A 57,671-nucleotide genomic window follows, 5' to 3' on the forward strand; every position below is an offset into this window, starting at 1 on the left:
GTCATGGTCTGACGCTGACTGACAGCATCCCACACAAATGTGATCGACAAATTGTCCGCATTGGTATAACGGACTGTCCGTTCCAATGCGTCAAAGCTGCGGGTATGATTCCCCTGCTGAGTCGCGATATCGAGAATACTTCCCAGCGCGTTGTAGCTCCAGGTGGTCCGTGTGTTATCCGGGTACTGACGGACCGTCATCCGACCGTCGGCATCGTAAGTGTATGTCGTGGGATAGGAACGGGCATCGATACGTAAAGTTTGCTGGTTGTTCGCATCATAGGCAAAACTGGTACGCCGATTGAGCGGATCGATTTCTACCAGCGTGTTACCCACGGCATCATAAATGTAACTGAGGCGATGCACGTTCGCATCCACCACTGCTGTCTGGCGGCCCAAGGCATCGTAAACACTGGTTGTACGGTCTCCCAGTGCATTGACGCTGGCAGTCTGTTCTCCAACCGCATTATAAACGGCCGTCGTCGTGCGATTATTGGCATCGATCACTGTAATCTGACGACCGACGGCATCGTAAGCGAAGCTGGTCCTTAACCCCAGAGGATCGATACTGGCAATCGTTTGATTGGCCGGGTCGTAGATCGTCGTAGTCACGTCCCCTTCTGCATTTTCGACGTTTTGAATACGCGAAGCGGCATCATAAACGGTTGTGGTACGATCCCCCAACGGATTGATGCTGGCAATCGTCTGGCCGGCGGCATCGTAGACGTTCGTGGAAATCTGATTGAGAGGATCAGCGGTTCGGATGACTCGCCCTGCCAGATCAAAAGTAGTCGTGGTTCGGCCGGCGATCGCATCGATGGAAATGACCGGTTGGGAAGCGGCATCATAAATGGTGGTTGTCATAAAGGACCGGGCATTCGTTATGCGGATATCCCGTCCCAGAGCATCGTAGGTTGTCGAGGTACGATATACCAGCGGGTCGATGGAAACCGTCTGCTGACCGAGTTCATCATATTGGAACGTGGTCCGCTCATTCAGGGCATCCACCGTGGCGGTAACCCAGCTGTTGGCATTATAAATGGTAGTGGTCCGTTCGCCCAACGGGTTGATTGAGGCGATCTGACGACCGGCGGCATCATAAACCGCAGTTGTCACACCATTCAGGGCATCAATCTGTCTCACCACCTGCCCATTGGCATCATAGACGGTCGTAGAAATCCTCTGCAGCGGATCTTCCATTTGAACCTGCTGCCCCACCGCATCGTACTGGTAAGTGGTCCGTTGATTCTCCGCATCAATCATGGACTGTTCGCGTCCTACTGCGTCATAAACAGTAGTGGTTCGATCTCCCAATGGATTGATTTCAGCAATGACCTGGCTTGCTTTATCATAGACACTGGAAATTCGGTGCCCCAGGGGATCGATACTGGCAATGACTCTGTCAGCATCGTCATAAACCGTAGTGGTCACATTGCCAAGTGGATTCACACTCTCTGTCTGTCGTCCTGCAGAATCGTAAACGGTCGTCGTCACCTCGGTTTCCGGATTGATGGTTTCAATCACCTGCCCTGCGGCATCGTAAACAGAAGTTGTGCGTCGTCCTAGCGGATCGATGGTGGCGATCAATCGGGACGCGGCATCATAGACGCTGGTCGTGCGGCCATTGAGAGCGTCGATGGTTGCAATTTCCCGACCGGCGGCGTCGTAGACGGTGGTGGTGAGATTGTTTTGGGCGTCTCTGACGGCGATGGGGCGGCTGGCGGCATCGTAGACGGTAGTCGTCCGGTAGCCGAGGGGATCGATGGTGGCGATCAGCCGGGAGGCGTCGTCGTAGATGTTCTGGATGCTGTCACCGAGCGGATCGGTAACGGTGGTAACGCGGCCCGCAGCATCGTAGACGCTGGTGGTCCGCTGATCGAGGGCGTCGATACTGGCGACGGCCTGATTGTTGGCGTCAAAGACAGTGGTGGTGCGCTGGTTCAACGCATCGATGGTGGCGATGGATCGGCCGTCAGCATCATAAACGGTGATCGTACTCTGATTGAGAGCGTTGATGGTTTCTACAGCGCGGCCCAGGTCGTCGTAAACGGTGGTCGTCACTTCGCCCAGCGGGTTGATTTCAGTGATCCGTCGACTGGCGGCATCGTAGGTGTAACTGGTGATGTTCCCCAGCGGGTCAGTGGTGGCGATGGCGAGGTCGCGGCTGTCGTAGGTGGTCGTGGTCCGATGGCCCAATGGATCGATGCTGGCGACGGCGCGGCCTGCCAGATCGTAGACGGTCGTCGTGCGGTCGCCCAGCGGATTGATTGTGGCCTCGGCCCGACCTTCCGAATCGTAAACGGTGGTCGTGCGGTTGCCCAACGGATCGATGGCCACCGTCTGCTGCCCCAGGGCGTTGTAGCGGTACCGGGTCGATTCGTTGGCGCCATTGGTGGTTTCAGTCACCTGCCCGTCGGCGTCATAGGTGGTCGTGGTCCGCTGTGCCAGGCCGTTGACGCTGGCAATCGTGCGGCCCGCGGCATCATAGACCGTAGTCGTGCGGTTAGTCAGCGGATCGATGCTGGCGATCATTCGGGAGGCGGCGTCGTACACACTGCTGGTGCGGTAGCCGAGCGGATTGATGCTGGCAACACCGCGGCCGTTGGCGTCATAAACGGTCGTAGTCCGATAACCGAGTGGGTTGATCGTGGCCTGGAGCAGCCCGTCCGCATTATAGACGCTTGTGGTGCGATGTCCCAGAGGATCGACGGTAGCAACTCGCTGGCGGAGGCTGTCGTAGAGATAGGTGGTGATGTTGCCCAGCGCGTCGGTCGTTCGCGTCAGCTGATTGAGCTCATTATAGGTGGAGGTGCTGGACTCGCCGTCCGGGTTTTCTGTGCCGGTTGGGTTACCGTTCGTGTCGTAGGTATAACTGGTCCGGTTGCCACCGGCATCAATGGTGACCAGTGTGCGGCCGCTGCCGTCATAGACGGTGGTGGTGCGATAGCCGAGGGGATTGATGTTGACGGTATTGAAGCCATCGTCGTTGAAGACACTTTCGTAAGTGGCACCGGAGGGGGTAATCTGCTGCACCGGTTGATCGAGGTCATCGTAAACGACGGTCGTGACATAGCCCAGGGCATTGATGGTCTTCACGCGATTGCCGACCAGGTCATAGACATAGGTGGTTTTGTTCCCCAGTGGCGTGCGAACGGACTCCAGACGCCCGACGATGTCGTAGCTGTTGACCGTGGTATTACTCAGCGGATCCGAGGTGGTCTGCAACTGCCCATTGGAGTTATAGGAATAATTGGTGGTCTGGTTGAGGCCGTTGGTCTCCGAGAGAACCCGGCCGGCCAGGTCGCGCGTGTAGGTGGTCCGCAGACCGAGGGGGGAAACGACCGACTTGAGCTGATCGTAGTTGTCGAAAGTGTAAGATGTGGTGCTGCCCGAGGGGAGTGTCGTCGCAATCCGGTTCCCGCTGGTGTCATACTTGCTGGTGGACGTCTGGCCCAGCTGGTTCGTGGCGGCCGTGGGCAGGCCGGTACTGTTATAGGTGATCGAAACCTGCGTGCCATCAGGAGACTGCACGCCGGTCCGCTGACCGTTGCTGTCCCAGAGCATGGTCGACCGGTCTCCGTTCGGCAGAACAACCGTTTTCACGCGATCGTTGGCGTCGAACGAGTATTGATAAGACTGACCGGCTCCGTTTGTGACCGAACTGATCTGTTTAACCCCCTGAGAGGTGGTTCGATAGCCATAGGAAACGGTACTGCCTGAACCGGGATTCTGCATACTGGTCAACATGCGATCGGACCAGGTGTAGGAAAAAGTTTTCCCGCCGCGGACGATGGAGGTGACGTCACCGTTGGCATCCCGGGTGATCGTGGTCACTCGATTTTCAGCGTCGGTGACAATCTGCTGCGAACCGGAATAGGTGTAAGTGGTGATGGCGCCCGCGGGATCGATCATCCGGGTGACACGGTTATCACCGTCGTAAGAATACTGATAATCGCGTCCCCCTGGTAACGAAAGACTGGAAATGTTCCGCACGTAGCCGGAGCCTGAGTCCGGTTCACTATAGCCGAAGGAAAGTGTCGGCTGGCCGGGGGCCGTATAGCTGGCCAGATTCTCGTCGCTGTAGCCGAAGCTGTAGGGGCGTCCCGAGGGATCAGTATAGCTTGAGATGGCAGGATTGCCCTGAATCGTGGTGTAGGAGAGGTCGACTGACTTTCCGGTAGAACTGATAAATTTCGAGGGGACCTGAATATGATTCACTGCGGTCTGAGTCACATTCCAGGGTTGTCCCCCTCGAATGATCTTCGTCAATGTGCCACTGCTGTCGTATTCCCAGTTCGTATTGGAGAGGGAGTCGACTTCTTTGAAACCACTGCCTGCAGTCGTCAGGTAAGTAGCACTGCCTGGAGGTGTTGTATAGCTGCCGCCGCCCGAGCTGATGTACTTCATGCCGACACCGCGATCAGCCATGACGGGGACGGTCCCCGTACCGCCTTTGCTGATGAAGAGTTTGCGGTTGACGGAAGTTGCCGTGCCAAAACCAGTGGAACCCGTAGTATGGATCCGGGTATTAACCGACATGTTCATTATCGAACCGATCGGGTTGGCGGGAGCTGACGACAGAGAGACATTCATCTGGCCCACGGAATTCAACTGCCCCGGTCCGGCCGACAGGATGCCATTCATCATGTTGTTGGCCCAGTTCCCTGAGTCCATTCCCGTAAACCCGCCACCAGCGTTTCCCAGCCCTCCGCCACCAGAGCCGGCGCCGTTCATGCCGCCGTTGAAACCGGGATTGGTCCCCCCGACAGCTTCCTCACCGCTGGTCAGTGCACCAGAACCACCATTCGTGGAAGCCCCCGGCAGAGGACAATTTCCCGTGGGACACTGGTCTGCGGGAACGTCGACGAAAAAGACCACACCGGACCAGAGTTCGGGACCGGAAAGGCTGCACCAGAGTGCCTGCACTATCGCATAAGGGGTATTTCCCACCTGGCTCACCGTACCAACACAGTGGTCTCCGCTAACGGCTCCTTCAGAATTGGGGGATGTCCAGACGATATGCTCGCAGATTTCAGTGGAAGGAATCTCGCACTCAACCAGCAGCTGCAGGTCGATTGAACCTCCGGCAGGAATATAAAAAATGGTCCGGTTGCATTCAGATTCCACCTGGAACTTGTATTCTACTTCCTCGTTTACAGGTAGAACTGTTACTGTAGCAGGGTCGGGTGGAGAACCGCAGGAGCTGCTGGAACTGGATTCGGAACTCTGGCTGCTGTCGCTCGACAGGTCACTACTGTCACTGGAAAGATCGCTACCACTGGATAAGTCAGTGGTCTCGGAGCTGCTGCTGGAACCCGAGCCACCCGGACCCGCGTTAAAGGCCATGACGGCCAGTTCGGCTGGAGTCGGATTTGGAGAAATAAGAAATCGGCCAGGTGTTGAACTACTGCCTGTCGTGTCTGGAGATGAGACCGGGTCATCCATGCGTGCGGTAACTGTAATCGACTTTGGCCAATATGGTTCTGGTGCTGTACCTGCGTCTGTGAAGGATTCGAGCTGCAATACGCAGGGAGCCCCCAGATCCGGTTGTGCAAAGCCAGACCAGACTGGCCCCGGCTTAACCCCCTGGAAACCAACTCTTACCCTGAGACCGCCATTATGCGGCGTGGCATCAAGAGTGAGCATGGATAGCCCTTGATGCGCTGGAAAACGATATCGCCAGCACACCAGCTCAGATTCGCGAGAGACACAGGAAAGAATATAATCGCCAGCAAATTCTTCAAGTTCCAGCGGGATTTCGTCTTCGATATCAAAGACAGATACAGTGAGTTGGCCGGGAACCAGACGAAACCAGTTCGGTGTAAGGCTCTCTGTGATGCGCGACGGCTGTGGTCTGACAGACGAGGGTTGCGTACTGATGACTTGATTTTCTGAATCGTAATTTTCCAGAATTCGGGCGTCTTTGGATTTTGAGCGAACCGTGCGTTTCACGAGTCGACCGGACTGGGAATCAAATTCCTCAATCGTTTCAGACGACTGTGTTTTGGATTCAATAATTCGGCGTTTTCTATTGTCATCCTGGGACCGATTGCTGAGAGAATGCTTGTTATCCATCAGAGTTCAGGCTTTCAATTGATACTGGAAAAAGAAGTCATCAAATAGGATCTGAAATGTAAACATGATTCTGAGATGAGATAGGCGCCTGCATGGTGCACACGCAGATACAATTCACTTATGCCCAGATACCAAGAAGGGAAGGCCCCCATGGTGCTTGCCCGGCGCGTGGCGGCGACTTCAAACAATGAGGGAGAAGAAGAAGTGTTGCCCGGCTCCATGAATGGTCTAGGGCTTTCCCAGCAAATTTGAGCCATTCCTGAAAGGCATTGACCCATAGTAGGAATTCTACGTGAAGCGGTTGTGATGCCCACGGCCCAATTCCATTTCACTGCTCCCACGAGACCTCCACCTACCTGTACAACACAGGAAAGAATAGTCTTCTCTTCGAGGATTCGAGTCTGACACCTTAGAACTTGCGTGGGAGATTTCAATCTAGACGGCAAGTAGACGAAATACCTGGATCAACATCTAACTGTGCGCGAATGCTCATACATCAGCAAGAGTCAAATTGAATGTATCACATTTATGATACATAACTTAAGACGAAATGGATCAGTATTTTTAATCTGAGAGGCCCCAGAAACATATAGATTAAAAAAGAAACTGACTAAGCTACCCATACAAGATATGCACTAACGAACCCTTAGTATTGAATCGGTTGATTGTTTGAATTAACGGAAATACAACGCATTCACATGTCGACCAATTCCAATGTATAGTACTGTAGTGCTGTGAAAATACAATACTGAACCTACGATTAATTCGGCATTTGATTAATCTGAGCCTGTTTCGAACTTGGTAACATTTTATGACTGAGTGCGAAAAGTACTTTGGCTGAACTCAAAGTATCACCTAAAGTATAAATTGAGACTTCGACTATATTATTGAAGGTTCAAACTGAATTCTTAAGGATACATTCTCAACATCATTTAAGTCGCCATCTACTCGAATCCTGATTACCTGTGCCGCACTATAAGCATCAGGATCCCGTTGAGCTTGTTCCTGGATTTTTGATTCAACATAATCAGAGATGAGCCTGCTGATGATTCGCCCCCCTTCACGTCCATTCGATGCCTCGTTCTGCTGATGCCCTTTCTGGCCAATGAATCTGGCGACCTCTGGTTCCCATTCGATCTGTTTCTGACGCTTGATTAGCCAGAGTTTACTCATCGACTGGAGCCTACATTCTGAGACACCGGTCATGGCATCTTCATCAAGCGGGTTGAAGATCATGATACGCTTGATGCGAGATAGAAATTGAGGTGGAAATACCGGTTGGCTGGAACGTTCGTGCCTTACTTTTGACAAAACCTGTTTAACACGTTCCGCGATCTCTTCTGTGGGAGTTCCACTTTTAGCCATCTGTGAGATTTGTCTATCGCCGGCATTCGTAGTCAAAATAAAGATGGCTCGATCCGCGTATGCTTTCTGTCCACGTTGGTCAACCAGCCACCCTTCATCAAAAAGGTTGAGGAAAGGCTTCCAGATGTTTGGGTGACACTTCTCCGCTTCATCAAGTAGAAATACTGAGTAAGGATCCGAGTTCAATTCATTGACCAATCGCCCTCCTTCTTCGTGTCCGACATAGCCTGGAGGTACTCCGATTATCCCGGAGACGCTATGCGGTTCTGTATAATTACCCATGGCATAAACCTGAAGCCGTCGGGAAGAAGAATATAACTCGGCAATCCGTTTAGCCAGTTCTGTTTTTCCTACCCCCGTCATTCCTGCAAACAGCAGTACGGATGCTGGTTTTCCTGGTTCATTCAATCCGGCTTTGATCAAGTTCAGCTCATTGGCGGCCATCTGCACTGATTCATCCTGGCCAACGACAGCGTCGAGCAATGGTTCTTCGAAACCATCTGAAGGAGAATCGCCAGAAACGGTCTCAGGGGGAATACCAGTTTTTTCAGAGATCGCTACGACCACATCCTCTTTTCGAACTTCTTCGTGAGAGAGATTCAACTGAGTGCGATCGAAGTCAGCGTTCGCGCATATCTGTTTCAATAAGTTGACTGATTTTGCCGGGTGACATTCATTGAGAATAAAAGTTGACGTCAAAGCAACAACCCGTTCAGCAACATCTTCATGAATGTTAAATCCATACAAGCTCTTCAGAATATCAACCTGTCGCTCAGCAACTATTTTCGCGAACTCTTCAGAAGGCTCTTCCAGATTAACTCGGGCAAAACTTTCCAGCATTTGCGCGTCACTACTAATCAGATCATTAAATTCCCAACTGGACATGACACCAATCACGCGCAGGTTGGGGCGGCTGATCATGGACCGCATCAAGGGTTTGTTTGAACCCCCGTGGGATCGTCGCAATAGAGCACTGATTCCGTCCAGGCAAAGTACAAGTCGATCCAGCTTTGAGACAATGGAAAATATTGTTTCCAAACACGCTCTGCTGTCTTCCGGACCGACATTATTACAATCCACCCAGAGAAATCGCATATCCTTCAAAAACGGTGATACTCCCTGAGAATTTTTCAACACCAGAGAGCGAATCAAGGAAGTCTTTCCAACCCCCTTATCGCCCGTAATGAGAACATGTTTCCCTGGGACATATAAGGTTCTCAGAATTTTTTCAATTGCATCTGAAGTACGCTGATCGTCAATTAGACCATGGCTCAGCAAATCGGAACCATTTTCAGCCCACTCAGATAAGTCTACCACCGGCAAAAGTGACGCCAGATGCTGTATCATTTCGTGGCTTTGATCTAATGCATACTCTTGTGTGGGTGAATGTTCCATCGCTGAATATACCTTTATGAGTGATTTATTATCGAAATAAGTACTGTTTAATTCTTAGACCTTTGTTTATGCCATCGGCTTACGAGTGGCAATGACAATCCCCCCTTTTTCCTGTTCAGCCTGCTCGTCACTGACCAGAGCCACTCCATCCCAGTTGGAAACATGAATAATTTCACCGTGGGGAGCAAATATTTTGATGTAGTCTGCGAGACGATTGTTATGAATATCATTGGCAGGCCTGCTGCCTGAAAAGTCAGTCCAGATCTGCAATACAAACAGTCCTCCCGGTTTAATAAATCGAAAAAATCCCTCAATTTTTTCCGATACGTTCACACCGGTCGAAGGGCAGACCTGGTCCAATTCCCGATGAAACCAAGACATTCCTCTGCAAAAGATCATATCGAAGTATTGTTTGTCAAAATATTTTGACAGCTCAGATGCGCCAGCGCAGATAAAAATTGCATCTGATCTTCGATCTATGGCTCCTTTAATACCTTCACGTGAAGGTTCAATTCCAAACACTTGGAGTCCCTCACTGGCTAATAAAGAAGCATGTAGTCCTTTACCACATCCCAGATCAAGTAAAATATCTCCAGTTCTCAGATTGAATCGTTCGATCAAATTATTTTTAAGCCATTTATGATGTCGAACTGGATCATAGTTAAAATCTCCACGTGAATATTTTCTGTCGTAATAGCTGGTATTGTACTGTTCCATTTTTGCGACTCTCTGGGGTTGTCTGTTCGGAAGAATTTCATCCTCTTTCCGATCGAAAAAATAATTAGCCACATCACGATGTAATCCGGGCTTATTACTGGCCCATTCCCAGATTCCCTCCTCATTGACTCTAATGTCATCAATATCAAAGTTGTGGCGATGCAATATATCCAAGCGCTCGGTGTATTGCCGATTGGATTTGCATCCATGGAAAAGATGCTTGATCGTTCCTGATAAACAGGCAATATCACCATTGACGCGTGGTAACTGCCGCTGTTTCCACTCAGCAAATCCAGCAGCAGGGCGTCTCAGAGCCAGATACTTCTTCTCGACCCATTCTGTTCGGTCAATCCAACTGGCTATCAGATGTGAATCTCCACCACCGACAATATCCTGGTCATAAATACCATCTGAAATAACTTCACGGCGTGCAGCCCATGCGAGTCCTGGAGTTCCATATCGATCTGTAATATTATTATGATAGTTATAAGACCAACTGTTCAATTTGCGATCTACATGACCATATGGATCCAAATACTCGATGTGACTATAAAGCTGTACTATGGGGTGCTCACTCAATAACTGCCTGGTTTCCTCATACCAGTACGGATTCTGGAAAATTGCATCGGCATCGATCCAAGCAACAGCGTCAACTTCCGGAGGTTGAGCTGAAATCCCAATATTAATCAGACGTTCTTTTTGCCACATATTAGACTTGGTAATGTCACCCTTGATTTTTATTGACTCTTCGAACTGGAATTCTCCGGTAAATGAAAGTTCAACCAGCGTCACGGGATAACCGATTTCATCCAAGTATCGTTTACAGTTTTCGACGGGCATCTTAAATCCACAAGGATTGAAATGGCAGGATACAATCGCCAGATTTTGAATGGGAGTATATTTTGGAGGCAACACTTTTACGTTGGACCAGCCCGGACAACTCTGACGCTCGTTGACAAGGCGTTTCCAGTTTTTACTATACCGCCGACACAGATGGTCTCGTCGTTGGTTACACTGGAGACACAGCTGTTCTTTCTGCACTTTAGTTAAAAACATTCGCTACCTAAAACCGCTATCTTTCAGGAACTATATCAGAAGGGTAAGCTGAATAGAGAGAGCACATATAATATGAGTCTTTAAGCGAACTTCTCACTCTGAGAAGCCTCAAGTAACCGATAAGGCACTTGAATCAAACACTGTTTCATTGAACCTCAGCATTACATTAAATCAAGTTGAACCATTTTCCCTTTTCCAAGTCCAGTAGAATCATGTCACACAATTCACTGTAACTCTCTTCCGTCGGAAAGCGATGGCCACCTTTGATCCCCTTCTTTTCCAACTCTCGTTTGATCTCTTCATAATCACTTACAGACATTCCCCAGTCGATATTCCAGTACAGCATTCGATCGGTAGGCAGGTTCTGCTTCAACCACCACTTCATGCATCCCGGTTGATAGAAGATGAATTTGAGTTTAGGAAATCGTTTGAGCAGGGTAATGAGAACCTGATCACGCTGTTCTTCCCACTTTTCAGCAGTACGAGGATTCCAGTTTTCATCAAACAAAAAGTACCAGAATGTACTCATCTTCCAATAGTCTGATGCCTTGAGGTTAGCGACATCGAGACTATTGATTCCAGTGGCCCCGACACAATACATGGCCTCACATTTTTCTTCATAGAGTGCCAGCAATTCGGGAAGATTATTCGCTTCGGTTTTGATGGAAGAAACTCTGCCATGAAAATCAGTGAATAAGAATCGTTTTGAAATATCGTTACGAAAAAACAGCACCTTATTCGAATCAAAGTCCGGATGTACATCTCTAATATAGTTTCTTTGCGGGTTCGCAAAACGCTCTTCCAGTAAACGATGAACGTAGCAAACTCCGGTCAACAGTATCTTGTTATTTGCTTCCGACATCTGGATCTCCTGATCAATTAAAAGGCAACTCGCAGCAATCAGAACAATTGTATAGAAGAGTACGGAGGATTCCAGACGTAAAATATTAATATTTTACAATCGTATAGTTAGAATGAGGGTCTAATGACCACCAATGTTGAGTTGCGATGGGATGGAGTAGAATGGAGAGACAAGTGTGATCAACACTCATCATGAAATAACTGTACCGAGCCGTCAAACTCAAATTCAGGAAAGAATGTTGAAAATTGTTTTGATCGTTTTCATCATTGATCAAAATTCTTTTCATGTTGTGCTTAGGGAAAGATGTTTTGATGAAAAACATGAGACAGGGATCAAATCGAAATCTCAAGACCTCACAAAGACCTGCTGATGCGTTTTACAAATCTCCTTTGAATAGTGAGACCAGCCTTTCACGGGTACCGTCTTTTACAATGGTGATTCTTTCAGGTTCCCTACCTGTCAGTTGCAAAAATTTCTGTATGTTAACCGGGTCTTGCTTATGACCTTCGCAGGCCCCTTCTGGCCACAGATAAGGAACAGAAAGAATTGCCACTCTTGAACTACGGAAAATTTTTTCGACAAAACGTTTTAAATAGTCAGCCTCGAAGTGTTCCAGAACTTGTAAACAGGTAATGACATCTGCTTTCAAATCTGTTTCCATCCAATCAGCTTGAATGCACGTAACACCTCCCAACTGCGGAAATGGTAGGTAATTGATGGCCGTTCGACTTTCGAACTCTCCAAATGTGGCAACAGGTGTGTCCGCTGAGCCTACATCAATCAGAGATTTATATTCTGTCAGCTCCTGAAGCCACCGATTAACCTGCTTATAATAGTTCAGGTCTTTTCTCTGCTCCCAATATTCGTTCATCAATAATCCAGTTGAGTTTAGTAACCTGCAAAATTAATTATGAGTAATTTTGATGTTCTACAGCTAACAGGAGAGGTCATCAATTTTCGGCATTCAGATCTCTCGTCACATAATTAATCCGTGAACTCCAGGCCAGATGTGCAATGGGTAAATAAGAGCAACTTTTTTTTGTGATCCCACAAATAAATGACCATTTTACTGAAAGTATAATTTGTGTATTTACTCTTTTAGAAAGTATGGGAGTGTCCGACCATAAATTCATTCAGCACACTCATTGGAATCGATTTAGCAGGTCAGCTTTACAGTAGACTGCTTGACACTGACGTGCGGACCTTATTAATCTCTTTAAATTTTCAGGCGATTTCATTATCCACCTGGACGCACAGCGCTCTTGTGTGACATTCGCATTCTTAAAAATGGAATCGACAGCTTTTCTGACTTGTTTATTGCCCCGGTTGTTATAATCATGTCCTGCAAATACTCCTCCAACTCTCACGTTAGGCCACCAAGCATGAATGTCTTTGACCACAGCATCATAACTATGATCAGCATTGCTATTGATTAAACAAATAGTAGATTCTCAATCTGTGAATTCAAAGAATCGCCAGGGCTTCGCTCACGAACAATCCGTACTCGATGCGTTCCATACTTTTCTTGTATCTTTAATACTTTAGAAAAAACAGTCTCTGGATCATAAGGATTTTACCCCCCAGTTCCATCCATGCATCAACCTGCGTTATGGAAAGTTGCGGGCACATCTCTAAAAAATGAATGGCATACTTCCCCTCATATACCCCCACTTCCAGTGCAGTTCGATAATTCGGTTGATTGATGAGATCAGGGAAATAGAGCCGAGTTTTCAATGTAATATTTAATTCATTCACATTTGCTATTCCGAACATAGTTATTAGATTAACTGTGTAATTCTTGCCGGGGCAAAAGTACAACTGACCGGGCTATTTTCGGGATACCTAATTCCAGCGGCGCTGATTATAGTAAGCTCACACAAACGCGTCATGAACTCATCAGCTTTTCTTTTGAACGCTAGTTGCTGTTTTATGGCAATCAAAGGTACTAGCTCCCCAGCTCCTTCAGAACCCCGCCACCTTTCGCACTAATTTAGATACTGGACGTAATTGCGGAATCCGTACTTTCATTCAGTAATTGCCAACGAGATCATATATTAACATTGCAAGAGTCGTCCTCAGCGGATCGGCAAACACTTCAAAATCATTTGCGAGGTCAAATTGAAGGTTTAGGTCATGTTCTTTCATCCAAGTTCAAACTCTGTGCCCGCTTACTAGACGTTTTGTAGCGATCAAAAAAGAAAAGCCCATACTACTGAATTCATCGTAGGTCGAGGTAATTAATACCCCGTAACGTGGAGCCAAGAACCTCAGCACACATCTGTCCATACAGTCTGTAGGCTATATTATTAATTAGAAAGAGATATCCTCACAAATCACATCAAGATGTCCTCGCATACAAACATTTAGTAAATTCTTAGGATTGTGGAATGACATTTACTCTATCTAGGAATATGGCACTAAATCTGCTTTAGAGAGAAATGAAAGCGATCCTGAAAATCTTTAAAGCAGTTACTACAAATCCAATGTTTACCATCTTCTGTAACATATCCCTCGTGCAGACATTCTGCTTCATTAGACCGGCAAAACTTGGACCAACAGAACTCGCAATGGTCATGCTCCCATTCAGCGCTTGGTGGAAAATATTCACGTAATTCAAGAACTGCTCCGTCAAGGTATTTTTCCTGTCCTGTGATTCTCCAGTCGTCCTCATTTGGGCTATTCATTATTCATTTCCTTGGCTCTATTCTACCATCATTGAAAAGTCTCCAAAAATTTCCGTCGGGGTCACGCCAATCCCAATGTGGACCAACTGGTGGTGCGTGATCAAGGTCAGGATGCATAGTTTCGCCAGTTGTGGGATTGTACCATGCACCTTTGTCACCGCCTATCGGTTCACCAGGCTTTCCACGCCATGTCCAATCAGGTCCTGGACTTGTTGATGGAGAATCAGGAATTTTAGGAACAGGATGATTTGGAGTAGGTACATCAATCCCCCCCGCCTCATTATCAGCTTTCCCTCCCACATTACAGGAATCTCCGTTTCCCCCTCCAGCATCATCAGGCTTAAACTTATCGCATTCCGTGCAAGCCCACAAGGTTCCATTTTCTTCCTTGTAGACCTTTCGACCATTGAGTGTACCTACAAACTCACCTGCCTCCGTATGATCAATTCTATTGTTTCCATTTTTATCCAACCTTGCCAAGTCATCAGCGTCAGGAGCCGACTTTTTTATACCTTTCAGCTTTACTTCCAATTTATACTTTCCAGATTGTAAAGCGCGTTTTAAATCCTGAAAAGATTGGGCTGTCTCCCTGACCGTTCCATTGATACCTATCAAGTTTAGTGTCAGGAAACCTGCATTTATTAATGCGTCTGTCATTGATTCGGATTGAAGTACCGCAAGTGCAGATTCTCCTACTCCATACAATTCATAAGAATTTACAGCCACACACACACCTTGACCAGTTCGGCTCCCTTGGATAGCAGCAGCTGCTGCTTTAATCCCAAGCAGGGTTATTATGGTTTCACGTGCCAAACCAGCTGCGCCAACACTAATCGTTTGTGTCCATCCTTGAGCGGCGGTACATTTTGATAGGTAATCTTCCTGGAGTTCTTTCCCACAGAACCCAAATGAAAAAGAGACTATTAGGTTAGCGGATCCTAATATCAGACCTTCTCCAAAACCGGCACAAGTATCAGACTCTTGTTGGGCTCTCGCATTTTCCCACTTGTTAACCCAGCCTCCCATACCTTTGCTTTTTTCATTACAAACTTTGTTACAGGCCCATGACACTGATTCCCCTTCGTTAACTGTCGCGAAAAACCATTTATGTGTTTGTTCTCTTCCGAGAAAACACTTGCACTTAATTCTTTTAGCGATGACCGGTTTTGAAGAACGAGGCTGATTATAAAAATCACGGAAGGTTACCCAGTTAAACTCGTCATCACCGAGTTTTTCCTTACGACTACTACTTCGATCATCAAAAATCTCTTGTACACCGGTATTGAAAGGTACCAGACCACTAGGGTCGGTATCCGTTGCAGCATTGTTACCGACGTAACGATATATGTTGTTATCTCCAGACGAAAAACCGATGGAGTCTTCAGAATTGAATCGGCCTTCACTGGCGTCATAGGAGCGTCGGCGGAGAGTGTAGAGACCGCTTTCGGAGTCACTGTAATAACCTTGTTCGCCCACCCACTGATAGGGATTCTCCGTCGTACCCGTGCTCGTTTTGACTTCGCCAAATACACTGTAGTGATAGGTATCGATTACCGTTTCTGATTCATCGGTCAACTCACGGGTACTGCCCAGCGGATCGAAGTGGTAGAAGCTGCTCTCCGTATCCCGTTTCTGGCTGATCAAGTTGCCAAACGCCTGCGGCTGCACCGTGTACTCGGCTTCCACCGTCCCTACATCATCCTGTTCCAGGATGATGTTCTGATCGTCCCAGAGATAGGCTATGAAGCCAGCGTCGCTCTCTTTTGAGAGCCGTAGCTCAATACTCCGACGGTTCACCGGAGCATACGTGTAAGTCACAAGACTGTTGTCAGGTAACTCGATCCCCGCCATCTGGTTTTCGTAAGTCCACGTGTAAGTGGTAATGTCGTTCGCGGGAGTCTCTTTAGAACTTTGGTTACCATTGCCGTCGTAGCTGTAGGTGGTCAGCCCCGCTGTCTCTTCAACAACCTGCAGGCGATTCGCGCCATCGTAGGAGCTGGTGGTGATCGCGGAATCAGCATTTTCCACCAGGCGATTGCCCACCGGATCGTAAGCAAACGTCGTCAGAGTCGTTCCCAATGAATCAGTATAGCGTTCCGAAACCACCTGCGATGTCGAATCGTAAGTCCACGTCGTGACGTCTCCGTCCAGATTCACACGTTGCGTCCGGTTACCGGCTGCATTGTAAGAGTCGGCAAAGGATGAGAAAGCCGTGTTGCCGGAAGTAAAGTGTGTGATCTGTGTTTCCCGACCGGCGGCATCATAGACCATACTGGTGCGGGTGCCGTTCGCCAGTTGTTTTTGGATGGAGCGTCCGGCGGCATCGTAGGTGAAGCTGGTTCGTTCATTCTGTTCGTTGAGCAGTGTCGTTAATTGACCACGGGCATCGTAACTGTAAGTCGTAATGCCGGTTGACAAAGTACGCGTGGAACGTTGACCTACGGGATCATAGCCCCAGGTAACCCGCTCACCTGCTGGCCAGGCCACACACCGAACCTGATTGATCAGATCATAAGTCCGAGTGAAAGCTCCCTCGCTACTGTTAATCACCAGCGGGTTACTAACAGCGTCGTAGGTCCAGGTGATGCGTGTACCGTCTGGATAAAGACGTTGTGTTGTCCGTCCAGCGGCATCATAAATGTATGAAGTCCGCACAGCATTGGGATCAATGCGAACACTCGTTCGTCCAACTGCGTCATAGACCATGGTTTCGCGTTCATTAAGCGGGTTGGTCGTCACAATCTCTCGACCAGCCGCGTCGTACTGGAATGTCGTGCGATTGTTATTGGCATCTACTAAGCCAATCATCCGGCCAGCCGCATCGTAGACATGAGTCATTCGATAACCGTTTGCATTGACTTCAGCGATACTCCTGCCGGCCTCATCGTAAACAGTGGTGGTAACCTCTCCCAATGGATTGATATTCTCAACAACCCGTCCTGCTGAATCATAAATCATCGTTGAGATTTCATTTAACGGATTGATGGAGGCGATTACGTGGCTTGCATCATCATAAACTGATGTGACTATTTCATTTAGAGGATTGACTGCAGCAACGGTACGTCCTGCTGCATCGTAGACGGTTGTTGAGATTTCATTCAAGGGATCAATCGAAGTGATCACCTGGCTCGCTGCATCGTATCCGGTAGTCGTGATCTGATTCAGAGCATCGAGCACGCGAATCACACGTCCTGCCGGATCGTAGACACTGGTCGTACGATACCCCAAAGCATTGATTATAGCAGTCTGCTGACCTGCTGCATCATAAATACTGGTGGTAATCTCTGCGTTTCCGTTGATGGTTCTGATCTGTTGACCGATGACATCATAAGTTATGGTTGTTCGATTTCCCAGAGGATCAATTTCAACAATCGGTTGGTTGATCTGATCGTAAACAGTCGTCGTCCGTTCCAGTAACGGATTCACGCCGGCGATCACCCGACTGGCAGCATCATAGACTGTGGTCGTAATTTCATTCAACGGATTCATATCAGCGACGCGACGCCCGGCAGCGTCATAACTCATCGTCGCAATTTCATTCAACGGATTGATACTGGCAATCTCACGTCCGGCAGCGTCATAAACCATGGTCGACCGTTCTCCCAGACCGTTGAGCGATGCAACAGCCCTGCCAAGACTGTCATAAACAGTCGTGGTTCGCTCCAGTTCCGGGTTGATAACAGCAATCGCCTGACCGGCGGGGTCGTAGACCGTGGTTGTTGTCTGACTCAAGGGGTTCGTGTTACTGATTGCTTGACCGGCAGCATCATAGGTGGTCCAGGTCACCTGATTGAGTGGACTGATAGAACTGGTGACCTGACCTACGGCGTCATAAACAGTTGTAAAGCGATAACCAAGTGCATTAATCTGCGCCGTTGTTCGACCAACTGCATCGTAGACTGTAGTCGTAATGTCTCCCACAGCATTGATGGAATTAACCTGCTGACCGATGGCATCATATGAAGCGGTCGTGATCTGATTCAGCGGATCAACGGTACGGATCTGTTGTCCGGCAGCATCGTAGATGCTCGTTGTACGCTGCCCTAACGCATCGATATCAGCCACAGCCTGCCCCGCGGCATCATAGACTGTAGTGGCCACGGCTGCCTGGGCGTTCGTCAATGTAATTTGACGACCAGTTTCATCATAAGCTAATGTTGTCCGGTTGCCTAATGGGTCTATGACCGCAATTTCCTGCCCGGCAGCATCATAGACGGTGGTTGTTCTTTCCAGTAACGGATTTATCGTTGCAATGGCCCGCCCCGCGTCATCATAGACCGTCGTCGTGATTTCGTTCAATGGATTAATCGTTGCGATCTTCCTTCCGGCAACATCGTACACAGTCGTGGTGAGATTATTCTGCGCGTCCCTGACGACGATGGGGCGACTGGCGGCGTCGTAGACGGTAGTCGTCCGGTAGCCAAGGGCATCGATGGTGGCGATCTGCCGGGAGGCATCGTCGTAGATGTTCTGGATGCTGTCGCCGAGCGGATCTGTAACGGTGGTAACGCGGCCCGCGGCGTCGTAGACGCTGGTTGTCCTCTGATCGAGGGCGTCGATACTGGCGATGGCTTGGTTATTGGCGTCGTAAACAGTGGTAGTTCGCTGGTTCAATGCATCGATGGTGGCGATGGATCGGCCGTCAGCATCGTAAACAGTGATCGTACTCTGGTTGAGAGCGTCGATGGTTTCCACGACGCGTCCCAGATCGTCGTAAACGGTCGTCGTGACTTCTCCCAGCGGGTCGATTTCGGTGATCCGCCGACTGGCGGCATCGTAGGTATAGCTGGTGATGTTCCCCAGCGGGTCGGTGGTGGCGATGGCGAGATCGCGGCTGTCGTAGGTGGTCGTGGTTCGATGGCCCAGCGGATTGATGCTGGCGATAGACCGACCGGCCAGATCGTAGACAGTCGTGGTCCGGTAGCCCAAGGGATTGATGGTGGCCGCGGCCCGACCTTCCGCATCGTAGACGGTAGTCGTGCGGTTCCCCAGTGGGTCGATGGCCACCGTCTGCTGCCCCAGGGCATCGTAACGGTACCGGGTCGATTCGTTGGCGCCATTGGTGGTTTCAGTCACCTGCCCGTCGGCATCGTAGGTGGTTGTGGTCCGCTGTGCCAGGCCGTTGACACTGGCAATCGCGCGGCCGGCGGCATCATAAATCGAGGTCGTGCGGTTGGTGAGCGGATCGATGCTGGCGATCATCCGGGAAGCAGCATCATACACACTGCTGGTGCGGTAGCCCAGCGGATTGATTGTGGCGACGCTGCGGCCGTTGGCGTCATAGACGGTCGTAGTCCGATAGCCGAGTGGGTTGACGGTGGCCTGGAGCAACCCATCCGAATTATAAACACTCGTCGTGCGGTGTCCCAGCGGATCGATCGTGGCAATCCGCTGCCGCAGGCTGTCGTAGAGATAGGTGGTGATGTTACCCAGGGCGTCGGTGGTGCGCGTCAGCTGATTGAGTTCGTTATAGGTGGAGGTGCTGGACTCGCCGTCCGGGTTTTCCGTTCCCGTCGGGTTGCCGTTCGTGTCGTAGGTATAACTGGTCCGATTGCCGCCGGCATCGATGGTGACCAGTGTGCGGCCGCTGCCGTCGTAGACGGTGGTCGTGCGATAGCCGAGGGGGTTGATGTTGACAGTATTGAAGCCGTCGTCGTTGAAGACACTTTCGTAAGTGGCACCGGAGGGGGTGATCTGCTGCACCGGCTGATCGAGGTCATCGTAAACGACGGTCGTGACATAGCCCAGGGCATTGATGGTCTTCACGCGATTGCCGACCAGATCATAGACGTAAGTAGTTTTATTCCCCAGTGGCGTGCGAACGGATTCCAGACGTCCCACGATGTCGTAACTGTTGACCGTGGTATTACTGAGCGGGTCCGAGGTGGTTTGCAACTGGCCATTGGAGTTGTAGGAATAATTGGTAGTCTGGTTGAGACCATTGGTCTCCGAGAGGACCCGGCCAGCCAGATCACGCGTGTAAGTGGTCCGCAGGCCGAGGGGAGAAACGACGGATTTGAGCTGATCGTAGTTGTCGAAGGTGTATGATGTGGTACTGCCTGAGGGAAGCGTCGTCGCAATCCGGTTCCCATCTGTGTCATACTTGCTGGAGGACGTCTGCCCCAACTGGTTCGTGGCGGCCGTGGGCAGGCCGGTACTGTTATAGGTGATCGAAACCTGCGTGCCATCAGGAGACTGCACGCCGGTCCGCTGACCGTTGCTGTCCCAGAGCATGGTCGACCGGTCTCCGTTCGGCAGAACAACCGTTTTCACACGATCGTTAGCGTCGAACGAATATTGATAAGACTGACCGGCCCCGTTTGTGACCGAACTGATCTGTTTAACCCCCTGAGAGGTGGTACGATACCCATAGGAAACCGTACTGCCCGAACCGGGATTCTGCATGCTGGTCAACATGCGATCGGACCAGGTGTAGTAAAAGGTTTTCCCGCCGCGGACGATGGAGGTGACGTCACCGTTGGCATCCCGGGTGATCGTGGTCACTCGATTTTCAGCGTCGGTGACAATCTGCTGCGAACCGGAATAGGTGTAAGTGGTGATGGCGCCCGCGGGATCGATCATCCGGGTGACACGGTTATCACCGTCGTAAGAATACTGGTAGTTACGGCCTCCCGGTAACGAGAGGCTGGAGATGTTTTTAATATAGCCGGCCCCCGAATCGGGTTCGGTATAACCAAACGACAGGGTGGGTTGTCCCGGTGCGGTATAGCTGGCTAGATTCTCGTTACTGTAGCCGAAACTGTAGGGGCGTCCCGAGGAATCGGTATAGCTTGAGATGGCAGGATTGCCCTGAATCGTAGTGTAGGAGAGGTCGACTGACTTTCCGGTAGAACTGATAAATTTCGAGGGGACCTGAATATGATTCACTGCGGTCTGAGTCACATTCCAGGGTTGTCCCCCTCGAATGATCTTCGTCAATGTGCCACTGCTGTCATATTCCCAGTTCGTATTGGAGAGGGAGTCGACTTCTTTGAAACCACTGCCTGCAGTCGTCAGGTAGGTGGCACTGCCCGGAGGTGTCGTATAGCTGCCGCCGCCCGAGCTGATGTACTTCATGCCGACGCCGCGATCGCCCATGACAGGCACCGTCCCCGTACCACTATTACTGATGAAGAGTTTGCGGTTGACGGAAGTTGCCGTGCCAAAACCGGTGGACCCCGTGGTATGGATCCGGGTGTTAACCGACATGTTCATTATCGAACCGATCGGGTTGGCGGGAGCTGACGACAGAGAGACATTCATCTGGCCCACGGAATTCAACTGTCCCGGTCCGGCCGACAGGACGCCATTCATCATATTGTTGGCCCAGTTTCCTGAGTCCATTCCCGTAAATCCGCCACCGGCGTCTCCCAGACCTCCTCCACCAGAGCCGGCACCATTCATGCCCCCACTAAACCCGGGGTTGGTCCCTCCAACGGCGCCATCACCACTGGTCAGTGCACCAGAACCACCATTACTGGAAGCCCCCGGCAGAGGACAATCTCCCGTGGGGCACTGGTCTGCGGGGACATCGACGAAAAAGACCACACCGGACCAGAGTTCGGGACCGGAAAGACTGCACCAGAGTGCCTGCACTATCGCATAAGGGGTGTTACCCACCTGACTCACCGTACCGACGCAGTAATCGCCACTGACGGCTCCATCGGAATTGGGGGATGTCCAGACGATATGATCGCAGATTTCGGTGGAAGGAATCTCACACTCAACCAGCAGCTGCAGGTCGATTGAGCCTCCGGCAGGAATGTAAAAGATGGTCCGGTTGCATTCAGATTCCACCTGGAACTTGTATTCTACTTCCTCGTTTACAGGTAGAACTGTTACTGTCGCAGGGTCGGGTGGAGAACCGCAGGAACTGCTGGAACTGGATTCGGAACTCTGGCTGCTGTCGCTCGACAGGTCACTACTGTCGCTGGAAAGATCGCTACCACTGGATAAGTCAGTGGTCTCGGAGCTGCTGCTGGAACCCGAGCCACCTGGCCCCGCGTTAAAGGCCATGACGGCCAGTTCGGCTGGAGTCGGATTTGGAGAAATAAGAAATCGGCCAGGTGTCGAACTACTGCCTGTCGTGCCCGGAGATGAGACAGGGTCATCCATGCGTGCGGTAACTGTAATCGACTTTGGCCAATATGGCTCTGGTGCCTTACCTGCATCTGTGAAGGATTCGAGCTGCAATACACAGGGAGCCCCCAGATCCGGTTGTGCAGAGCCGGACCAGACTGGCCCCAGCTTGACACCCTGGAAACCAACTCTTACCCTGAGACCGCCATTGTGCGGCGTGGCATCAAGAGTGAGCATGGACAGCCCTTGATGCGTAGGAAAACGATATCGCCAGCACACGAGCTCAGGTTCGCGAAAAACACAGGAAAGAATATAATCGCCAGCAAATTCTTCGAGTTCCAACGGGATTTCGTCTTCGACATCAAAGACAGAGACATTGAGTTGGCCGGGAACCAGACGAAACCAGTTCGGAGTAAGGCTCTCTGTGATGCGGGGTAAGGGATGCGATTTAACAACTGGGGGTGTATCCGAGATGTTCTGCTCAGGAGTTATGTTCTCCAGGATTTTATAATCTTTTGTTTTTGAACGTGTCGTGCGTTTTACAAGCCTGCCAGACTGATGGTCATACTCCTCTATCGTCTCAGAAGATTGCACGTTGGCTTCAATCACGCGTCGACGTTGTTGTTTGTCCCGACCTTCATCCGATGGATTGCTCAGAGAATTCCTGCTACTCATTTATCCTGATTCTTTCTATTCAATAAATTGAGGCCGATGAATCAATCTCAATTCGAATGTCTATTCGCTATTCCATTCCCAATGAACTAGGTGAATTGAATTATGGAGTATCAGTCTCACTCTGCACTGATAAACTCTGATGTTTCCTGGGGAATTCGGGATCAAAATCAATAGCGACTCGATTCCCCTTAAGACCGCTAGCGGGTTTAATTGTCGATGTGGCCCCAATATGTTGGACGAGCGTTGGGATATGGACAAAATAAGGGAGTTGATTGCGCTGGCACCAACTCCCCACGACTGGATCAATATTCCTCACCCCACTCGAAGGGCCATGATGGCGATGGTTCAAGACGACGGGATCGCTCAAAAACTGTCTCACCCCTGGATTGGAAAAGATATAAGCAACTGCGCCCCACGCCGCCCAACCTCGATTGATTTCACGAAACCCAGTTAGATCCCGAACGTGTTCACGACTGGGGCAATACAGTGAAACGACACCAACTTCAGCAGCAGGCCAGAGAGTATTTTCAAGATATGCCCGCGCATCTCGAGCCACCAAGGCATCATCCTGAAACATTAGATAGGCGTCTGCATGAGGCATACGCAAATAAAGTTCTGTCAGCCCAAGATACCAGTTAGGGAAAACGCCTAGCGTTGTACTTCTCATTGAGAAGGGGTAGTTACTGAAGATCTTGCTTTTGCTTGAGAATGGTTCTGCAAATAATCGGGGAGAATCCCACCCAGCCAGGGAGAGACTTTGCAGACATGACTCCAATGTGGGAGACTTGCGAGGAGCTGTTGTGACCCCAACAGCCCAATTCCATTCCAAGACACCCATTCGACCTCCCTGTCATATTGCAGTAAAGTGATTACTGCAAATGATCCTGACAGCCTCTGCTCAAAGTTGTGACAACGCCTGAACATTAGAGGCGAATGACACTAATAGTCAGTGGGATTTGCAATAGATCCAATCATGAAAATCGATGCATAATTTCTATGATAGGATGACAAACACGAATCAATACACAGAACTGTCGTTCAAAACAGCCAACGCAAATAGTTGTCACAAGAACATAATACCTGTATGTATTTATCGTTTCAGTATAGTACTCGAACAGCACTTCTGTTTCAATAAAATTTAAATAAATTCATGCAGGAAAACTTCGTTTTGAGTCATCATATATGCACTGTTTCGAATCTATGGCTTCCCGAAAATCAAACACACATCGATTGAAATTAAACCAGTCCATTCAAATTCTTTTGGTATCTCGCCAGCAATACCGATTGAGAAAGTGAAAGGTATATTTGAAATGCAGGTTGAAACGCATCGAACGGCACCAATGAATTGGGCAGTTGGAATGACAACGGCTCCTAGAATGAATTCGACATTGAGCCAAAGCATCAACAACCTGAAAGTAGCAGGCTGGGCTCAAATGCGTATATTTGCTGAGCCTGGTTCCTCCATCCCAGCAAATATATCAGGAGAAACCTCTGTATCTCTACGTGACCAGACTCTAGGAGCTTTTCCCAACTGGTACTTGGGGTTGACCGAACTGTACCTGGATAATCCTCACGCTGATGCATACCTGATTTGTCAGGACGACATTGTGATGATACGTGACACGCGTCAGTATCTTGAAGAATGCCTGTGGCCGGCTACAGAAATTGGCGTTGTTTCACTTTATTGCCCCAGCCACGATCATCGTGATGATGCCTCTGGGTTCCTGAAGGTTAAATCAGGATGGAATACATGGGGAGCACTCGCTTATATTTTCTCAAATCCCGGAGTACGTGAATTCTTGAGTGATCTGATCGTGTTGAATCATCGACATCATGGACCTCATCAGGGACTGCGCAATATCGATTCCATTGTGGGTAGCTGGTGTGAGCGAAGACAACTTCCCTACTTTGTTCATGTCCCAACTCTAACTCAGCATATTGGTCGATCCTCTACAATCTGGAAGAACAATACCAATGAAGGTCGTCGAAAGGCCATAAAATACGATCCCCGGTTGCTACTGAACGAGCCAGAATCGCAAAACGATAGCATATCCGAATAAGAAGCTATTCGTATTTCCAAATGGAGTGGCCGGCCTGATTTGTCAACCAAAAGGATCATAGTCTTTTCAATTACTGGTTTCCGCCAGGGGCAGACCATCCAGCTCCGCAAGATACTGTTCCAGCCGTCCATCTCCGGCCGGAGTCCAGTCGCAGATCTGCCCCAGGTTTTCTCCTAGAATTTCCTGGTAAGCGGGCCACCACAAATTGATGGCTTGTGAACGAAGATGCTTGCTACCATGCATATGCCAAATTCGGACATCTTTCGTCTTACCGGCATAGATGGGAGAACAGTTCCATCGGCAGTCCAGCAGCTTATGGGGGTGATAGTGTAAAAGAAGCTGTAATGCAATTTCATCACAGATAAATGTCTTACGTCCGATTAAGGCCAGGTCATACCATTTGGGTATAATCTCAGCGTTTCGTCGCAAACCAAACACACCGCCATTTATTGCTGGTCTTGTTTGAAGCCCCTTTCTGACCAATCGATCGATACGACGTTTTGTTTTCCCTTCGAGGGAGATTTCTTTCCAGGCATTGATGCGTTTGCGAATTGTTTTTCTTTGTGTCGTCCAGTTTGAAAATTGTGTAGCCACCATATCGCATCCCTCAGGCAGTTCAAATAATTCCTGAATCGAGCCCGTGACCAGAGTGTCCGCATCCAGATAAACTGTCATGTCAAATGGAGGATCCTGCAGAATGGCAAGCTTATTTAGAAAAGCGGCATTTTTTCTGCGCATCACACGTGGAAACTGACGATGCTCCACATCCAGACGCGGCTCTGACGCGAGATTCTTGCCAATTTTATGAGAGTCATCACCGATTGTATAAACAATAATTGGGCCGGAATAATGTTTTCGCAAGCTCCAGATTGAAGTGAGCATCCTAACGGCATGCGCAGTTCCGCAAAGGAGGTAAACTACCCCTTGTTGCTCTCGCTGAGTATCGATTGGCAAAATAGCTTGAGTCTCTATTGAAGCACGCTTTTTCTTACAACCGCAACCACACCCACGACTTGATTTGGGGGCAACTTCGAATGACACCTGATTTTGAAAATGCTTTTTTAGTGAACTGTAGCGTCCCAGATGTTTCCAGCCATGTTTTGTCATTCGCACTTTTCGATAAAAACGGTTCTGCCGTTCCGCACAATACCAGAAAAATGTGTCATGAGAAGGGACAGGAAGCCGTTTCGGGCAACACTGAAGCATGTCTTTGGCCCACTCCGTACGACCAAAGAAGCACCAGGAAGTGATTCGCGAATGGATCACTTTATCTCGTCCAGGTTCAGGGTGAAGTTCCAGGTCATTATAGCCAGACAGTTGAGGAATTTGCTGAGCCCACCGATCCAAGATGTCGATTGCTTCAGGGGGTTTTGTGTACCCCCAGGGATGTGACACAAAAACAGGATACTCGTCCTGATCATTTACAGAAAACCATTCCGGATCAATCCATCTTTTCTCTTCTGTAGCAACTGTGTCTGTATCTAGCTTGAGAAACCAGGGGGTCTGCACATAATTAGATACGGCAAAGGTAATCCCATTCAACATTTTTTCTCGTTGCGAACAATCTGGCATCTCCCATTGCACGCGACGCATATCCGGATGGTCAAGAAATCTTAGTTTACAATTCCAATCAGAAACGGGAATACTCCCGTCGCATACAACCAATAAAGGATTTTGCAGTAGCTCAGGTTTAAAACGCTTCCAAGTCGGCCATACCAATTCCAACTCTTTGACGTGATGCTCGTCGACGCCAACAATGGTTGTAAATGAAATATTATTATTTGAGCTATGATCTTGAATTTTCATTCAGTATTGTACCGGTCTATAAAAAATCGTCCCTAAAACACATAGAATTCTTGTCCTTCACGTTTATGCGAGAAAACAAGGGTCTCAAAGTTAAAGCTCGACAGTGGGATCATCCCGCCCTGCCACAGGATGCCGAATTCGTAGAACATCGGCTATTTTGACCTTTCTCGCCTTATGCCCTTCTCGATTTAATAGCTTGCGGAAATGGACGTCTTCATAAGCCCTCTTCCATCTCGAAGCTGGCTTCTCCCATTCTTTAGAATCTTTCAGATATCCATATTTTCGACAAAGATCCCCTGAGACGATCTGCACGCCACCGATGGCGCGATTTAACTTCATGACTTCGGTGAAATGTTCACGGATAATTTCAGGAGGCCCTTGCCATTGGCTCGCTTCCTGAATCAAGTCATAACCGGTTTCGTGAGTTGTTCCATAAACTCGTTTCGGATAGATAAATTTATGATCTGGTTGAGCCATGAACCGCATTACATCATGTAGCGAACTTCCATGAATGAGATAATCACAATCCGTGAACCAGACAACATCAGCTTTAGTTTCCAGCGCCACTTGATTGCGGCCTATCCCTCGTCTAAACAATCGTTCTTTCTCAAGTAATGTCGTTTTAATTTTAACATTTTCCGGCAAGGGCAATGTTTCCAATTCCTGCAAACGACGACAGGTTGCGTGATCTTCCTGACTGGTGACCACGTTGAGTATGAGATTAATCTCTTTGGGCGGAGGGTGATGGAAAATCGTTGCGACCTGATATGTCAAACAGCGCCAATAACGCCAACAATGGGTAACAATTTCAAAGTTCACAAATTACATCCTTGTCTCAGATAGCATTTCACATTTATCTTCCATTCATAAGAGAATTTAGGAATTCATAAAACACTCGCGCTCTCTAAATTCAAATTGTTGTGTCAATCTTGATTTCCATTCAATCGACTTCAGCATTAACCAAGGTTGCTGAGGCAGGTTTACTCTTAAAGTGATGTTTCCAGCCATGTTCTTTCATATTCACAGTCACAACAGATTGTTCTTGATACATCGCACAAAGATGCAAAAATCGAACTGGATGGATGCCCTTGAGAAAATCTGGAAAGCAATCATTTGTTAATGGGATAGCGGACCGTAGCCAGTCTGTATTAAACCAACAGAACCATTCTGAAACGGTAGGTAGCTCGACACGCCCCCCCTCCGGAAGATATTCCTTAGAAAATCGAGGTGTGTTACTGTTTGACCGGCCTGATTCCATTAACCATTTTTCAAATCGAACTAATAAATCCGGAGGCTTGAGGTAGTTCCAGGGATGAGCGACCATAATTGGGGAATTTTGTTTATCCCCGGATGGTTGAAACCAGCGTGCCTGGGGCCAACGGTTACCAGTTTCACTCGCTCGGGCAGTTGGGTCCATTAAGAGGATCCATTGTGTGCGAATTTGTTCCTTGAGATCATTTAAAAATAATCCCAGATGATCTTCCAGTGGTGATTCCTGAAATTGAATGAACCGGGCTAATCGCAGTTCTTTCATCTGACGACATTCCTGTAGGACACTAGAATTTCCACGTACAAAAATATTCGTTTTGAGTAACCAGGAATATCGCTCCCACCATGTTGGCAGGGATTTTTTTAGTATTGAAATATCTTCTGAATGGAGATTAAGTACGATTGTGGTTGTTGGGACTCCGGTGGGATGAAATTTCTCAGGGACCATCGGCACCGTATTCCCCTCGGGAGAAATCACTGTCTGATTCCACCCTTTGCGATCGTACATCCCGGCGGTATCAATCGCCTCCGGTGTATCAGTAGTGGCTAAATGAATCGCCTCATCATAAGGCATATGCGGGAATGCTTTTAAACCGCTGGGACTGGTGCAATTGAATATTTCCAATCCTTCGTTATCAAAATGTGGTTTCAATTGTTCCAATCGTGTATTCAAAATCCGGTATGAAGAATTATTCCCATTGACTGATGACTTCGACCTGTCTTGGTCAAATGCATAATTCTGCTGACCAAACTCCATGCGAAAGTCGCAGCCCAGTAGAAAGATCCGTCTGATACCCAGATAAAATAGAAGGCGTATTGCAATATACATCACAGAGCGAGAGCCCTTGTTTCCCTGAGAGTCCGCTTTCTTTGAATGATTCCCCCAGTTAAATGTATCTTCATACAACCAGCGTTCAGGTTGGAAATCTTCATTTCTACGGTAACCAAAAACCGTAGGCATATCTCCAACTTTTTGAATAGACGGTTGTAATTGTCCGGAGTCATCCCTGACCGCAAATTGTTTTTCCATATGACAGAGTGGGACGAATTTCAAGATGGCCGGGTCTCGCCAGATCACATCATGGAAGTGAGTAGGATCATCAACACTACACCATAAATGAGGACGGATAATTGTAGCAGCGTTATTCACCGCGCAAGTTAATACACCTCGCGTGTTGAGTTTCTCCAGGTCATTTTTGACTAATGAAGGACCAGAGCAAATTAAAAACGCAGATCGGCCCCGATACATGTCGCCAAAGAACAGATTATGTCCGTCACGCGTGAAGATCATCGGCGGAGGCTGGAGATATCTCCCCACATGGAATCCCACTGTTCTCTCGCGCGCATGTCTTAGGTGTTTATGGTCATTTTCATCACGTGCCACTCCGCGAGAAGTCAAGCTTATGTGCTTTGAATCTGACACTAGTTATAATTCCTTGTTGGAAGATTTCGATTCACAACTTCTAAACTTAATTGCCATTAGTAGCTGATATTTTCTGGCTTGAATGTTTCTGGCAGTACTCCAGATTTTGAACGACATCTGGACGATCCGGACGATATTTCAAAGATTCCGCAAACGCGTGTGCGGCCGTTTCATATTTACCCTGCTGCATCAAGACGACTCCTAAATTCGCAAATGAAGCAGGATCATCAGGGTTAACGGAAATCAATCGCTGTAAATAGTGTTCTGAATCGATGGGGTTACCACATTCGAAGTGCCAACGGCAGATTTCATTTAGTAGTGGAATATTGTTTTGATCAATCTGTAGTCCAAGTTCATAATGTAGTTTTGCCTGATCATACTCTTCAGAAAGGATGGCGAGTTTCCCTTCAAAATAGTGAATCAGGGACTGAAGGTCGTTTCTAGACTGGACACCTTGAAGTAGTTGCCTCAGCTTCTTACTTTTATTCTGCGACAACAGATTTTCGCCAAGACCGCGCCATCCAGGAAAGTATTCTTGGTGTTCACTCGTCAGAATCCGCCATTGATTTTCCGCTTCTGGAAAGCGATCCCAGTCTTCATAGACCACCGCCAGATTATGGCGCGCCTTAAAACTGGCAATCCCTTGATCAACGCTCGTAAAACTTCGTTCGGTTTCCTCATCCAGAATTCGATGATATGTATGAGCAGCTTCTTGATATCTTTCAAACTGATGATCTAACAGAGCCAGTCGAAATAATAATTCTTTATTATCGGGAAACAGCTTGAGACCATCCTTAACGATTTCCCATGCTTGTTGTCGTCGATCCAATTGAGATAGCGCATTGACGAGCAGTGCATACGCCTTACAGAGATGAGATTCAGCTTGGCCCGAAACATTGATACAACGTGTCAGATAATCGACGGCTAATTCATATTGCCCTGCATCAGCGTGAGTCATACCCAGATTGAATAAAACAAAAGGATGTTCGGGACGATCATTCAATTCTTTTTCCAGCAATCTAAAATCCCGTGTTAGCTTCCGGGCTCTTCCTTGCTGTGATTGATCAGAACCCGAGTGTACGACATAAATACCGGTCCAGCCTACTTCCCCTTGCGCCCTGCGTATGGACGGAATAATCTGTTCGTGAATTCGAAACTCAAACCGTAAGTCAGGACGATTCCGAAAAAGTTTAACATGGTCCACAGCAGTGATATCCGATGGTTCCTTACCGGGACAATGTACCTGGGCGACATACCCCATCATCTCGTCCGGATGAGGACCATCGACCAGTTCGCGCAACTGCCTGCCGCAATGCTCGGGTAAAGTGTCATCCGAATCCATCCAAAAGATCCATTCACCACGTGCATGATCTATTGATTCATTGCGAGCGGCTGCAAAATCATCCCGCCAGGGCCAGTGGAAAACTCGTGCCCCCAGTTCTTCACAAATATCAGGAGTTGCATCTTGTGATCCCGTGTCGACTACAACGATTTCATCAACCCATGGCTTCAGAGTCTCTAAGCAGGGACGAATCGTTTCTTCATTATCTCTTACAATTAAACAAGCGGATAATCGGATTTGATTGGGCTGTAATTTCAGCCCCTGTGCAGTTTGTTCGACTGTAAATAAAGGCCTGTCTTTTCCTGATGTGACTTGCGTGTGCTTAAATTCGGTTGGCTTTACAGTTCCAGTTGAGCCGCTACTTGGTGAGTCCCATTTCTGCTGATAAATTTTTTGATTTTCCTGTAGGATCTGTCCCAGGTTATAACCTGCTCCCTGAAACGAAACACTTCCGAAATGATGCACAAAACTATCGATCGCGATCAAGGTCCGATAGCCAACCCCGCGGGCACGGCGGCATAAATCGTCATCCTCAAAATTCCCTACCCCAAATCTCTCATCCAGGCCACCAATCTGATCGAGCACTGATTTTTTTATCAATAAACAAAAACCAACCAGTCGTTCTGTTTCTAGTACCTTTCCACGATTTACCTGCCCCCAATCCCAGGCAAATCCATCCAGCTCATTAACATGGCGATAATTGACGGCAATCTGCTGAGGACCACTGACCTGATTTGAAACAGGGCCAACCAGACCAATTTGATCGGAGGAATACAGAACATTGAGCATCCGCTCCAACCAGCCAGTAGACACAATCGTGTCATTATTTAACAACAGAATAGACTCACCTGTGGCGAGTTCGATTCCCTGATTTACTGCAGCTGGAAAACCTCGGTTGCTCTCATTGCAAATCACTTTTGCACCAGCAATTGATTGCAGATATCGAGCAGTTCCATCACTGGACGCATTATCGACGAATATCAGTTCAATCGGCTCATCTGTTCTGAGTAGAATGCTTTCTACACACTGTTTCGTAAACTGAAATTGATTATGGGTGACGATTATGATGGAAGTCTTACTTCCTTTCCATTTATTTCGACTTACTGAACGCGTGAGGTATTGATATGCATAAAACTCAGCTGCCTCATCTACAGAGGCGGCCCGAATCTGTAACCCACCAATCGAAAGTTCAATCGGACTTCCCTGGTTCACCCAATCCTGATATCCCTCTCCCCCTACCATCTTCATCTCTTCTACGGAAAAACCTGTCCGATAGAGGAGTTTTTCGATTTCCCTCCGCGTAAAAAAACGAACATGGTCAATGTCAAGTAAGCCGGCAGTTTCGTAGGTCCAGTTACCCGCCAGCAAAGAGCGGATAATTGTATGGTTTCGAATATTGGGGAGACTTGTGACTAGACAACCATCCGGCTTCAGCCACTCTTGGGCGAGAGCTAATACAGTTTCTGGAGAACGGAGATGCTCCAAAACATCGGCACAGACAATACAGTCAAACGAATTATTTTCGAACTTAATGCTACCGGATTCGATATCGCCGTTTAATACCTCATCAAGATTCTTTCGTGCACGTTGAGCAGCAACTGGGTCGTATTCCACACCTGTGACATGTGCAGCTTGACGACGTTTTATTGATGCTCCCAGCCTACCTCCGCCACAGCCAATTTCCAGAATGTTCCGAGCCGTTTCGGGAATCATTGCCAGGACATCGGCGCGGTCATGTTCAAAATAATCATTCGCTTTTGTCTGAATCGAGGAACGTAACACAACTGATGATTCATTCATTTGGTTGCCGGGAACTGCCAGTTCTTTTTGCATTTCAGTAGTATTGCTAATAGCATTCAGCATCGATTCCATGCGATGGCGATAGGTGTGTGCCCGCAAGACCTCCTGGCGTCCCGCTTCTGCTATTTTTAAACGCTCTGCATCATGGTGTAGATAATATTCCATCACTTCCCATAACTGATCGTCATTGGAATAATTAACTAGATGTTTCTGATCCTGGAACAATTCAGCCTGCCCCGATGATTCCGGTAACGAATTTGTAATCATCAAGGCGCCACTACACAGCCCCTCAAAAACTCGCATATTGAGATCATCGAGTAACGATCGATTGAATACAATTTTTGAGGCTGAATAAATTTCGGCCATTTCATCCAGATATCGATTGCCAACAAAAGTCTTTGGAAACCGATGCTGAATCAGCGAAAGTAGGCGTTCACGTTCACCGGGAAAACCATTTCCGACAAACGCCAGATCGTACCTTAAATCGACTTTTCGCTTTCCGTGAATCTCCGGGTCACAGGCCAGTGGTAACCAGGATGCGTTCTCAATCCCGTCTGACACTAATTTTAAGACCCCACGCTTCTGTGCTGCGAAAGTCCAGTCAGCCTGTTGTGCCAGGATCAATGCTCTTTCGTATTCAAGATGGGTGTCAATGGCCCACCATGCAGCTGGCTTAAGATGCTCTGGGATCTGCTGAATCAAACCATCATCGACAAATAGAAAGAGATCGAAGTATTGTCTGGGAATAGCATCGTATTCATCCGGAGTAAAATGCTCTACTTCGGCCAATTGACCGGAGCAAACTAACTCTCCAAGTGCCCTACGGCAGTAAAGTCCTGTCGTTTCCGGGCGGGGTCGGTTATCGAAAATCACAGCAATCCGTTTCACTTTTTTACTCCAAACAGTCGTTACACTTCTGTTTTTGATGCGGTCCCCAATAAAGGTCGATATGACCGCCCCATGACCACATCCCAGGTGAATTCGCTTCGGAATTTTTTAAGTCCGGCTTTACCCAAAGAAACTCTTAAGTCGTTATCATCCAGCAGACGCTGCAATTGGCGGCATAAATCTTCCACATCTCCCGGGGCAAATAATAGTCCTGTTTGTTCATGATCGATAACCCATTCCAGACCACCGATCCGACTGGCTATAACAGGTCGTCCACATCCCATTGCTTCGACGGCACTTCTTCCAAGAGCCTCTTGGGCGACGGTGGGAAAAACCAGCAGATCAGTTTGACACATCATTTCAGTCAGTTCTTTTTGAGACTGCCACCCGATACTGCGGAAATAGTCTGGATCGTTCTCGCGTTCTTCCCTGGTGATCCAGAGTTCAAAATCCTGCCTGAGCTCCCACAACTGCTCTGCCGCCGCATGCAACACATGAAATCCTTTCATCAGTTCATCACAAAGTCCCGCAAACAGGATTCTTACCTTTTGCCCTTCCTTAAAAGGGGGAGCTGAATATTCCAGGGGAAAGCGTGTGGTATCAAAACCACTGGGGACAACATGAATAGCTGGTGTGTACGGTTTAATCAGCTCTGCAATCGACGGATTGACAACAAGAACACCTTCCGCTTCAGCAAATGATTGTTGCAACCGGTCTGGATATTCTTCGGCTTCAAAGCCTGACAGAACTCGTTCGGCTCGATGTAAGCCTCCTGATAAACTGGAATGAGTTTTCACACAATCCCGGCAGATCTGAGGCGATTCAAGCTGATGTTGGTCACACTGAAGAATTGGAGGTAATACTCCTGGATCAGAGCTCTCACCAAACAGCATTCGGACATTATTCAGAGGGCAGAGGCACTCTTCCGCTGCAATCCGTATGAAGTATGGATAATCACGAACTGCCTCTACCAGTAACGGCTTTGTATTCCAACTGTCGGTTACAATAACCCAATCCGGAGCGAATGTTTTGACTGCTGACTGAAACCGATATCGAATCTGAGCCGCATTCCACTCCGATTCACTGAACTGAAGAGGACAACTGTCGTAGTTCAAGTCTTCAGTAACTTTCCCCACACCAAACGATTCATTAACCGCATAAAAGTGTTTTACTTGATATCCATCTTTCTGGAGACACTCTGCCAATTCCCAAGTATGAACGGTCCCGCCTCCTGTTGAAGGCCAGTTAAACAAAAGGCTTAAAATTGCGACCTTGACAGATTCGCCTTGAGATGGGAAAGACTCGATCATCAATGATTGATTTCGATGAACAAGCTCGCATTCCGCTGCTTTGAGTCCTCGATTAAAATGTAAACGCGAAGAAGCAGGATGTCCTTCAGCAGCGGCAATGACTCCCAATCCATTTTCTATGCGTGACTGAATTCCTTTGGGGACTCCCGAGACTAAAAGTTGGTCGTATATGGTCCTTGCCTGGGGGTACTTCCCCTGGGTTGCCAGTTCCTCAGCGGTATCCACTAAAGACAAATCTGTTTTCACTTGCATCGTTCCCCTTGCTCACTGATAGACTTGAGAAGAATCTCTCTCCATTGATTCATAATCCGCAACCGGGATAGCTGAGTGGACATCTTCAGTCCAAATTCATATGTCTTTTCCCAGTACTCGCGTGAAAACCAGTAATCAGTCTGATCCGGTTCTGGTATCTCGAAACCAATCGTTCTTAAATAGCGTACTGGGCTGGAGTCACTATTCATCGCCAATGGAATCCCTGAAGATATGAAATCCAAAGCTTTTGCTGGAGGTTTATGTCGTTGCCGAAAGTCATTCCCTTTAACATCGATAGCCGTCCGCGCAGTTTTGAGAAACTCGACATGACGCTCATCAGACCATTCCTCAATGCGAATATTTTTCGAAGACTTGAAACCAAAGTCAGACGGACTACGACTCTGGTGTCCGTTGAAATTTGTAAGAATGACCAATTCATCAGGTAATCCAAAGTGATTTACCCAATTCACAACTGGCGGCAAATTCGCCCAGATGCCAGTCCAGAGAATCGGACCGGACTCCTGAAAGGTCTCTCGCGTAGATGTGATGAATTTCAAATGATGATCTAGAAAAGTCGTCTTTGCATATCCTCGGAAATACTTTTCCAGTTCAACGGCATGAACGATAATCCGGTTACAACAGCGCAATCGTTCCCAGTCGGCGTCAATCTCGGCACCACTGCCGTAGATATCTATCGGACAGAATACAATCGCGGAATGTTTTGAAAGCTCCTGAAGTGTCACCAGATCTGGCAACCATTTGACAAAAACACATACATCGCATTCAGGTAAATTATTTTGAAAGGGAAAACTTTCAAAATGCTGGCTTTCATTGAGAGAATCAATGAGATCTTTTCCAACCCAATTCCAAGAACCAGCTATTTGGATTTCAGGACCAACTGAGACTTTGATGGTTCGATTAGACGAGATGGGAGCCCTTGACATTCCACGATTCCTTGCGGAAAAGATCAGTTGAGAAACACGATGAAATCGCCCGGCAGCCCAGAAAATCGGCTAATGATTGCAGCGAGAGGACACTGGACAACAAACTGTACTTGATGTGTTGACATTATGTGTCTCGTTGGCCTGAGAGTCAAATGTATAAATGGACTGTAGAACAAAAAGGAGAGTACACAGGTGAATATTGATAAGGATTATTTCAACATTCCAATGGTACTTTGATACAGAATTAAAGGAATTCAATATTTTCTGTCTCTCTAGCATTCGAATTCGCAGAAGAAAACATTCTAAAGCTTGCTTCTGCGAATTATTAAACCATAGGTAACAGACCTCTCATGTAATCAGCGATTGGGACCAGGCTTAGGAAACCTTTACTATGAGGCAGTTCCTGTCCAGGGAATGGGAGAATTTTCTTCCATCTCATAATGTCTTCGAATTCTGATAGCGTTTGATGAATAGATTAGAATGAGGTGGCAGCAAGCTTTGATTTCAGTCGAATTATTGTGAACTATGAAAATCTTGAAATAGACCTGTAACCTTAAAAAGGTGTTTATCAACTCGGGAATGCGACACGTCTGTTAACAAGAACTTGATTTACGAATCTTAGGCTCCTGAATGATACGGCCGAGCGAGGATTATATGCATGCTCGTAAGCAAGAGGATGATAATAACATCAATAGAGATTCAATATTATCCTTGTAGTTCGGAATTAGGGAGATCGAGGTCTTAGTGTGGAATTAACCGCTTGATCAGGTAAATTTAAGTTTAATGACTTTGATATCGTAACTCGCAATCCGCCATGTCGGGCATCCGATATCAATACTTTCTCCGGATCAAATTCCTCGTCTTCGACGAGAACTACATTACCAGCCTTTAGATTTATAAATTGATGTACCACTCCGTGACCTGCCTCATCCTCATAAGTAATCTCTAACACGGCATCCGACGTGATTCTTAAATTGTGAACGTTTTCTAACTCCGTAGAATACATCTGGAGTTCAAACAGTTTTACTGGTTGATTTTCTAACTGACGATCGTTCGGAGCAACTAACAATATTGCTACCAGAATTACAAGAAAAATAGTCGCACTAAGCGTGACTTTCTCCATCGATGGTCTCCTGCGTCGATCACAGCATCTAGTAACACACAAAACAGGCCATTTGTCTATAGTGACCATACGAACAAATAGTGTCAAGAACTAATTTTGTTGCTGAATAACAGAAAAGAAAGTCTGTGCGCTACCAGAAGCCCCAAAAGAAACAGAACAATACCCACCGGACATTGGCGACTTAGGCGAGGGGGAAAGCTATTTCGGCACTTTTTAACAGTTTGCAGTTGAAGTAAGCAGAAAGCTTCATCAGTTATTCTTAGTTTGAACAATTTTGTTCTCTCATTGTTCAAGCGCGCACTTGGATCAACTAAAACACAAACAATCACTACAACCAGTCATACTTAGTTATAATATGTCTTTGAAAAATGATTCATAATTCTTGACCATACGATTGGATGAAAATTGATTCCATGCCAACCAGTGAGCCCGCTCGACCCGATTATCGGCTTGTACCGCAAGGCGCACTGCTCTTGCTAGCTCCCCGGGTGATGGATCAAAAGCTACACCGAAAGTTAACTCGCCATGTTTACTTTCTAAATGGGGGATTATTCCGACCGGAGTTGCCACGACTGGGCAACTAGAAAGCCATGATTCTAACACTGCATTCGGGCAAGCCTCTGAGGGACTCGCTAATACCATACAATCCAAAGCTGTAAAAATGGTGCCAACATCTTCTATTCTTGGCAGTATTGTTATTTGATCCCCACAGATATTCTTTACTTCCTCGACAAATAGATCGCGTTGATAACCAGTACCCGCATAAACAGCATGAAACCCTTCACCCAATTCGGCGACTGCTTTAGCTGCAGATAGTGGATTCTTGTCTTTTCCAAATCTACCTACGTGTCCAACGGTCTTTACTCCTTCCGGAATACCCCAATCTTGTCGGACTTCATCACGGCTTCTACTTGGAGCACAACGTGAAAAGTCCACACCATTGTGTATCACCTTAACACGGTCCTGGACGGCTTCAGGAAAACATTTTAGGCCTCCCTCTGAGACACTAACCATATGGTGTCTTGTCCCATGCGCAAGGCTTATGGCCAAACTATTTCTGGTCCATTCACACTCACCATGAGCTACAATCAGCATGGGCTTTGAATTCCAATCCGCTGATTCTATCTCTGGATTTGTCTTAATGTATCCCCAAAATTTTACGATGTCTGACCGATTAATAATTGTTTGACATGCATTTGGAACTATTGTAACCAGCCCCTTGAATTTCGGATTATCCTTAGTGCAATAAATTGGACAGTGCTTAAGGATGAGGCGCGCGGTATCAATATCAAATAAGGCTGCGTGTCCGATAGCAATTCCAGACCATTCGATATCATGGTCGACTTGGGAGTTCATCATCGAAAGATGACCGCGATTGACTCCTCCCATGGCACAGTTTGGCATACAAATACCTAACCGAATTTTTTTCATTTATAATGTACCCAGATTCTGGTCTCGGGAAGTAAACTAAAGTTTTCTTTAAACACAGTATTTACGGCTGTAATCACCCCCATATTATTGGGAAAATAATCATGCCCTAAGATACGCCCTCCAGGATTAACCAGCGAAAGCCATCCTACTATATCTGCCTCACACTCTGCACGATTGTGGCTACCATCGATAAAGCAAGAGTCAAACGTGAATTCATTTTGTTGAGCTTTACGAATTGCGCTAATTGACGTCATTTCCCACCACTCCACCTTTGTATCAAAATTTCGATGAATGGCGTGTATTGTGGAGTTGAGCACTTCTCTATTCCACTCTGCATCCGGTACCAGTTCGGATTGCACTGAAAATTGATTTGTCGACAAAGGGTCAATAGCAATGATTTTGCCACCATTCATAGCAGCGGCAGCTACATACAATGATTTTCCACAAAACGTGCCGATTTCAGCATGGAGTTTGCTAAGTCTTATTTGACGGAAGAGAGCACCAACCTCGCGCGGCCATAACCAACCCGGTATGTTTGATACTGCTTTAACCGTCTTACTGATTTCCATTTGTATCTCTTCATCTGTCATGGTTGACTCGCATAGTCGAAAAGCTTGAAATCTAATTCGCAGCGAGATTGGATAAACTGAATCGAATCAGGGGTCCATTGAATTCTTGCGTCAAAACGATCGCAGGCTGCTGAGTTTTCATGTGGTAAAGTGGTATGATTCGGTACTTGTAAGATCTCACAAATTTGGGGCCAGTGATCGTGGATTGATTCAAAGGCAAACGTTTTCACATCCAGATTACGGAATGTTTCCCACTCCATGCACCAATGGGCATAAAACCCTTTTCGCAAATATTTGAAATTCTTTAGTACAAATTCTTCAAAAGTCTGTTCGAGTGAAGTCAACCACACCTGCTTAGCAGCAGGTCGCATCCATTCGTGATGACCTTGAGTTAGTTCATTTCCCAACTTAATCGCAAGCCTATAAGTACTCTCGACGATTCTCCATGGACTTCTCATAACACAAAACTTCTGTATTTGATCAAAGTCCTGGATTGTGTCTTTCAGAAAATGGGCGTGTGAGTGTCTACAAAACGGCCCAAAATCAACACCAAGTACAACGTTTAAATCAGGATGATTCGAATCCAAAACAGCTTTTGAAATTGACATACCCGAAGTACGAGGGATGTGGATAAACAAAGCTCTTCTTTCGAAATAAATCATTGATATGCTCTTTTGCTCGTCGGACAAATCACTGGTGATCTTGAGTATTCGGCTATTTTTCTCGCTTGGTGATCATCCGACTCAATAAATACTGGCGGACTAATTTTGAAATTGTTGCTGGAAACCCAACTTGAATAGTGCTCCGCTTTGTACCTGGCGATATTATCTCGGTTTCTCTCTTGTAACGTGGGAGCAGAGTGCATTACGAGTTTGTTATATCGCACTCCCCAACGCTTAAGCCATGTAATAGTCTGGGGTCTATATTTTTCTATTCGAGCAGTGATGATCAAAGGCACGCTTGTTTTTTTGGGTAAGTATTTCGGTACTGCGTTTTCAAGAAAATTGAGGTAGCGCTCTCCATCATCGTCTTCGATAGGCCGACAGTCGTTACATAAAATACCATCAAAGTCCAGAGCGATGCTCGGCGACATAACAGAATTAAACAAATTCCATTCCAAGAAATGTGGCCAAGGTAGATCAACTGCCCACAAGTCAGGTTTTGATAACGCAGCAGGATTTGTATAAACGGATGCATGGATGTGTTTCATCCCACTGTTTTTCAGAATACCTTTTGCCAGACTCAGGCTTCGTCCTGTCATGGTCGTATCGTCAATAACCAGATTAATGCCCGGTCCCTGAGGTTGTTGGTGAAGTCTCCAACCATTCCCAGCTGGAATCAAATCATTCTTCGATTGTCTCAAGATATACAAAGGCACGTGTAGCATCATCGCAATCATAGACGCTGGATGAACGCCGCTCCGGGCTACACCAGTGACTGAGGTGATATTATCGGGCAAAAGAGGAATTAATTTCAGCGTATCCCTAGCAAATTCCTCCACCGAAACAAACTTGATTTTTGGCTGATAGAACTCACATCCCTGACAAGCTTTTATAGCTCTTTTAGCATCCTTGTCTTTAATTTTATTTAACTTACTTTTTAGGGGCACACACCTTTTAATTTCAGGAACTTTACATTCATAAACATCAATTTTGCTGGAAGCACCACAGGTACAGGGTTCCGAATGAATCACATTTCCGCAATGAGTACAGTCTGTTTTGAATGAGTTTACCCAACGCCGTTCCTGTTTATGTTTTCGGGGCTTTAATTTTGTTACACTTTTTGCCTCTGAAGGTAAGAAGGATGAGATTAGCTCTACGGGCTCTGGCGGTGCGGTCGCACTATGGCCGCCTTGTTCCCATGCATTCCAAAACCGATGACCATTTTTGGTTACTAACATGCAATGTTCATGTTTAGTTTTGGTTTTGAGCATGCAATGACGCTTACATTCAAACGGGTATTTGTCAGGCCTGCATTGACAATATTCATTATTATTTTGTACTGACTCCTCAATCATTCGGTCACCTCCATTGCGATAGTTGTCACTTCATTGGGTTGTGCGGCATAAGTAGCGTCGAATGGGTCACAATCACAAGTCGTGCTCCAGGAGCCTCCCCCTTCGCTCCAAGATGTAATCGCATCTAGAATCGGGTTTGTACAACTAGCTGGTGGAAACGGAATATGATTGTTGTATGCATCGATAACAACAAAACCTACCTGAATAGACCACCCACACCATCCCAGTCCACTGTCTTCACCAGGCTGAAATATAAAAGTATAAATCCCTCTTAATGGCTCTCCCTCATTACTGAAGCAGTGAATTATCACTCGTCCTTCCCAATAGCAGAGTTCTCTATGCCTTATCAATGAAAGTGACCCAGAATCTGAATTTTGACCATCATCACCAGCCCAATCTAATGTAAGTATCTCTGGAACCACATATCCTCGGCCATCAGGCGAATCGGGATCACATTCGCAAATACATATCAACTCGTCTGGACAGAGGCCACATTTCCAGCATTCGAACTCAAAATAATCTCCTTCAGTTTCATCGACCCAGATTTTTGTGTAGGGGATATCTGGACATTCATTTAATTCCACAATAGTTTCTTTTGTTGTCTCAACTCCCATTGAATCTACATATGGTGTTGTGACTAACAATTCACATTCTTCAGTATATACATTCTTCTGTAACACGATTGATATTGTTCGTCCCTGTTGATCAGGGTCTGCTTCAGAGCACCGAGTTACTTCGAACTCCCAAGTGTCGCCATCTATTGCAATTTTCCCTCCATCTTCGCAAGTATTGTGCCCCCGATATGTGATGCATAAATCTTGACAAAGACATTCACAGCCGATACAGCCTCCTTCGTAAGCCGTTTCCGTAATCTCTTCTGGAAATATTCGATCTGTACAAACTGTTTTGATGACAAACGAAGTACAATTCGTATCGCCACAACCGCTGACATCGACCTCCCATTCGTGTTCAATACCACCAACCAATACACCATCTTGATCTATTGAGCCGATACAGCTCTCGGTGGATGCCGGAATTGGTTTACAACTCACAAGATTATCACATTCACCATCAAATGATTCATTGTAAGAACTAGTTAGACAGTTGCTGATCAAGCAAATCACGCAGGTCTCAGAATCTTTGCAATATTTAATGACAAACTCTAAGTCAATCAGAAGTTCACCGCACCCGATTTCTCCCTTGTAAGACTTTGTTGTTTGATTGTATTCGAGGTATGTAAAGGCAGGTTCTTCACAACTGCAATCCGCGTATCCGCCATCTTCACATCCCCCTTCAAGAGTTACACAAATTGCGTGACAGGTATGAGTGCAACAGCATTGAACCATGCCATCTAATTTTTCACCACACTTCTCACATCCGTCACAACTCGGATTTCTCTTTACCATGTCTAGCTACCTTTAGTTATGTGAAAAAGACCTTGATGCCAGCTGTTTGAAGATACTGTACACGCACCAGATAAACGCCAAATACAACAAATCAGAAGTTGACCAAAGAACGTATCACACTTGGTTGATTCCAGTAGACTTAAGCATCCATATTCAATAAATACTGTTCAATAGAATCATGACCATCAATATAAAATATAATTTTGTATATATTTAATGTTTTCATGTTACAGTGTATTTAGTACATTATTTGACATTCAATAAAATGTACACATTCGACACGAAATTTAACACATCAAAATCACAAAAAAATAACATGCTGTGTAGTCGTACGAGCAGTAGTGATCATATCCGGCTTGCTAAGACAGGAATCTTCGTGACTTGAACTAGAATTTCTCGTCCCGAATCGTTTAATGCCACATCAATTAACTACTGATTTTGTTTTGAGCGAAACCAAACATTCCTCTAAGTCAATGACAAGAATTTCTGTAAGGAGACGATACATTGGAATATTCGTCATCATGTGGAGTCCCGTTTCCCGTTCTCAATCCTCCTGAATTCGGAATGGCAACTCGCTTGCCGCAGACATGTGGCCCTGAGTTAGTAGTCAGTATGTTGCCTTTCGATCCGAGCTCCCAATTTCCCCGAGTGCTAACCGCCAATGCAGGCTCAAAACAATCGACATCTCTCTCAACTGAACCTGCTGCGGTATGCGAAAATGGGTGCCTCATAGGAGGAGGCTACCAGGCCGCTCATGTATTTTCAGAATACACAAACGAAGGCTTAAACCTGGCAGCCAATGAGATTGCCCTGGTCATGGCAAAGCTTGCTTTTCCCATCCCAGGCCTTTGGACGGGGCCTGCCTATATTCATATGCCCTCGGGAAATGTGGTTTATCAAATTGCCACACCTGAATGCGGGCCTCTCGATGCCATTCCCGTGTTTACATACAATTCGTTGGCTGCATGCGGTGAATCAGGTTTTGGGCATGGAGTCTCAAGCCTGTTTAACCCAACCGTAGAACAGATGAGTGGTTCACAGGCTAATATCATCACGGGGACTGGAAAGTATCTGGTTTATACCAATGTCGTCGCCAATTCGTGGTCCACAGCCCCTAACGCCACCAGAAATGGGCTCAAAAAAAATAGCGATAAGACCTGGGTAGAACAGCAACCTGACGGATTAGAATGGCACTACAAAATAAATGGAAGCTTAAACAAAATCGTTAGTCCGGCGGGCGATATCTGGACCATGGCCTATGATGGTGAGCTCGTTTCGGGCATTGTTTCCCCAATCGGGCGTCGAACAACTATTGTGTACTCAGGAGGCAATCTGTCTTCAGTGCAGGATCCTGCTGGGCGGGAAACTGCTTTTGAGATCAATGGCGGTACGCAGCTTTCAAAGGTCACTTATCCTGATGGGAGTGTTATCAATCTCGGTTATGATGGCGACAACTTATTAACTTCGCTTACCGATCCCGATAACAATACCACGCAATATTCATATGACTGTCTTCACCGCGTCGAATCTTTGACCACTCCAGAGGGAAATCGCTACACCTATACTTATTCAGATGAAACAAACCAGTACAGTCCGAGCAGTAAATGGATAAAGGTGACTGATCCAGCCAACCATGTCACGACTGTTCTCCACGATGGGAGTCTTGTGAATTCTGTCATCGATCCACTTGGAAATAGAACGACATATACCTGGGATGGCACTCAGGACGCTCGAGTGAAAACTATCACTGATGCCAATGGAAATACAACCACGTTAGGTTATACAACTCAGGCGAATGGAACCAAAGCGCTCACATCCATCGCCAAACCAGGTGTAGGTACTTTTAATTTTGCTTATGATGGCAACAACCGTTGTTACTCCGTTCAGGACTATGATGGAAATTCTACCTCGCTGGATTGGGACGGCAGCGGAAATCGTGTCAGCATTGTAGACGCAGAATCGAGACGTTCGACAGCGATCTACAATTCTCATGGTCAGATCAGGGCTACCATCGATTCCTTTCTAAATCGAACAACGACCACATACGACTCTTCTGGAAATGCAACCGGACTGACGAACCAGTTAAACTTCACAACAGACTTGACCTATAACTCTGCCGGTGATGCCACCCAGGTTGAAAACCCTCTTTCAGAAATCACGGGCTACACTCGTACCGACTTGGGGCGAATCTCGCGTGTTACAAATCCACTCTCTTTCAAGACGACTTACACATACTCAGATAACGGTTATCTGGAATCGGTTCTGAACGCAGAAGGGGGGACAACCAGTTTCGATTATAATTCAGACAGTCAACTCACTACTGAAACAAACCCACTCAGTTATTCCACCAATTTCAGCTATGATTCCAGAATGAACCTCCGTTCGTCAAAGAATGCTGAAAATGAAACGACAACTCATCTCTACGATGCCGTCAATCAACGAATTGCATCCATCAATCCGCTCACTCTCAGGACGACTTTCAGCTACGACCCGGTCGGGAACAACATTTTTATCACAAATCCATTAAATGAAGTAACGCAGAATGTGTTTGACGCCGCCAATCGCATTTCTGCGACCATAGATCCACTCACACACCAGACCAGTTGGACCTACAACGGTGCAAACCAGATCAAAACCGAAACCAATGCCGAAAGTGAAACCACGACCAATAATTATGATGGGATCTACCGGCTGACTAAAGTGACAAACCCGCTTGGTTTTGCCATCGATACGACATACGAAACAACGTATCCCAATGTCATTGTCACTAACGCGGAGAATGAGTCCACTACGACGATCTACGACAAAGCTCAACGTGCAGTTGCCGTAGTCAATCCACTGGGACTACGAACAACCACCAGCTACGACCCTGTTGGACGTCCAACCTCTGTCAAAGATCCTCTCAATCAAATCACGACGACTGTATACGATGACGCAGGTCGGGCTATTTCCGTCGTTGATCCGCTCGCAAATCGAACTACAAATTCTTACGACAACATTAATCGCCTGACTGCTGTTCTCAACGCTGAACTAGAGATCAACACGACAGTCTATGATGCCGTCGGTAACGTGACATCGTCCATCAATCCGCTTGGTAACGCCACTCAGTTCACATTCGACAAAGTCAATCGCCAGCTCACCCAGACAAACCCCGAAAACGAAACGGTGACGACGACCTACGACGATGCAGGTAGAACAATCGCATCCACAAATCCTCTGGGTAACACAACCTGGTTCGCCTATGACGGTGCCGACCGGCAGATCGCCGTTACTAACCCAATGTCAGAGCGGACGACATCGGTTTACGATGCAGCAGGGCGTTCAATATCCACTGTTAATCCCTTGGGAATTCACACTTCTTTTGTTTACGACGACGCCAATCGACAAATCGCCATCATTAACCCACTGACAAATCGGGATACAACTGCTTACGATGCCGCGGGCCGTAAAGTTGCTATGGAGAATGGAGAATCCGAACGTACCACCTATGTATATGACAAAGCCGATCGACAGATCGCCCTCGTAAATCCGCTATTGCAACGCGACACCATGGTGTATGACGACGCGGGTCGCAAAATCGCCTCTGGAAATGGGCTGGGGAATCGGACCACATTTGTTTTTGATGACGCCAATCGTCAGATTGCATCCATCAATCCACTTCTTAATCGAAACACCTCTGTGTACGATGCCGGTGGCCGGACCATTGCCACTTTGGATGGTATGGCGCAGCGCACCACATTCTCGTATGATAACGTTAACCGACAGACAGCCGTGCGGAACGCAGTCAACAACGTCTCTTCAACGGTCTACGACGCAAATGGCCGGACGATTGCGACTGTCGATGGGCTGGGAAATCGGACCTCACTCAGTTACGACAAAGCCGATCGTCAGATTCGAACTACCAATCCATTAGGACTGATTAATACCTCTGTTTACGACGCTGCTGGTAGAACCATAGCCACGATCGACGGTCTCAATAAACAGACCACGTATGAATACGACGATGCCGATCGACAAATCACAGTGACGAATCCCATGTCACAGACTAATACGACGGTCTATAACGCAGCCGGTCGCATCATTGAGACGATCGATGCAATCGGCAGAGTCACAACGAAGGTCTACGATTTAGCTGGACAACAGACTACAGTAGTTAACCCCAAAGGCGAGCGAAACACGACTGTTTATGATAAAGCGGGGCGTACAGAAGCCACCATTCTCCCCGAGGGGCAACAAACATCCTATGCGTTTGATAAGGCTGGACGCCAGGTGGCGGATATTGATGCGCGCGGCTTCATTGCTACAACAGTTTATGATGATGCAGGTCGTGTGACTGCAGAAATCGATCGCTCCAATAAAACAACCGAATTTGTCTACGACGTTGCGGATCAACTCCGTGCGACCAAAGATTCCTTAAATGGGATCAGCACCACTGTCTATGATGCCGCCGGGCGTGCCTGGTACGAAGGAAATGCACTCGACAACATCACTACCTATGTCTATGACCCAGCTGGGCAGAAAATCGCCACGAAAAATGCGCTCGATGGAATTTCAACGACGGTCTATGACGCAGCAGGTCGTGAATGGTACTTTGGAAATGCACTCAACAACATTACCACACTCTCATATGATGGAGCCAATCAGGTTCGATCCCGCAAAAATCCACTGGGTGAAATTCAGACCATGGTCTACGACAACGCCGGACGACTCTGGTTCCAAGGCAACGCCCTCAATAATATCACCACGTTTGGATACGACCCCGCTGACAGGCAGACAGCCGTAATGAATCCCCTTGTGGAAATTACGACCACGGTCTACGATGCCGCCGGTCAGGTAACAGGCACCATTTCTCCCATGCTGGAACGAACCACAAACACCTTCGATCTGGCTGGTCGTCAAGTCGCCGAAACAAATCCGCGCGGATTTATCACAACTACTGTTTACGATGCCAATGGCTGGGTCGCTGCAACGATCGACGCCCTCACTAATCGCACCAGCTTCGCTTACGACAACGTGGGACAGGAAATTGCGGTTCAGGATGCGCTCGGTAATATCATTACCACAATATATAGTGCACAACGACAGCCGCTCGTCACCATTAATCCACTCGGTTTGCGCACAACCATTACCTATGATGCCCTGGGGCGAAAATTAACTGAAACGAATCCCCTGGGAGAGATCACCACTACGATCTACGACGCAGTGAGTAATGTGTTGGCAACCATCAATCCGTTGGGAAATCGGACTTCATTCAGCTACGACGTCATCAATCAGCAAATCAGCCAGGAAGATGCCGAAGGGCACACCAGCGAAACGATCTACGACCTGGCCGGCAACGTGATTACCTCAGTCAATGCCAATGATGACCGCACATCCTTTGTCTATAATGCAGCTAACTACAAAATGGCACAAATCGATGCCAACGATCATCGCACGACATATGGATACGATCCCGATGGGCTGTTGACATCCATTGAAAACCCACTCGGTGAAATCACATCCATGTCGTACGATATCGCCAGCCGGAAAAAGGCTCAGGTCGATCCCCTGGGACGAATCACCAGCTATACCTATAATTCTAATGGCCAGGAGATCGGCAGGCAGTATAGTGACAGCACGCGCGTGACGATGTCCTACGATGCGAACGGCAACCGGATTCAGTTACAGGACACAACTGGTGACACAAATTTTGCTTATGATGCTCTCGATCGCACGGAGTCGGTCACAAATCCCGACAGTCAGACCGTCACTTACAACTACGACGCTGTCAGCAATCGCACCTTAATGGTCGATCCCGATGCCGGGCAGTTTACCTACAGTTACGATAATCTCTATCGAGTCAAAACCATTCAGAATCCGGAAGGCGATTCCACCAGTTTTGTCTATGATGACGCCAATCGGCCAATCACGAAGAATCTGGCGAACGGAACTCGGACTTCGATAACCTACGATGCTGCCGGGCAAGTAACGAACCTGTTCCATCTCAAGTCCGATAACAGCGTTTTCTCGGCGTTCACTTATACCTATGATAAAACCGGCAATCGAACACAAGTGGTCGAAGACACGGGTGACCGAGTGACCTGGACCTACGATGATACGTACCAGCTCACCCGAGAACATCGCAGCGGCACCGATGCCTATAATGTCACCTACACCTACGATCCTGTCGGTAATCGACTGACTTCGGACGATGGAAGCACCATTACCACCTACGTCTACGATGAAGCCAACCGAACCAAAACTACCGACGATGGTACCGTGGTGACCACCTATTCGTTCGACGCCGCGGGCAATCAGCGTACGGTGGAAGATACAAACGGCGTGATCACTTATACCTGGGACATTAATAACCAGAATACGGGGGTCGAAAAACCGAACGGGGATCTATTCACATTCACCTATAACGGCGACATGGTTCGCGTGCAGTCCGAAGATCCCAACGGGACAACGAAATTTGTCTACGACCAGCAAAACGTGTTGCTTGAATCCGATGATCTGGACACCACCCAGGTTGTCTACACTCTCAATCCCAAAGAGTTCGGCAATTTGATCAGCCGCTACGATACTGTAGCTGCAGATTCAGATATCTATCATTATGACGCTTTGGGCAGCACAGTGGCGTTAACCGATTCATCTGAAGTGGAAATCGACGCCTACGTCTATTACGCCTTCGGCAAAATCAAATCATCCAGCGGCACAACCGACCAACCCTTCCAGTGGGTAGGTGAAACCGGCTACTATGCCGAATCCGAACTGGATCGCTACCACATTCGTCGTCGCAATTTTGATCCTAGTTCTGGACGATTTCTTTCTGAAGATCCGATGCGTGATGATGAAGAGGATTTGTACTGTTATGTGGGGAACAATGCAATTAACAATAGCGATCCGAGTGGGTTGGAACAGCGGAAGAGGACTTGGAATGAAAATTGGGATCCCATTGATAAGCTGAATTTACAAAGTAGTAATTCTCTCAATAATTATGCTGACTCTAAAAACCAAATAAAGGATCCATTACTTTACGATTACACAGATGAAAAATATAGGAAGGTTGGCATCTCCCCTACTGCCGCTCAAGATCAAGCTCATATACTTCCAGAGATTCCAATACCTCAAATTGAGCTCAAGAGTCATATAGCTTGGCCTTTGGAGTCGGATGCAAGTTGGAATATTAACGACACACTACATGCTTGGTCTTTTGGTATTTGGCCTAATAGTGCTGAAATTAAGGAGCATTACCCTCCACCAGAAAAACATACCTACGATCCTGAGACAGGCTTGTGGACAGGCTCAAATGAAATCTATCTAAATGCTGTCCCTAACCCCGAATTGATTGATACCGCAATAGAAGAAATGTTATCGCTTCCTGGTAGAGAAGAACCTTTATTATACTATCGAGCATATCAGCAAGTTGTGCACGGTCCAGAGGCTGACCCCCGAAATTACAATGATAGAGGGATTTACATTGGTCCTAAGGGTGGTACGCTCCCTGTTCCTTTTGTTCCAGGAGTAAGCAATAGTTATAAAAACTTTTTAAAGAGGAATGCCAATGGAACTTCACAAGGAAAAATTGATACTCTCAAACCGTATTTGAAAGCAAAAAAAACAGGATCGAAATTCAAACTAAACACAAAAGAAGCACAATCATTTACGATTGGAACTAAAACTTTTTCAGTATCTAAGGACGTCATAGAGAATGGTAGACGATTAGCTGGTCAGGGTAGTCCCAAAAATTTGGATGTAGGGGTAGAAGAAGTCATTCGTGAAATTGAAAAGGAATTGCCAGGATTTACAACTGAAATTCAGCTTGTTATTCGAAAAGCGCCAGGAAAAGATTTAACCGATCTCGATATTGTTACAAAGAAGGCAATCATTCAAGTATCAACTGGGACGAATAGCATTGGAAGATCTATTGCAAACGTGGAAAATGCAATCAAAAACACTGAATTTGCCGGTCGAAAAGTGATCGGAGTTGTGCGAGAGGGCACAGAATCACGACTTCTAAGGCGGCCCCAAACTGACTCTAGATTTGTAACTGATGACATCAGTGAGTTCATTGATTTTCTGAAGGATTTATAAGAATGAGATCACTCTACATAATTACAGACTCAAGCGTAACCTTGGAATATCTTTTCGAGAGAATAAAAGACGTACCTGATAATTATAATATCGTATTCGAGGACCAAATTATCGCCATAGAAATAGTATCCCCATATGGCAAATACGAATTTATTAAGATTGAACAAGAGACATTTGAAGCATTGCTAGACGAGTGGTATGAAGATAACAAAATATTTGATTTGCTATTACATAATCCAAAGTTTAACGGAAGGTCAAACGCTTTTTACATAAAATTTAGCCGCACATTTCCTGATAGTGAGTTACTGAAGTATTTGATTCAATGCTTAATCTTATGTCATGACTTAGATTTTATCATTTATGACTGCCTGGACAGTCTGTATACTCCTTCAGAATTCCACAAACTGTTAAATCCATAGTAAATTAGCAGGTAATTATTATGATAGTTTCTTCTGATATCTATTTTTCACAGCTTATTCAGGATTACCCTGCCCTGCTTGAACCGTGCGGAAGGCAAGAATTATTGTCATCTTATTCATTTCTATAGGAGAATCGATGAGAGACCTGTCTTGATACTTCAGCTAAATACTTTAGGAAGGGCTGAGAGTACTTCAATAAATGATGAACCGCAGCAAGATTAGTGACACCTATAATAGCTCTAACATGTCCCAACTGTAAGGAAAAAACTATGTCCTGTGCTGGGACTGATCGATTTGATCGAGCTTGATTAGGCCGTATCGCTAAGTGATTTACCACAGCCGATGAGTTCCCTCATAAATGTCTGGCTTTAAAGTTAGATCTGAATATTCGTAGCGAGCATGTGATTGATATTTTTATCGAACTGTTTTCTTCCCATCGAGTACTGCAATGCATCCGGGGTGATAACGGTCCGGAAATTATCTCCCTAGTAGCTGGAAGCTGCCTGTGTCAACTGCAAATTAATTCTTTGAATATTGAACAGGGCGTTCCCTGGTTAAATGGTTTTACGGAATCTTTCCACCGTAGATTCTGTATTGTGTTTATGTCTGTCGAAATGTTTGTGAATCTGTTACGACACACAAGCTCATTGGCGCCAAGAAGGGAAAATGTCAACGGGCAACGCCTTGGCAGCTTTCAGGGATCTGTTGTCCCGTTAATAGTTACGAAACCGCCTAAACTGACACTCATAAGTCCTAGTTCAAGTTATTGAGGCAGGCCAATCCACCACTCATGCAAGCAAGTAGATTTACTGATCCCCATGGTTTGTTGCATAGAAGTGATATTGATATTCACTCTCGCATCCGTATCACTTAGACAATATGCTCGAGTGTGGAAATGTGAGAGTCAATTAATTCAAGTAGAAGATAGGAAAACGGCTATATCGAATTACTCAAATGGAAAACTGATAGAAGTATTTCTCGATCGCGTAAACTCCGAGATGTAATTGGAAACAAAGTTCTAATTGAGCGTCGGGAGAAAAGATTACGATTCCGTCAGACCCAAGAATCTATTGAGATACATATTCTAGGTGCTGAGTGTGAGGCCGTCTTATTTATCTGAAAGTGCACTACTCCAAGGAGACATAATCGTCAATAGACGATGTCCTATACGCAACAAAACCTTGGGGTTTAGATCCCACTAAATGGGGTACAGAATAGCTTCATTTCCGTTCATAGACAATTAAATTAGCATGAGAATGGCGTCTCCAGTATCTGCGATACTAAACCAAAACACAAGGGTAGACATAACCATTAACGACTCCGGTCAAACCATATACTAACAGTACGATTTTAGTCGATGACTACGAAAATCATATGATATCGGAGAAAGTAGAAGTGTGTCTCAAGGAAGTTCGATTATGAATGAGCCAGAAGTAACCACCAGGCCATCGATCAACAGTGCTTTTGAGTTCCTTTCCGAATTGATGCCAGCAAAGAATATCACAACACGAATTCAGCAAGCTGGCATTGAGAAATCCTATTTTGTTTCAAGAGAACGCCAAGATAAATTTCTAAACGAAACACTATTTCAAAGAGTAGCCAGGGTCCTGCACCGTAAGCTGGATCGACATTTGATTATTACAGGGCAGACAGGAATTGGTAAGACGGCAACCGTACATGAGTTAGCATGGCTAGCCTCGCATAACGAATTCCCGTTTCTCTCACAGAGAACATTCTTGTGGTTTGACTGTTCCGCTGTCGGTCCAGAGGATAGTCGAGGATGTCTTGAGTCTTTGATGGCAGTAGCTCAAGAACAATCAGATACTGTTCTCTGCATTCAAGGTTTTAGCACCCTGTTTCACAGGCCTAATGGAGGCAGCAACAAGCCATTGATCAAAGCCGCTGCACGGCGTCCTGAAATTCAATTCATCGGCTTGATGCAGCCTTGGGAATACAACGATTTGATTGGTGGCGATTCTCACATTAGAGAGTTTTTTAACCAGATCGAACTGTCAGAACCAGATGAGTCAACGACTCTGGAAATCACAGAGCAAGAAGCAACGCGTCTATCTCAGTTCTATGGTTTAAAAATCGCTCCGTCCGCGATTCAGCGTGCCGTCAACTTGAGTAGTAGTTATCTCTTTCAGGAATCGCAGCCGGGAAAATCGATTAAAATACTCAAAAGAGCTTGTGAAGACGCTCAGTTTGAACACTCACAACTTGGAAAATGCGTAGATGAGATCACACCCTCACGGATCGATTCAGCACTTTCGGAATATACAGGCATCCCACAAGAAACCATCTCGGGGACATCCGAAGATGTTGATTATTTAACTGCATTATCCTCGTTGGTCGTAGGGCAGAATGGTCCTGTAACTGATATTGCCAGTGAATTACAAATGGTCAAAGCTGGGCTTACCGATCCCGGTAAACCGGCGGGCGTTTATTTATTTGCTGGTATGACAGGGGTTGGCAAAACTGAATTAGCCAGACGTGTCGCAGAGTTTTATTCCGGAACCCGTCGGCTGAATACCTATACGATGGGAAATTTTAGTGAGTCTCACAGTGTATCTGGCATCATCGGAGTACCCCCAGGATATGTTGGCCATGAGTCTGGCGGACGGTTAATCAATGAGCTTAACTCCGATCCCTATGCTGTCTTTTTACTGGATGAAGCAGAAAAGGCACATCCTAATGTCTGGAAACCTTTCCTGAATCTATTTGACGAAGGTTGGATTGTCGACCAAAGAGGAGTAAAAGCCTATGCTGATCGAGCAATATTTATCCTGACAACTAATGCTGGCAGTGATGCCATCTCGCAAATGGTCCGTTCCAATAAATCGATGGATGAGATTGAAGAAAGAGTGAAGCAAACACTTTCACGTGTGCGGCAGGAACGATCAAGTCAACCAGTCTTTACTCCTCAATTCCTGGCGCGAATTCAAAGAACAGTGGTATTTGCCCCTCTCGATGAAGAGGCAATGTTGAGAATAACTCGTCTCATTTTAAAGCGAGTCGCTACAACCTGGTTGGATCGCAGAGATAAAAATATTACTGTTTCTGAAAGTCTGATTTCTGCAATTGCGCAAGAAGCATATCGTAGAAATGATAAATCCGGCGGAAAAGAAGGAGGTCGTATCATCCGTAAATTGATCTCCGAGCTCATTGAACGCCGAATTCAGGAAGAAACATTGAAAGACAAACAAAGATATCATTCTACAAGTTCGATTAATTTGGGATTGTCACAATCATTCCATTCAGGAAACGAAAGCGACTTGGATCGAGATCCCGTATCAATTTCGCGTGACATGGTAACCATTACTTGGAGCTAAAGAAAAGTCCTCAGTTGATAGTGATTGAATTCCTGAATTCTGATAAATACCTTTGAGAAACAATAACCCCCGCACTCTGATAACATGAATGATGGCGACTAAACAACTGCATTGCTCCGTAGGCTAAATTACTTGTGAGATTAGTGCTCACTGGATGATTGACTGTGTTTTAATTGGATGGGTTTATAACCAAACTATATCGTGTTCGTCGAACACCTGCTGTCAGCGCAGATCTCTACGACTAGTAACACAGATTTCAAATTGTTTCTAATCAGATTTTTTTTGTCATAGTTGCCTATATCTTGAGCTCAGACAGGCGCTGAGGCCTTAGATCATCCGTCATATCCTCACAGGCCGTCGATCATTTGAAACCCAGCACATCGATCGAAACGGATAGTGTTTAAAGTTTCGATGAATCAATGCTTTTTTATCGAGCAATTCTCGTCTGGATTAGAAACTGACGCGAGCCAGTTTGTGGGGTTTGATAATGGCGAAAATATTTCAATCTGGGTTTTCCTGGAACTGTGGCTTGCCAGAGAAGGATAACGGATGCGATGTTCCGGGCGAAGTCATGATTGATACGCGTCTCGGTAATCGTTGTGGCAATAAGAATTCCCTTTGTCACCTGCCAGTGGAAGCCCAATCGTCGGTACCATGTCGAGGATATTTAAGCAAGTTTATGGTATGGAATCAGAAGCTAGTCCATCGCTTCTTTTGTGAAGAAGAACTGCAGCTCCGGATCAAACTATGAGCAGGTTTCTCTTTTTCGTTAACACAAGATTCTCAAGAAAAGTCTGGATTCACTTGTTCCATGGTGAAGCTGTTAATAATAGTTTGCCACGAAATCCGGGACGGGGGGGATTATTAACTCCTTTTCTGAAACCTATCGGAATCTGTAGGAACCTTCGACCTTTATTGTCAGCTTGTGTCAGGTCTCCCATCCGATTGGCTTTTCCAACTCCTGCTTGGCTTGAAAGACCATAACGCACCGTCGTTTTATCCATGGTTGTGCGAACCTCAAAAGTAATCGTTTCAGAAAATAACCGCTCTCCTTCATAATAGTCATCGAACCAAAACCGGTTATCTACTTGATAAGCGGGAACCTCAATGCTGATGTGAATAATGAATCCGAGAGCGGTGTCCTGCGAATCTTGTGATTTACCAGCTTTGTGCAGGTAACCGCTGAATAGGTAAGTTGATTCATCCTGATGTGCCATCTCCTCCAATGGTTTGCGTATTGCCGATTCTTGAATGACTCGCCTCTCATTGAGGAAATATCCAGCTCCGCGAACCTTAGCAGTCACATCAATATTGTAATTTGCCTCGACGTCTTTACCTGCGTCTCTTTGCTCTTGTACATTGGGCGGAAGCATTATTTCGTCGACAGACAACCGAAGATCCACTCGTACCTGCCCAAATAAAAATCGGCGCAGATTTTGGTATCCTTCCTCGGAATTGACGATCCCATAGGGGCCACTATGACTTCGGTGAGCGAATGCGCGCGGTGCCCTTGAGACTACCGCATTTTTCATCATGACTAAACCATCACTCATTGGGCCAGTCCCCTTCTTAGAAAGCTTGTAAAACGCGTCATAATCACGGTAATTTGTGCCAACAAAACAAAAGAAGCGTTCTTCTGGAAAAGCACCATCTAGTGAGGAAACAGGAGTCCTCTCGTCGTTAATTCTTAAATAATCCCGCATATAATCACGATTAAAATTCTTGACATGAAACGGGTCTAATGGCCCCATGTCGAGAGCATTGAACCCAAAAATGTCGATCCCATTATGCGGAGTTGCGTAAGTAAAGACCTTATCCACAAGGCTTGGTCCTGGAAGTTCCAACTGTTCATTTTGGTAATGCCGGCAAATGTTTTGTAAGTAACAGCGCGTCAAAAGCCCGCCCATGGAATGGGCAACTAAGTAAACTTTAAAGTTCTTTCTTTCCTCTTTGTCGTTGCCACAAATATGATCTCGAATCTGCAAGATGAATTTTCGTAACTCTACAGCAAACTCTAATATTGTCTTTCGATTTCCGGTTCCCAGATCCTTTGAAACCTCCTCGTAGTACCGAAAGACCCATATTGATTTCGCATCTACTGTTTGACCAATTTCAACCAAATCACCATTCTGATAGGTATCCCGGTAACCTTCATCCTTCATCAGTCTAAGAAGAGGTGATTCAAAGATGAATCGTACTATTTCATTTTCAGAATTCTGACGTATCTTGGTTGAGCCCAGATTAAATCCCATATACGGAGTTGCAACTGTCTCTTCAATTTCAGCCATAGTCGCCGCAAAGCCTCGTACATAAACGATGGGATAATAAGGGGCTTTTATTGCCATTCTACATCTCCTATTTTTGATTGACATTGTATAGATATGTGACGTTGGCATTGGAACGCGGCTGAAGCTTCAAAGAAATCTTCGCTCGTTTTGTTTAACAATTGATATAGAAAATGGACCTTGAACAATCCCGATAATCTCTAATCAGAAAGTCGTGCTATCCGCCCCATTAAATATCAAATGTAATAAAACACTTAAGGCGAAACTGCGTTGAAAAGAGATCACATTTGATAGTGAGTTTGTTTGGCTGAGTTCTCTGTTTCAGGATATGGTTCTTTACCATCATTCACGTTCACCAGCTTTTCAGCACGATTTCCCCCAGCCCACTCTCCCCGATCACATCTCAAGCTTCACTATGGCCGCTTGAATACATATAATCAAACAAATACGTGATATTATGTATAAAATGGGGCAGATCTAAGAGAAGGTATTTGGAGGCGATCAAAGATCACGAATCAATTTTTAGAGGCGTTAATCGCATCGCTGACTAGTGGACAACACGCTAGAGAATTCTAGGTCGGATACCTTAGAGGCGACTTCGGAAGGAACGCCGATGCTAGGATGCATATGACGTTCAAGTTTCAAATAATCATTTTGTATTAGGATAGGGCAAACTTTTTTTCACCTGTCGTTTCAGCTTTTAAGCAGTCTGGTTCATCATTGTTTAATTGTTGCAGACAGTACGAGGCTTCTTTTTAGATCATATTAATTGTCATAATCACGTTCTTGGGAAATCGCGGGAACACGCTCTTCAATATGAATATCAAACTGAATTGGGGTTTCATATTTGTCTCTTTCCATTTAACCCACAAGGTAAGAGTGGGCAATGTGCAAAAACCTGGGGTTTTTGCTTGCGTTCAGTGTTTTATATGTACATTATAATTAACCAGTTGTGCACTTCGAACTCTTTAGGTATTCAGCAAAGTTGCACTTCACGTCCAAATCTAATTCT

General features: G+C 46.6%; 23 protein-coding genes (1 of these 23 only partly in view). 3 read left to right on the top strand and 20 right to left on the bottom strand.

Going from position 1 to position 57,671, the window contains the following annotated elements:
* The 7 genes from HG66A1_RS26485 to HG66A1_RS26515 form a co-directional block, all read right to left on the bottom strand.
* Positions 1–6,074: the 5' portion of an RHS repeat-associated core domain-containing protein gene (locus HG66A1_RS26485; RefSeq protein WP_145191351.1), read on the bottom strand. The gene continues 2,320 nt to the left of window position 1, outside the view; only the first 6,074 of its 8,394 coding nucleotides appear in the window; it begins with the start codon at positions 6,072–6,074; its stop codon lies off the left edge, out of view.
* Between the two features lie 879 nt (positions 6,075–6,953).
* Entirely contained in the window at positions 6,954–8,834 is a 1,881-nt protein-coding gene (locus tag HG66A1_RS26490) for an AAA family ATPase (protein WP_145191354.1), read from the bottom strand.
* 66 nt (positions 8,835–8,900) lie between these two features.
* Positions 8,901–10,391 (bottom strand): class I SAM-dependent methyltransferase, encoded by a 1,491-nt coding sequence (locus HG66A1_RS26495; RefSeq protein ID WP_197996825.1) that lies wholly within the window; start codon positions 10,389–10,391, stop codon positions 8,901–8,903.
* A 382-nt stretch (positions 10,392–10,773) separates the two neighbouring features.
* On the bottom strand, positions 10,774–11,469 hold the full coding sequence (locus tag HG66A1_RS26500; protein ID WP_145191360.1) for a hypothetical protein: 696 nt from the start codon (positions 11,467–11,469) through the stop codon (positions 10,774–10,776).
* Positions 11,470–11,845: 376 nt separating this feature from the next.
* On the bottom strand, positions 11,846–12,340 hold the full coding sequence (locus tag HG66A1_RS26505) for a class I SAM-dependent methyltransferase (protein WP_145191363.1): 495 nt from the start codon (positions 12,338–12,340) through the stop codon (positions 11,846–11,848).
* A gap of 1,816 nt (positions 12,341–14,156) precedes the next feature.
* A complete protein-coding gene (locus tag HG66A1_RS26510; protein WP_145191366.1) occupies positions 14,157–22,907 on the bottom strand; it encodes an RHS repeat-associated core domain-containing protein in 8,751 nt (2,916 codons plus the stop codon).
* 100 nt (positions 22,908–23,007) lie between these two features.
* Positions 23,008–23,745 carry a hypothetical protein gene (locus HG66A1_RS26515; protein WP_145191369.1) on the bottom strand — a complete coding sequence of 246 codons (738 nt, stop codon included), beginning with the start codon at positions 23,743–23,745 and terminating at the stop codon, positions 23,008–23,010.
* A gap of 472 nt (positions 23,746–24,217) precedes the next feature.
* Between HG66A1_RS26515 and HG66A1_RS26520 the strand changes: the two genes are divergently transcribed.
* The gene (locus HG66A1_RS26520; protein ID WP_145191372.1) at positions 24,218–24,967 is read left to right on the top strand and encodes a hypothetical protein; all 750 of its coding nucleotides are present in this window, start codon (positions 24,218–24,220) and stop codon (positions 24,965–24,967) included.
* A 66-nt stretch (positions 24,968–25,033) separates the two neighbouring features.
* Here HG66A1_RS26520 and HG66A1_RS26525 read toward each other — a convergent pair whose 3' ends face one another.
* The 12 genes from HG66A1_RS26525 to HG66A1_RS26580 form a co-directional block, all read right to left on the bottom strand.
* Positions 25,034–26,773 carry a hypothetical protein gene (locus HG66A1_RS26525; protein ID WP_145191375.1) on the bottom strand — a complete coding sequence of 580 codons (1,740 nt, stop codon included), beginning with the start codon at positions 26,771–26,773 and terminating at the stop codon, positions 25,034–25,036.
* Positions 26,774–26,863: 90 nt separating this feature from the next.
* Positions 26,864–27,592 carry a glycosyltransferase gene (locus HG66A1_RS26530; protein ID WP_145191378.1) on the bottom strand — a complete coding sequence of 243 codons (729 nt, stop codon included), beginning with the start codon at positions 27,590–27,592 and terminating at the stop codon, positions 26,864–26,866.
* 121 nt (positions 27,593–27,713) lie between these two features.
* A complete protein-coding gene (locus HG66A1_RS26535) occupies positions 27,714–29,465 on the bottom strand; it encodes a hypothetical protein (protein WP_145191381.1) in 1,752 nt (583 codons plus the stop codon).
* A 46-nt stretch (positions 29,466–29,511) separates the two neighbouring features.
* Positions 29,512–33,495, bottom strand: a complete 3,984-nt coding sequence (locus HG66A1_RS26540) for a glycosyltransferase (protein WP_145191384.1) — start codon at positions 33,493–33,495, stop codon at positions 29,512–29,514.
* 20 nt (positions 33,496–33,515) lie between these two features.
* Positions 33,516–35,057 carry a glycosyltransferase family 4 protein gene (locus HG66A1_RS26545; RefSeq protein WP_145191387.1) on the bottom strand — a complete coding sequence of 514 codons (1,542 nt, stop codon included), beginning with the start codon at positions 35,055–35,057 and terminating at the stop codon, positions 33,516–33,518.
* The gene (locus tag HG66A1_RS26550; protein WP_145191389.1) at positions 35,048–36,001 is read right to left on the bottom strand and encodes a hypothetical protein; all 954 of its coding nucleotides are present in this window, start codon (positions 35,999–36,001) and stop codon (positions 35,048–35,050) included. Before HG66A1_RS26550 ends, HG66A1_RS26545 begins: the two co-directional genes overlap by 10 nt.
* Positions 36,002–36,725: 724 nt before the next feature.
* Positions 36,726–37,124 carry a hypothetical protein gene (locus HG66A1_RS26555; protein WP_145191392.1) on the bottom strand — a complete coding sequence of 133 codons (399 nt, stop codon included), beginning with the start codon at positions 37,122–37,124 and terminating at the stop codon, positions 36,726–36,728.
* A 348-nt stretch (positions 37,125–37,472) separates the two neighbouring features.
* Positions 37,473–38,555: a glycosyltransferase family 4 protein gene (locus HG66A1_RS26560; protein ID WP_145191395.1), complete on the bottom strand. Its 1,083-nt coding sequence runs from the start codon at positions 38,553–38,555 to the stop codon at positions 37,473–37,475.
* Positions 38,552–39,145, bottom strand: a complete 594-nt coding sequence (locus HG66A1_RS26565; RefSeq protein WP_145191397.1) for a class I SAM-dependent methyltransferase — start codon at positions 39,143–39,145, stop codon at positions 38,552–38,554. The genes HG66A1_RS26560 and HG66A1_RS26565 overlap by 4 nt, the downstream gene beginning before the upstream one ends.
* A complete protein-coding gene (locus HG66A1_RS26570) occupies positions 39,142–39,786 on the bottom strand; it encodes a hypothetical protein (RefSeq protein ID WP_145191400.1) in 645 nt (214 codons plus the stop codon). Before HG66A1_RS26570 ends, HG66A1_RS26565 begins: the two co-directional genes overlap by 4 nt.
* On the bottom strand, positions 39,783–41,024 hold the full coding sequence (locus HG66A1_RS26575; RefSeq protein ID WP_197996826.1) for a hypothetical protein: 1,242 nt from the start codon (positions 41,022–41,024) through the stop codon (positions 39,783–39,785). The genes HG66A1_RS26570 and HG66A1_RS26575 overlap by 4 nt, the downstream gene beginning before the upstream one ends.
* 113 nt (positions 41,025–41,137) lie before the next feature.
* The gene (locus HG66A1_RS26580) at positions 41,138–42,547 is read right to left on the bottom strand and encodes a hypothetical protein (RefSeq protein WP_145191406.1); all 1,410 of its coding nucleotides are present in this window, start codon (positions 42,545–42,547) and stop codon (positions 41,138–41,140) included.
* A 564-nt stretch (positions 42,548–43,111) separates the two neighbouring features.
* Here HG66A1_RS26580 and HG66A1_RS26585 point away from each other — a divergent pair.
* Both HG66A1_RS26585 and HG66A1_RS26590 read left to right on the top strand, forming a co-directional pair.
* Entirely contained in the window at positions 43,112–50,623 is a 7,512-nt protein-coding gene (locus HG66A1_RS26585; RefSeq protein ID WP_145191409.1) for an RHS repeat-associated core domain-containing protein, read from the top strand.
* A gap of 1,837 nt (positions 50,624–52,460) precedes the next feature.
* Positions 52,461–54,374: an AAA family ATPase gene (locus HG66A1_RS26590; protein WP_145191412.1), complete on the top strand. Its 1,914-nt coding sequence runs from the start codon at positions 52,461–52,463 to the stop codon at positions 54,372–54,374.
* Between the two features lie 800 nt (positions 54,375–55,174).
* On the opposite strand, the gene HG66A1_RS26595 is transcribed toward HG66A1_RS26590, so the two are convergent.
* Positions 55,175–56,719 carry a lipase family alpha/beta hydrolase gene (locus HG66A1_RS26595; protein WP_145191415.1) on the bottom strand — a complete coding sequence of 515 codons (1,545 nt, stop codon included), beginning with the start codon at positions 56,717–56,719 and terminating at the stop codon, positions 55,175–55,177.
* Positions 56,720–57,671 lie beyond the last annotated feature (952 nt).

This window comes from Gimesia chilikensis (assembly GCF_007744075.1).
GTDB classification, from domain to species: Bacteria; Planctomycetota; Planctomycetia; order Planctomycetales; family Planctomycetaceae; genus Gimesia; species Gimesia chilikensis_A.

Coding starts and splice junctions, on each gene's coding strand:
- HG66A1_RS26490 (WP_145191354.1), bottom strand. CDS start 8,834: ATGGAACATTCACCCACACAAGAGTATGCATTAGATCAAAGCCACGAA.
- HG66A1_RS26495 (WP_197996825.1), bottom strand. CDS start 10,391: ATGCCCGTCGAAAACTGTAAACGATACTTGGATGAAATCGGTTATCCC.
- HG66A1_RS26500 (WP_145191360.1), bottom strand. CDS start 11,469: ATGTCGGAAGCAAATAACAAGATACTGTTGACCGGAGTTTGCTACGTT.
- HG66A1_RS26505 (WP_145191363.1), bottom strand. CDS start 12,340: ATGAACGAATATTGGGAGCAGAGAAAAGACCTGAACTATTATAAGCAG.
- HG66A1_RS26510 (WP_145191366.1), bottom strand. CDS start 22,907: ATGAGTAGCAGGAATTCTCTGAGCAATCCATCGGATGAAGGTCGGGAC.
- HG66A1_RS26515 (WP_145191369.1), bottom strand. CDS start 23,745: ATGGGTGTCTTGGAATGGAATTGGGCTGTTGGGGTCACAACAGCTCCT.
- HG66A1_RS26520 (WP_145191372.1), top strand. CDS start 24,218: ATGCAGGTTGAAACGCATCGAACGGCACCAATGAATTGGGCAGTTGGA.
- HG66A1_RS26525 (WP_145191375.1), bottom strand. CDS start 26,773: ATGAAAATTCAAGATCATAGCTCAAATAATAATATTTCATTTACAACC.
- HG66A1_RS26545 (WP_145191387.1), bottom strand. CDS start 35,057: ATGCAAGTGAAAACAGATTTGTCTTTAGTGGATACCGCTGAGGAACTG.
- HG66A1_RS26550 (WP_145191389.1), bottom strand. CDS start 36,001: ATGTCAAGGGCTCCCATCTCGTCTAATCGAACCATCAAAGTCTCAGTT.
- HG66A1_RS26555 (WP_145191392.1), bottom strand. CDS start 37,124: ATGGAGAAAGTCACGCTTAGTGCGACTATTTTTCTTGTAATTCTGGTA.
- HG66A1_RS26560 (WP_145191395.1), bottom strand. CDS start 38,555: ATGAAAAAAATTCGGTTAGGTATTTGTATGCCAAACTGTGCCATGGGA.
- HG66A1_RS26565 (WP_145191397.1), bottom strand. CDS start 39,145: ATGACAGATGAAGAGATACAAATGGAAATCAGTAAGACGGTTAAAGCA.
- HG66A1_RS26570 (WP_145191400.1), bottom strand. CDS start 39,786: ATGATTTATTTCGAAAGAAGAGCTTTGTTTATCCACATCCCTCGTACT.
- HG66A1_RS26575 (WP_197996826.1), bottom strand. CDS start 41,024: ATGTTAGTAACCAAAAATGGTCATCGGTTTTGGAATGCATGGGAACAA.
- HG66A1_RS26580 (WP_145191406.1), bottom strand. CDS start 42,547: ATGGTAAAGAGAAATCCGAGTTGTGACGGATGTGAGAAGTGTGGTGAA.
- HG66A1_RS26585 (WP_145191409.1), top strand. CDS start 43,112: ATGGCAACTCGCTTGCCGCAGACATGTGGCCCTGAGTTAGTAGTCAGT.
- HG66A1_RS26590 (WP_145191412.1), top strand. CDS start 52,461: ATGAATGAGCCAGAAGTAACCACCAGGCCATCGATCAACAGTGCTTTT.
- HG66A1_RS26595 (WP_145191415.1), bottom strand. CDS start 56,719: ATGGCAATAAAAGCCCCTTATTATCCCATCGTTTATGTACGAGGCTTT.